Origin of the sequence: Rhodococcus wratislaviensis, assembly GCF_900455735.1 — a bacterium.
Taxonomy (GTDB): Bacteria; Actinomycetota; Actinomycetes; order Mycobacteriales; family Mycobacteriaceae; genus Rhodococcus_F; species Rhodococcus_F wratislaviensis.
Genome location: NZ_UAUI01000006.1, coordinates 1 through 57425, shown reverse-complemented (window position 1 = coordinate 57425; position 57425 = coordinate 1). Strand labels below are relative to the sequence as shown.

At 67.9% G+C, this 57425-nt stretch carries 56 protein-coding genes (1 of these 56 running past the window's edge); 42 read left to right on the top strand and 14 right to left on the bottom strand.

Going from position 1 to position 57425, the window contains the following annotated elements; all coding sequences use genetic code 11:
- The 10 genes from ftsY to trmD all read left to right on the top strand — a co-directional run.
- On the top strand, positions 1–758 hold the 3' portion of the coding sequence (ftsY, locus tag DTA22_RS10385) for a signal recognition particle-docking protein FtsY (RefSeq protein WP_112299379.1). Its footprint begins 631 nt before the window's first position; 758 of the gene's 1389 nt are visible here — the last part of the coding sequence; its start codon lies beyond the left edge, outside the window; the stop codon is at positions 756–758.
- 259 nt (positions 759–1017) lie between these two features.
- On the top strand, positions 1018–2337 hold the full coding sequence (locus tag DTA22_RS10380; protein ID WP_370184553.1) for an ammonium transporter: 1320 nt from the start codon (positions 1018–1020) through the stop codon (positions 2335–2337).
- 4 nt (positions 2338–2341) lie between these two features.
- Entirely contained in the window at positions 2342–2680 is a 339-nt protein-coding gene (locus DTA22_RS10375) for a P-II family nitrogen regulator (RefSeq protein ID WP_005240467.1), read from the top strand.
- Positions 2670–5222, top strand: a complete 2553-nt coding sequence (locus DTA22_RS10370) for a [protein-PII] uridylyltransferase (RefSeq protein WP_037245532.1) — start codon at positions 2670–2672, stop codon at positions 5220–5222. Before DTA22_RS10375 ends, DTA22_RS10370 begins: the two co-directional genes overlap by 11 nt.
- Before the next feature lie 76 nt (positions 5223–5298).
- The gene (gene ffh / locus DTA22_RS10365) at positions 5299–6885 is read left to right on the top strand and encodes a signal recognition particle protein (protein WP_037245535.1); all 1587 of its coding nucleotides are present in this window, start codon (positions 5299–5301) and stop codon (positions 6883–6885) included.
- A gap of 3 nt (positions 6886–6888) precedes the next feature.
- Positions 6889–7974, top strand: coding sequence for an amidohydrolase family protein (locus tag DTA22_RS10360; RefSeq protein WP_112299378.1), 1086 nt, complete (start codon positions 6889–6891; stop codon positions 7972–7974).
- 179 nt (positions 7975–8153) lie between these two features.
- A complete protein-coding gene (gene rpsP, locus DTA22_RS10355) occupies positions 8154–8615 on the top strand; it encodes a 30S ribosomal protein S16 (RefSeq protein ID WP_037245541.1) in 462 nt (153 codons plus the stop codon).
- Positions 8612–8854, top strand: a complete 243-nt coding sequence (locus DTA22_RS10350; protein ID WP_005240479.1) for an RNA-binding protein — start codon at positions 8612–8614, stop codon at positions 8852–8854. Before rpsP ends, DTA22_RS10350 begins: the two co-directional genes overlap by 4 nt.
- A gap of 13 nt (positions 8855–8867) precedes the next feature.
- Positions 8868–9419 (top strand): ribosome maturation factor RimM, encoded by a 552-nt coding sequence (rimM, locus tag DTA22_RS10345; protein WP_037245543.1) that lies wholly within the window; start codon positions 8868–8870, stop codon positions 9417–9419.
- A gap of 10 nt (positions 9420–9429) precedes the next feature.
- A complete protein-coding gene (gene trmD, locus DTA22_RS10340; protein ID WP_112299377.1) occupies positions 9430–10122 on the top strand; it encodes a tRNA (guanosine(37)-N1)-methyltransferase TrmD in 693 nt (230 codons plus the stop codon).
- A gap of 25 nt (positions 10123–10147) precedes the next feature.
- Here trmD and DTA22_RS10335 read toward each other — a convergent pair whose 3' ends face one another.
- Positions 10148–11185, bottom strand: a complete 1038-nt coding sequence (locus tag DTA22_RS10335) for a class A beta-lactamase-related serine hydrolase (protein ID WP_245973302.1) — start codon at positions 11183–11185, stop codon at positions 10148–10150.
- A gap of 75 nt (positions 11186–11260) precedes the next feature.
- Here DTA22_RS10335 and DTA22_RS10330 point away from each other — a divergent pair, with 75 nt between their 5' ends.
- From DTA22_RS10330 to DTA22_RS10300, 7 genes are all read left to right on the top strand, one after another.
- Positions 11261–13594 carry a Tex family protein gene (locus DTA22_RS10330; RefSeq protein ID WP_174233785.1) on the top strand — a complete coding sequence of 778 codons (2334 nt, stop codon included), beginning with the start codon at positions 11261–11263 and terminating at the stop codon, positions 13592–13594.
- 74 nt (positions 13595–13668) lie between these two features.
- The gene (locus DTA22_RS10325) at positions 13669–14574 is read left to right on the top strand and encodes a hypothetical protein (protein WP_112299435.1); all 906 of its coding nucleotides are present in this window, start codon (positions 13669–13671) and stop codon (positions 14572–14574) included.
- 94 nt (positions 14575–14668) lie between these two features.
- Complete coding sequence (gene rplS / locus DTA22_RS10320) at positions 14669–15010, top strand: 50S ribosomal protein L19 (RefSeq protein ID WP_005240490.1); 342 nt, start codon at positions 14669–14671, stop codon at positions 15008–15010.
- Between the two features lie 81 nt (positions 15011–15091).
- Complete coding sequence (lepB, locus tag DTA22_RS10315; RefSeq protein WP_112299375.1) at positions 15092–15874, top strand: signal peptidase I; 783 nt, start codon at positions 15092–15094, stop codon at positions 15872–15874.
- Positions 15871–16551 carry a ribonuclease HII gene (locus DTA22_RS10310; RefSeq protein ID WP_112299374.1) on the top strand — a complete coding sequence of 227 codons (681 nt, stop codon included), beginning with the start codon at positions 15871–15873 and terminating at the stop codon, positions 16549–16551. Before lepB ends, DTA22_RS10310 begins: the two co-directional genes overlap by 4 nt.
- Positions 16552–16588: 37 nt before the next feature.
- On the top strand, positions 16589–16906 hold the full coding sequence (locus tag DTA22_RS10305) for a DUF2469 domain-containing protein (protein ID WP_005240496.1): 318 nt from the start codon (positions 16589–16591) through the stop codon (positions 16904–16906).
- Positions 16907–16940: 34 nt separating this feature from the next.
- Positions 16941–17984 (top strand): patatin-like phospholipase family protein, encoded by a 1044-nt coding sequence (locus tag DTA22_RS10300; RefSeq protein WP_112299373.1) that lies wholly within the window; start codon positions 16941–16943, stop codon positions 17982–17984.
- A 56-nt stretch (positions 17985–18040) separates the two neighbouring features.
- Here the strand turns inward: DTA22_RS10300 and DTA22_RS10295 are convergent, their stop codons facing one another.
- Both DTA22_RS10295 and DTA22_RS10290 read right to left on the bottom strand, forming a co-directional pair.
- Positions 18041–19384, bottom strand: coding sequence for an MFS transporter (locus DTA22_RS10295; protein WP_112299372.1), 1344 nt, complete (start codon positions 19382–19384; stop codon positions 18041–18043).
- The gene (locus DTA22_RS10290; RefSeq protein WP_112299371.1) at positions 19381–21099 is read right to left on the bottom strand and encodes an amidohydrolase; all 1719 of its coding nucleotides are present in this window, start codon (positions 21097–21099) and stop codon (positions 19381–19383) included. The genes DTA22_RS10295 and DTA22_RS10290 overlap by 4 nt, the downstream gene beginning before the upstream one ends.
- A gap of 222 nt (positions 21100–21321) precedes the next feature.
- Here DTA22_RS10290 and DTA22_RS10285 point away from each other — a divergent pair, with 222 nt between their 5' ends.
- The 7 genes from DTA22_RS10285 to DTA22_RS10255 all read left to right on the top strand — a co-directional run bounded on the left by DTA22_RS10285 (position 21322) and on the right by DTA22_RS10255 (position 29492).
- Positions 21322–22224 (top strand): Lrp/AsnC family transcriptional regulator, encoded by a 903-nt coding sequence (locus tag DTA22_RS10285; RefSeq protein WP_112299370.1) that lies wholly within the window; start codon positions 21322–21324, stop codon positions 22222–22224.
- Between the two features lie 57 nt (positions 22225–22281).
- The gene (locus DTA22_RS10280; RefSeq protein WP_112299369.1) at positions 22282–23154 is read left to right on the top strand and encodes an LLM class F420-dependent oxidoreductase; all 873 of its coding nucleotides are present in this window, start codon (positions 22282–22284) and stop codon (positions 23152–23154) included.
- Between the two features lie 210 nt (positions 23155–23364).
- Positions 23365–23721, top strand: a complete 357-nt coding sequence (locus DTA22_RS10275) for a YraN family protein (RefSeq protein WP_005259362.1) — start codon at positions 23365–23367, stop codon at positions 23719–23721.
- Positions 23721–25229 (top strand): YifB family Mg chelatase-like AAA ATPase, encoded by a 1509-nt coding sequence (locus DTA22_RS10270; protein WP_112299368.1) that lies wholly within the window; start codon positions 23721–23723, stop codon positions 25227–25229. The genes DTA22_RS10275 and DTA22_RS10270 overlap by 1 nt, the downstream gene beginning before the upstream one ends.
- A gap of 56 nt (positions 25230–25285) precedes the next feature.
- Positions 25286–26380: a DNA-processing protein DprA gene (dprA, locus tag DTA22_RS10265; RefSeq protein ID WP_112299367.1), complete on the top strand. Its 1095-nt coding sequence runs from the start codon at positions 25286–25288 to the stop codon at positions 26378–26380.
- Between the two features lie 712 nt (positions 26381–27092).
- Positions 27093–28640, top strand: a complete 1548-nt coding sequence (locus DTA22_RS10260; RefSeq protein ID WP_112299366.1) for an acyl-CoA carboxylase subunit beta — start codon at positions 27093–27095, stop codon at positions 28638–28640.
- Positions 28641–28712: 72 nt separating this feature from the next.
- Positions 28713–29492: a siderophore-interacting protein gene (locus DTA22_RS10255; RefSeq protein ID WP_112299365.1), complete on the top strand. Its 780-nt coding sequence runs from the start codon at positions 28713–28715 to the stop codon at positions 29490–29492.
- An 18-nt stretch (positions 29493–29510) separates the two neighbouring features.
- On the opposite strand, the gene DTA22_RS10250 is transcribed toward DTA22_RS10255, so the two are convergent.
- Positions 29511–30680, bottom strand: a complete 1170-nt coding sequence (locus DTA22_RS10250; protein ID WP_112299364.1) for a multidrug effflux MFS transporter — start codon at positions 30678–30680, stop codon at positions 29511–29513.
- 85 nt (positions 30681–30765) lie between these two features.
- Between DTA22_RS10250 and DTA22_RS10245 the strand changes: the two genes are divergently transcribed.
- Positions 30766–31692: a tyrosine recombinase XerC gene (locus DTA22_RS10245; RefSeq protein WP_174233784.1), complete on the top strand. Its 927-nt coding sequence runs from the start codon at positions 30766–30768 to the stop codon at positions 31690–31692.
- 125 nt (positions 31693–31817) lie between these two features.
- On the top strand, positions 31818–32843 hold the full coding sequence (locus DTA22_RS10240; RefSeq protein ID WP_112299433.1) for a MinD/ParA family ATP-binding protein: 1026 nt from the start codon (positions 31818–31820) through the stop codon (positions 32841–32843).
- Here the strand turns inward: DTA22_RS10240 and DTA22_RS10235 are convergent.
- Complete coding sequence (locus DTA22_RS10235; RefSeq protein ID WP_112299363.1) at positions 32840–33367, bottom strand: M23 family metallopeptidase; 528 nt, start codon at positions 33365–33367, stop codon at positions 32840–32842. The two genes, DTA22_RS10240 and DTA22_RS10235, sit on opposite strands and share 4 nt — an antisense overlap.
- 318 nt (positions 33368–33685) lie before the next feature.
- On the opposite strand from DTA22_RS10235, the gene rpsB reads away from it, so the two are divergent.
- The 6 genes from rpsB to DTA22_RS10205 all read left to right on the top strand — a co-directional run bounded on the left by rpsB (position 33686) and on the right by DTA22_RS10205 (position 38719).
- The gene (rpsB, locus tag DTA22_RS10230; protein ID WP_005259344.1) at positions 33686–34570 is read left to right on the top strand and encodes a 30S ribosomal protein S2; all 885 of its coding nucleotides are present in this window, start codon (positions 33686–33688) and stop codon (positions 34568–34570) included.
- A gap of 112 nt (positions 34571–34682) precedes the next feature.
- On the top strand, positions 34683–35510 hold the full coding sequence (tsf, locus tag DTA22_RS10225; protein WP_005259342.1) for a translation elongation factor Ts: 828 nt from the start codon (positions 34683–34685) through the stop codon (positions 35508–35510).
- 174 nt (positions 35511–35684) lie between these two features.
- Positions 35685–36413 carry a UMP kinase gene (gene pyrH, locus DTA22_RS10220; protein WP_005240535.1) on the top strand — a complete coding sequence of 243 codons (729 nt, stop codon included), beginning with the start codon at positions 35685–35687 and terminating at the stop codon, positions 36411–36413.
- 81 nt (positions 36414–36494) lie between these two features.
- Positions 36495–37052, top strand: a complete 558-nt coding sequence (gene frr / locus DTA22_RS10215) for a ribosome recycling factor (protein ID WP_005240537.1) — start codon at positions 36495–36497, stop codon at positions 37050–37052.
- A gap of 28 nt (positions 37053–37080) precedes the next feature.
- Positions 37081–38007, top strand: a complete 927-nt coding sequence (locus tag DTA22_RS10210) for a phosphatidate cytidylyltransferase (RefSeq protein ID WP_112299362.1) — start codon at positions 37081–37083, stop codon at positions 38005–38007.
- 10 nt (positions 38008–38017) lie between these two features.
- Positions 38018–38719: a class I SAM-dependent methyltransferase gene (locus DTA22_RS10205; RefSeq protein ID WP_037245580.1), complete on the top strand. Its 702-nt coding sequence runs from the start codon at positions 38018–38020 to the stop codon at positions 38717–38719.
- A gap of 9 nt (positions 38720–38728) precedes the next feature.
- Here DTA22_RS10205 and DTA22_RS10200 read toward each other — a convergent pair whose 3' ends face one another.
- Complete coding sequence (locus tag DTA22_RS10200; RefSeq protein WP_174233783.1) at positions 38729–39580, bottom strand: HpcH/HpaI aldolase/citrate lyase family protein; 852 nt, start codon at positions 39578–39580, stop codon at positions 38729–38731.
- Between the two features lie 83 nt (positions 39581–39663).
- Positions 39664–40077, bottom strand: a complete 414-nt coding sequence (locus tag DTA22_RS10195) for a LapA family protein (protein WP_112299361.1) — start codon at positions 40075–40077, stop codon at positions 39664–39666.
- A gap of 114 nt (positions 40078–40191) precedes the next feature.
- Here DTA22_RS10195 and rlmN point away from each other — a divergent pair, with 114 nt between their 5' ends.
- Complete coding sequence (gene rlmN, locus DTA22_RS10190) at positions 40192–41301, top strand: 23S rRNA (adenine(2503)-C(2))-methyltransferase RlmN (protein WP_112299360.1); 1110 nt, start codon at positions 40192–40194, stop codon at positions 41299–41301.
- 79 nt (positions 41302–41380) lie between these two features.
- Here the strand turns inward: rlmN and DTA22_RS10185 are convergent, their stop codons facing one another.
- Entirely contained in the window at positions 41381–41650 is a 270-nt protein-coding gene (locus DTA22_RS10185; protein WP_005259333.1) for a DUF2631 domain-containing protein, read from the bottom strand.
- An 81-nt stretch (positions 41651–41731) separates the two neighbouring features.
- Between DTA22_RS10185 and dxr the strand changes: the two genes are divergently transcribed.
- From dxr to DTA22_RS10145, 8 genes are all read left to right on the top strand, one after another.
- Positions 41732–42928 carry a 1-deoxy-D-xylulose-5-phosphate reductoisomerase gene (gene dxr / locus DTA22_RS10180; RefSeq protein WP_409372695.1) on the top strand — a complete coding sequence of 399 codons (1197 nt, stop codon included), beginning with the start codon at positions 41732–41734 and terminating at the stop codon, positions 42926–42928.
- A 6-nt stretch (positions 42929–42934) separates the two neighbouring features.
- Positions 42935–44155 carry a M50 family metallopeptidase gene (locus DTA22_RS10175; RefSeq protein WP_112299358.1) on the top strand — a complete coding sequence of 407 codons (1221 nt, stop codon included), beginning with the start codon at positions 42935–42937 and terminating at the stop codon, positions 44153–44155.
- Positions 44156–44196: 41 nt separating this feature from the next.
- Positions 44197–45354, top strand: coding sequence for a flavodoxin-dependent (E)-4-hydroxy-3-methylbut-2-enyl-diphosphate synthase (gene ispG / locus DTA22_RS10170; RefSeq protein ID WP_037245590.1), 1158 nt, complete (start codon positions 44197–44199; stop codon positions 45352–45354).
- Positions 45355–45448: 94 nt separating this feature from the next.
- A complete protein-coding gene (locus DTA22_RS10165) occupies positions 45449–46285 on the top strand; it encodes a GNAT family N-acetyltransferase (RefSeq protein WP_005240559.1) in 837 nt (278 codons plus the stop codon).
- Positions 46286–46338: 53 nt separating this feature from the next.
- The gene (locus tag DTA22_RS10160; RefSeq protein WP_174233782.1) at positions 46339–48153 is read left to right on the top strand and encodes a penicillin-binding transpeptidase domain-containing protein; all 1815 of its coding nucleotides are present in this window, start codon (positions 46339–46341) and stop codon (positions 48151–48153) included.
- Positions 48154–48310: 157 nt separating this feature from the next.
- On the top strand, positions 48311–48616 hold the full coding sequence (locus DTA22_RS10155; protein WP_112299356.1) for a hypothetical protein: 306 nt from the start codon (positions 48311–48313) through the stop codon (positions 48614–48616).
- Between the two features lies 1 nt (position 48617).
- Positions 48618–49100, top strand: a complete 483-nt coding sequence (locus DTA22_RS10150) for a GyrI-like domain-containing protein (protein WP_037245594.1) — start codon at positions 48618–48620, stop codon at positions 49098–49100.
- Positions 49097–49525, top strand: coding sequence for an AraC family transcriptional regulator (locus DTA22_RS10145; RefSeq protein ID WP_112299355.1), 429 nt, complete (start codon positions 49097–49099; stop codon positions 49523–49525). Before DTA22_RS10150 ends, DTA22_RS10145 begins: the two co-directional genes overlap by 4 nt.
- A 9-nt stretch (positions 49526–49534) precedes the next feature.
- Here the strand turns inward: DTA22_RS10145 and DTA22_RS10140 are convergent, their stop codons facing one another.
- Together DTA22_RS10140 and DTA22_RS10135 are read right to left on the bottom strand one after the other, a co-directional pair.
- On the bottom strand, positions 49535–50956 hold the full coding sequence (locus DTA22_RS10140; protein WP_112299354.1) for an APC family permease: 1422 nt from the start codon (positions 50954–50956) through the stop codon (positions 49535–49537).
- A 54-nt stretch (positions 50957–51010) separates the two neighbouring features.
- The gene (locus tag DTA22_RS10135) at positions 51011–51886 is read right to left on the bottom strand and encodes a helix-turn-helix transcriptional regulator (protein ID WP_112299353.1); all 876 of its coding nucleotides are present in this window, start codon (positions 51884–51886) and stop codon (positions 51011–51013) included.
- Between the two features lie 109 nt (positions 51887–51995).
- Here DTA22_RS10135 and DTA22_RS10130 point away from each other — a divergent pair, with 109 nt between their 5' ends.
- The gene (locus DTA22_RS10130) at positions 51996–53618 is read left to right on the top strand and encodes an AMP-binding protein (protein ID WP_112299352.1); all 1623 of its coding nucleotides are present in this window, start codon (positions 51996–51998) and stop codon (positions 53616–53618) included.
- A 62-nt stretch (positions 53619–53680) separates the two neighbouring features.
- Here the strand turns inward: DTA22_RS10130 and DTA22_RS10125 are convergent, their stop codons facing one another.
- The 4 genes from DTA22_RS10125 to DTA22_RS10110 form a co-directional block, all read right to left on the bottom strand.
- Positions 53681–54466, bottom strand: coding sequence for an ABC transporter permease (locus tag DTA22_RS10125; protein ID WP_112299351.1), 786 nt, complete (start codon positions 54464–54466; stop codon positions 53681–53683).
- Positions 54441–55346: a 2-aminoethylphosphonate ABC transporter permease subunit gene (locus DTA22_RS10120; protein ID WP_112299350.1), complete on the bottom strand. Its 906-nt coding sequence runs from the start codon at positions 55344–55346 to the stop codon at positions 54441–54443. The genes DTA22_RS10125 and DTA22_RS10120 overlap by 26 nt, the downstream gene beginning before the upstream one ends.
- The gene (locus tag DTA22_RS10115; protein ID WP_112299349.1) at positions 55343–56512 is read right to left on the bottom strand and encodes an ABC transporter ATP-binding protein; all 1170 of its coding nucleotides are present in this window, start codon (positions 56510–56512) and stop codon (positions 55343–55345) included. Before DTA22_RS10115 ends, DTA22_RS10120 begins: the two co-directional genes overlap by 4 nt.
- Positions 56513–56514: 2 nt before the next feature.
- Positions 56515–57425 (bottom strand): 2-aminoethylphosphonate ABC transporter substrate-binding protein (locus tag DTA22_RS10110; protein WP_112299348.1); only part of this gene is annotated, 911 nt, incomplete at its 5' end.

The following is a 57425-nucleotide window of genomic DNA, read 5'->3' as shown; positions in this document are numbered from 1 at the left end:
CCACCACGAAGATCGTCACGTCGCTGCGTGAGCAGATGGCGTCGCGCAGCGTCCGCACCGAGGCCGATGCCCGCGCACTGCTCCGTGAAGTCCTGGTCGCAGAACTCCGGCCGGAACTCGATCGCTCGATCCGTGCCCTGCCGCACGACGACCACCCGGCGGTCCTGCTGGTCGTCGGTGTGAACGGCACCGGCAAGACCACCACCACCGGCAAGCTCGCGCGTGTTCTCGTGGCCGACGGCAGGCGCGTCCTGCTCGGTGCCGCCGACACGTTCCGGGCCGCCGCAGCGGACCAGTTGCAGACCTGGGCCGAGCGGGTGGGCGCCGAGGTGGTGCGCGGGAAGGAAGCCGCAGATCCGGCGGCCGTCGCGTTCGATGCCGTGTCCAGGGGAATCGACAACGGCGTCGACGTCGTGCTGATCGATACCGCCGGCCGGCTCCACACGAAGACGGGACTGATGGACGAGCTCGGCAAGGTCAAGCGCGTCATCGAGAAGAAGGCCTCGGTTGACGACGTGCTCCTCGTCCTCGACGCGACCATCGGCCAGAACGGCCTCGCGCAGGCGCGGGTGTTCGCCGAGGTCGTCGACATCACCGGTGTGGTGCTCACCAAGCTCGACGGCACCGCCAAGGGTGGCATCGTGTTCCAGGTTCAGCACGAACTCGGGGTTCCCGTGAAGCTCGTCGGGCTCGGTGAGGGCGCCGACGATCTGGCGCCGTTCGAGCCGGGCGCGTTCGTCGACGCATTGCTCGGCTGACGCAGCGAATCGGGGTCGTCTCGGGCTCCCGGACGGCTCAGGGGCGATGAAACCGACCGCAAATCGCCTGGCGAAACCTGCACGCAACAAAATAGGCCGATGCGTTCACGCGCGCGAAACAGTGCAGTGGCATAGCCGAAACACCAACTGAGCACCCTTCTTCTCAGGTCGTCAGCCGCTACCGGCTGGGCAGAGAAGGAGGAGGCTCAAGGTGGATTTCCCCACTATCGGTGCACCGGACACCGGGGACACAGCGTGGATGCTGACCAGCGCCGCGCTCGTGTTGCTCATGACTCCGGGTCTTGCGTTCTTCTACGGCGGCATGGTGCGGGCCAAGAGCGTGCTGAACATGCTCATGATGAGCATCAGCGCGATGGGTGTCGTCGGCATCCTGTGGGTTCTCTACGGCTACTCCATGGCCTTCGGTGAGGACAAGGGGAACCTTGTCGGTGATCCGTTCCAGTACTTCGGGCTCAAAGGACTGATCGGCGGGTCGTACCTCGCCGAGACCGACGATGCCGGTTCGGTCATCGCCGATTCCGCGATCCCGCTCGTCGGCACCATCCCCGCGACGGTCTTCGTCGCGTTCCAGGCCATGTTCGCGATCATCACCGTCGCCCTCATCTCGGGTGCCGTGGCGGACCGCCTGCGCTTCGGGCCCTGGCTGCTGTTCGCCGGCCTCTGGGCGACGGTCGTGTACTTCCCCGTGGCGCACTGGGTCTTCGCCTTCGACGGCGTCACCGCCGAGACCGGTGGCTGGATCGCCAACAAGCTCGCCGCGGTCGACTTCGCGGGTGGAACCGCCGTCCACATCAACGCCGGCGCCGCCGGCCTCGTCCTCGCGATCATCCTCGGCAAGCGCAAGGGATGGCCGGGAACCCCGTTCCGTCCGCACAACCTGCCCTTCGTGATGCTCGGCGCCGGCCTTCTCTGGTTCGGATGGTTCGGCTTCAACGCCGGTTCGGCCGTCGGTTCCAACGGCATCGCCGGAGCAACCTTCATCACGACCGTCATCGGAACGTGCGCGGCGATGCTCGCCTGGCTCCTGGTCGAGCGGATTCGTGACGGCCACGCCACCACACTCGGCGCGGCGTCCGGAATCGTCGCCGGCCTGGTTGCCATCACGCCTTCCTGCTCCTCGGTGAACGTCCTCGGCGCACTCGCCATCGGCGTCGTGGCAGGCGCACTCTGCGCGCTCGCGGTCGGACTCAAGTTCCGCTTCGGATTCGACGACTCGCTCGACGTCGTCGGTGTCCACCTCGTCGGCGGCATCGTCGGAACGCTGATGGTCGGCCTGGTCGCAACGGCTGAGGCGCCCGCGGGTGTGGTCGGACTGTTCTATGGTGGAGGCCTCGACCAACTCTGGCGTCAGGCAGTGGGCGCCGGAGCAGTACTGCTTTACTCGCTCGTCGGGACGGCCGTCGTCGCATTGATCGTGAAGTTCACGATCGGTCTGCGGCTCAGCGACGAGGGTGAATCACTTGGAGTGGACGAGTCGGAACACGCAGAAACTGGCTACGATTTCGCCGCTCTCGGCGGAAACTCGGCAACTGCTCGTGTATCCGGCAAGGAGGGATGAGGAAATGAAGCTGATCACAGCAATTGTCAAGCCGTTCACTCTGGAGGACGTGAAGACGGGACTCGAGCAGGCGGGCGTCCTCGGGATGACCGTCAGCGAGGTCCAGGGGTACGGCCGGCAGAAGGGCCACACCGAGGTCTACCGAGGTGCCGAGTACTCGGTCGATTTCGTTCCGAAGGTCCGGGTCGAGGTCGTCGTGGACGACGCTGCTGTGGACAAGGTCGTCGAGGTGATCGTCGAGGCGGCACGCACCGGCAAGATCGGTGACGGCAAGGTCTGGGTTTCGCCGGTCGAGTCGGTCATCCGGGTGCGTACCGGGGAACGCGGCGCGGATGCACTCTGACCCCAACGGGTCCGGTAAGACCGGCCCTGGTCCCGTCGCCAAGGCGACGGAACCAGGGCCGGTTGCGTCAGGCGGATCGGACGAAGCAGCGGACCTGGCCCGCGCACGCAGGCAACTGCTCACCGGCGGCTCCGAGACCGGCCCCGGCGCAAGGAATCCCGCAGGTCACGGGCGTCGGCTCGACGCCCCTTCACTACGTCACGCGCTCGTCGACCTGCACGAGTTCTGGTTGACCACAAAGGGTGCCGAGCTGGGCATCAAGCCCGACAGCGGCTTCGCGCTCGTCGCGGTCGGTGGGCTCGGACGACGGGAACTCCTGCCGTACTCGGATCTCGACCTCCTCCTGCTTCACGACGACATGGATCCGGCGGTCGTCGCGCAGGTGGCCGACCAACTCTGGTATCCGTTGTGGGACGCGCACATCAAGCTCGACCACAGCGTCCGCACCATCCCTCAGGCGCTGCAGGTGGCGGACACCGACATCACCGCGGCGCTGGGAATGCTCGAGGCGCGTCACATCGTCGGCGACGTCGAGCTGACCAATCTGCTCATCAGCGGGGTGCGCCGGCAGTGGCGCACCGACATCCGCAACCGTTTCGACGGCCTCATCGAGCAGACGCGGTCGCGCTGGGAGCGCAGCGGCGAGATCGCCCACCGCGCAGAGCCCGACCTCAAGAGCGGTCGCGGTGGACTGCGGGACGTACAGTTGCTCAACGCGCTGTCCATCGCGCAGCTCACCGACGGCATGCCCGGGCTCGGTCCCGAGTCGCCCGGCGGGGGACTGGCACTCGCGCATCGCCGGCTCCTCGACGTCCGCACCGAATTGCACCGGGTCGCGGGCCGCTCCCGCGATCAGTTGCGGGCACAGGACGCCGACGAGATCGGCGCCGCACTGCGGATCGGCGATCGATTCGACCTCGCGCGCATGCTCAGCGATGCCGCGCGCACCATCAGCTATTCGGTCGACGTCGGGGTGCGGACGGCGGAACACGCCCTGCCGCGTCGCGGCCTGGCGCGGTTGCGCCGACCACCGGTGCGACGGCCCCTCGACGAGGGGGTCGTCGAGCACGCCGGTGAGGTGGTGCTGGCGCGCGACGCCCGGCCGGCGAAGGACCCCGGCCTCGTGCTGCGGGTCGCGTCGGCGTCGGCGACGACGGGCATGCCGATGTCGGCGTCGACGCTGAATCGCTTGGCCGACAACGCCCCCGAGTTGCGCGAGCCGTGGCCGAAGGAGGCGCTGAACGATCTGCTGGTGATGCTCGGCTCGGGTAGCCGTGCCGTCGCGGCGATCGAGGCTCTCGATCGGACCGGATTGTGGGGCAGGCTTCTTCCCGAGTGGGGTGCCGTCCGGGACCTGCCGCCGCGGGACGCGGTGCACACGTGGACGGTGGATCGTCATCTCGTCGAGACCGCTGCCTACGCCAGTGGGTTCACCACCCGCGTCGCCCGACCGGACCTGCTGATGCTCGGCGCGTTGCTGCACGACATCGGCAAGGGCCGTGGCGGCGACCACAGCGTCGTCGGCGCGGAACTGGCCACCCAGATCGGCAGGCGCCTCGGATTGTGGCCTTCGGACGTCGCGCTGCTGACGGCGATCGTGCGCCATCACCTGCTGTTGCCACACACCGCGACGCGGCGTGACCTCGACGATCCCGAGACCGTCGAGCGGGTCGTGGAGGCGCTCGGCGGCGACGGCGTCCTGCTGGAGTTGCTGCACGCGCTGGCGGAGGCGGATTCACTGGCGACAGGTCCCGGTGTGTGGGGCGACTGGAAGTCGTCGCTGATCGGGGAACTCGTGCGCCGTTGCCGCCTGGTCATGGCGGGAGAGGTGCTTCCCGCACCCGACCCGCTCGATCCGGAACATGTTGCGCTGGCGGCGTCGGGTGGCGTGCACGTCGCGCTGGTCCCCGCCGACAGTCCCCACACCTATGTGGTGACGGTCATCGCCCCCGACCAGCGGGGTCTGCTGTCGAAGGCGGCGGGCGTGCTCGCGCTGCACTCCCTGCGGGTCTACTCCGCGTCCCTGGGCAGCGCCGAGGGGTCGGCGGTCAACTCGTTCGTCGTGTCCCCGAGGTTCGGGGCGCCGCCGCAGGCGGGCCTGCTTCGGCAGGAGCTGATCCGGGCGCTGGCGGGGGAGCTGAACCTGCTGGAGATGCTCACGGCCAAGGAAGAGGAGGCCCGCGAGAGCCAGCGTGTCGCCGCCGTGGAGGAACGGGGCGAAGCCGCGGTTCCGGTGCAGTACGCGCAGGCGCCGCCGCGGGTCATCTGGTTCGACACCGCGTCGCCCGGCGAGATCATCCTGGAACTGAGGGCCGAGGACCGGCTGGGGCTGCTGTCCCGGCTCGCCGACGCGTTCGACACGTGCGGCGCGGATGTCCGCTGGGCGCGTGTGACCACCCTGGGTTCGTCGGTGATCGACTCGTTCTGCCTCGATCTGGGCGGCGGGGACACCCGGGCGAGCCGGGAACAGGTCGAGAGCGCGATCCTCGGCGTCGTTCCGCTCACGAAGCCGAAGAAGCAGGAGGGCAGCGGGGGAGAATGAACGACGGGACGTGAGCGGCTAGGCTGGGGCCCGAGAATATCCACCGCACACTCGCATGACTTCAGGAGCGCACTCGGTGTTCGAATCCCTTTCCGACAGGTTGACCGGAGCCCTCAAGGATCTGCGTGGCAAGGGTCGCCTTTCCGGAGCCGACATCGATGCCACCTGCCGTGAGATCCGGTTGGCCCTGCTCGAGGCAGACGTCGCGCTGCCCGTCGTCCGCTCGTTCATCGCCAAGATCAAGGAACGCGCCAAGGGCGTCGAGGTGTCGGCGGCGCTGAACCCGGCCCAGCAGGTCGTCAAGATCGTCAACGAGGAACTCGTCGGGATCCTCGGTGGCGAGACCCGCCGGCTGGCGTTCGCCAAGACGCCGCCGACGGTCATCATGCTCGCCGGTCTCCAGGGTTCCGGTAAGACGACCCTCGCCGGCAAGCTCGCGAAGTGGCTGCGCGACCAGGGGCACACCCCGCTGCTCGTGGCCTGCGACCTGCAGCGTCCCGGCGCCGTCACCCAGCTTCAGATCGTCGGCGAGCGCGCGGGAGCCACGGTGTTCGCGCCGCACCCGGGCACGTCCATCGGCGGCGGCGACAACGAGCTGGGCATCACCGCGGCCGACCCGGTCGAGGTGGCCCGGGCAGGTGTCGAGGAAGCCCGCAACAAGCAGTTCGACGTGGTGATAGTCGACACCGCGGGCCGGCTGGGTATCGACGCCGACCTGATGGCGCAGGCGGCGGGAATCCGCGACGCCGTGAACCCGGACGAGACGATCTTCGTTCTCGACGCGATGATCGGTCAGGACGCGGTCAGCACCGCCGAGGCGTTCCGTGAGGGTGTCGGATTCACCGGTGTCGTGCTCACGAAGCTCGACGGTGATGCCCGCGGTGGTGCGGCGCTCAGCGTCCGCGAGGTCACCGGACAGCCCATCCTGTTCGCGTCCACAGGTGAGAAGCTCGAGGACTTCGACGTCTTCCACCCCGACCGCATGGCCAGCCGCATTCTCGGCATGGGTGACGTCCTCAGTCTGATCGAGGCGGCCGAGCAGCACTTCGACGCCGAGCAGGCCGAGGCCACAGCCCAGAAGATCGGCTCGGGACAGCTCACGCTGGAGGACTTCCTCGAGCAGATGATGGCCGTTCGCAAGATGGGCCCCATCGGCAACCTCCTGGGCATGCTCCCGGGTGCGGGGCAGATGAAGGACGCGCTCGCGAACGTCGACGAGAAGCAGCTCGACCGGGTGCAGGCCATCATCCGCGGCATGACCCCCGCCGAACGCGATGATCCCAAGATCATCAACGCGTCCCGCAGGCTGCGGATCGCCAACGGTTCGGGTGTCAAGGTCTCCGACGTCAACCAGCTCGTCGACCGTTTCTTCGAGGCCCGCAAGATGATGGCCGCGATGGCCGGGCGTATGGGCATGCCCGGTTCGCGGAAGCCGCAGCGCAGCAAGAAGGGCAAGAAGGGCAAGAAGGGTGGCAAGGGGCCGACGCCGCCGAAGGTGCGCGGCGGATTCCCCGGCGGCCTGCCCGGCGGGTTCCCGGGTATGCCGCCCGGAGGTCTCCCCGCGGGGATGCCCGATCTGTCGAAGATGCCGAAGGGCCTCGACGAATTGCCGCCCGGACTCGAGGGCATCGACCTGTCCCAGCTGAAGCTGCCGAAGAAGTAGCCGATGGGCGCGTTGCACTTTCGCGGCACCGGTCTGCCCGACGAACAGCCGGTCGAATTCTGGGTCGACAACGGTGTGATCTCGGCGGAACCGGTCCCCGGCGCCGAGACCGTCTGTGAGTCCGGGTGGATCGTTCCCGGTCTCGTCGACGCCCACTGCCACGTCGGCATCAGATTCGGCGGCGGCGGTGGCGAGAGCATCGAGGGGTTGATCGCCCAGGCGGAGACGGAGCGCGACTGCGGTGTCCTGCTGATTCGTGACGCGGGTTCGCCGGTCGACACCCGGTTCGTCGACGACCGCCCCGACCTGCCGAGGATCATCCGCGCCGGGCAGCACATCGCCGCCCCCAAGCGGTACATCCGCGGACTGCCGGTCGATCTGGAGGACGAGTCGCAGCTGCCGGACGAGGTGGTGCGCCAGGCCAGGGCCGGTGACGGGTGGGTCAAGCTCGTCGGCGACTGGATCGACCGTTCCGCGGGCGACCTCGCGCCGTTGTGGAGCGACGACATCCTCGTCGAGGCGATCGCGGCCGCCCACCGAGAAGGGGCTCGCGTCACCGCGCACGTCTTCGCCGAGGATGCGCTTCCGGGCCTGATCAACGCCGGAATCGACTGCATCGAGCACGGCACCGGGCTCACCGACGAGACGATCGAGCTGATGGTCGCGCACGGAACCGCGCTCGTCCCGACGCTGATCAACATCGCGACGTTCCCGGACATCGCGGAGTCCGCCTCGCGGTTCCCGATCTATGCCGCACACATGCGTGACCTGCACTCGCGGGTGAAGGACACGATCGGAGCCGCTCACGACGCGGGGATCCCGATCTACGCGGGCACCGACGCGGGCGGATCGATCGTCCACGGACGCATCGCCGACGAGGTCGAGGAACTGAAGGCGGTCGGACTGACCCCGTCCGAAGCGCTCGGCGCCGCGTGCTGGGACGCGCGGACGTGGCTCGGACATCCGGGTGTGGAAGCAGGTGCGTCCGCGGATCTGCTTCTCTTCCGGAACGACCCGCGCGGGAGCAGCGACGCCCTCGCCGCGCCCGATGTCGTGGTGCTGCGGGGCAACGTCGTCCAGACCCGATGACCTGGTTTCCCCCGGACGGTGTTCGTCTGGCAGAATGAACCGCTGTTCGTCGCATCCGGTCACGTACCGCGCGGCGGTCACAGGTTAGAGGCAAAACCGGGCGCGCTATTCCTGCGCGTCGCCGAATTGCACGTGACACGTGGGCACATTCGTGTGCGCACTGAAGGAGAAGTACAGCAGTGGCTGTCAAGATCAAGCTCACCCGGCTCGGCAAGATCCGGAACCCGCAGTACCGCATCGTCGTCGCCGACTCCCGCACCCGCCGCAACGGCCGTGCGATCGAGACCATCGGCAAGTACCACCCCAAGGAAGAGCCCTCGCTGATCGAGGTCGATTCCGAGCGCGCTCAGTACTGGCTCGGCGTCGGCGCCCAGCCCACCGAGCCCGTCGAGGCCATCCTCAAGATCACCGGCGACTGGCAGAAGTTCAAGGGCCTGCCGGGCGCCGAGGGCACCCTCCGTGTCAAGGAAGCCAAGCCCTCCAAGCTGGAGCTGTTCCAGGCTGCGCTCGCGCAGGCCGAGAACGAGCCCGTCGGCGAGGCCATCACGCCCAAGAAGAAGAAGGCGAAGGCCGAGGACGCCGAGGCTGCTGCCGAAGCTCCCGCCGAGGCTGCTGCAGAGTCCGAGGCTGCTGACAAGTGAGTGCCGTCGTCGCCGATGCCGTGGAGCACCTCGTTCGTGGCATCGTCGCCAACCCCGACGACGTTCGTGTCGAGCTGATCACCGGGCGTCGGGGGCGCACTGTCGAGGTGCACGTCAACCCTGACGATCTCGGCAAGGTCATCGGTCGCGGTGGTCGCACCGCGACCGCTCTGCGCACGCTGGTCTCCGGTATCGGTGGCCGCGGGATCCGTGTCGACGTCGTCGACACCGATCAGTAGAGGCCTGACAGCAGTGGAGCTCGTCGTCGGCCGTGTCGCCAAGTCGCACGGCATCAAGGGTGAGATCGTGGTCGAGGTTCGTACCGACGAACCCGAGGATCGATTCGCCGTGGGTGCCGTGCTGCGGGGACACAAGCCGCGCGAGCAGACTGTGAGCACGTACACGGTGGAAGCCGCCCGGGACCATTCCGGGCGGCTTCTGCTGCGCCTCGAGGGTGTGTCGGATCGCACCGCGGCGGATGCCTTGCGGGGCACGCTGTTCGTCATCGACAGCGCCGAACTCGAGCCCTCCGACGACCCCGACGAGTTCTACGATCACGAGCTCGAGGGACTGTCGGTGCGCCTCGCGGACGGCACCGAGGTGGGAACCGTCATCGAGGTATTGCATTCCGCGGCAGGCGAATTGCTCTCGATCCGCCGGGCCGGCGACCAGTCCGGCGAACTTCTCGTCCCGTTCGTGGCCGCGATCGTCACGTCGGTGTCCGTCGCGGACGGTGTCGTCGAGATCGATCCGCCGGAAGGGTTGCTCGACCCCGACTTCGGTGAATCCGCCGACGGGAAGTGAGTCGGTAACCATGCGTCTCGACGTGGTCACCATCTTCCCCGAGTACCTCGAACCGCTTCGAGCGGCGTTGCTCGGCAAGGCCATCGACAAGGGCCTCATCTCCGTCGAGGTGCACGATCTGCGGGACTGGACGCACGACGTCCACAAGGCCGTCGACGATTCACCGTACGGCGGCGGCCCGGGGATGGTCATGAAACCCACCGTGTGGGGGCCTGCCCTCGACGACGTCCTCGCCGCGGGCGACGGCGACTCGGACACTCTGCTGGTAGTCCCCACCCCGGCCGGTGTTCCTTTCACGCAGGCCACCGCCGAGCGCTGGGCGGGGGAGAAGCACATCGTCTTCGCCTGCGGACGCTACGAAGGCATCGATCAGCGCGTGTTCGACGACGCCGCCCGCCGTGTTCGCGTCGAAGAAGTGAGCATCGGCGACTACGTCCTCATCGGGGGCGAGGCCGCCGTCCTGGTGATGACCGAGGCGTTCGTGCGCCTGATCCCCGGAGTTCTCGGGAATCAGCAGTCCCACCAAGAGGATTCGTTCTCCGATGGGCTCCTCGAAGGTCCCAGCTACACGCGGCCGGCGACGTGGCGCGGACTCGACGTCCCGCCGGTCCTGCTGTCGGGTGATCACGCGAAGGTGGCTGCGTGGCGACACGAGCAGTCGCTGCAACGCACCGCCGAACGCCGTCCGGACCTGTTGCCCTGAAACGACTTCCGGGCCTGCCCGGGCGCTAACCCTGGGGCTGCGCCCAGTCGTCGACGACACCGGTGGGGAACAGGGACTTCACGAACCCGGTCATCGTGTCCCGTGCATGCCGGGCGCTGGAATCCTCGGTGACATCCGTGATCGCGGTGTCCGGGTACGACTCCTCGTCGTCCTCGTACCGGATGTCCTCCCGCGACGCGACAGCCACGATATAGCGGTTGTCCGCACCGATCAGCCCCGTCGACACGTGAATCCACCGATCACCGACACAGCACATCCAACCCTGCTTCACCCCGACGACGCTCTCGCCGGGCAACCCGTCGGGGATGCCGAACCGCTGGTCGTAACCGTCGATCCCCTCGGGTGTCGACGAGCGCAGGTACCCGACGAACTCGGCGATGCGACCCGGGCCCAGGCCGTCGCGGTCGTCGAGAAGCCCGGCATAGAATGTCACGAGGTCGGCGGCGGTCGTCTCGGTGTTCCACCACAACCCGTCCCACGGCGGTGTGGTCGCGGCGAGTCCGTACCGCCCGGCGACGTCGACGACGATGTCCGAGCCGCCGAGATCGTCCCAGAGAGTGTTGGCCGCGTCGTCGTCGGACGATTCGAGCATCCGCTGCAGGAGGAGACGGTCGAAGTCGGACAGCGGCCGCTCACCGAGCGCGTCGAGGTGATACATCTGGGCGGCGATGAAGAGCTTGGCCAACGACGCCGTTTCGACCGGTTCGGCGGCGGCGCCCTCCAGATAGCCACCGGTGGCGCGGTCGAGGACGGCGATCGACATGTCGGCGCCGCGCTCGGCGGCTGCCGTCGCGACGGCAGCCGAGATGCGTTCGGTGAGGGGGGCGGACACGGGGACCCGCGCGGAGGGGAACGGCTCGGGGCTCACGGTCACACCGTCACCCGCCGGAGGGTCGTCGGCCGGGAGGAGGTCGGGGGTCGCGACGGCAGGTGACGTCGCCGGGATGTCGACCACCGAGTTCGTCTCGGTCGGAATGGTGCAGGCCAGCGGCGCGCCGAGCAGGAAGATCATGACCGTCAGGCACCGGATCAGCCTGGACATGAAATTCTCCCGAGATTTCCGTGACGGCCTCACCGCCGACGATATTGTCCCAGAGTAGCGGTAGGGTCCATTTCCGTGACTCTCAAGACCGTGAACCAGCGCATTGCCGAGGAGCTCGACGTCCGGGAGGGACAGGTCGCGGCCGCGGTGGACCTCCTCGACGGCGGAGCCACCGTGCCCTTCATCGCCCGGTACCGCAAGGAAGTCACCGGAACGCTCGACGACGCTCAGCTCCGCCAGCTCGAGGAACGCCTGCGGTACCTGCGGGAACTGGACGAGCGCCGGGTTGCCGTGCTCGAGTCGATCGACTCGCAGGGCAAGCTCGACGACCAGTTGCGTGGGCAGATCATGACCGCCGACACGAAGGCACGCCTCGAGGACATCTACCTGCCGTTCAAGCCGAAGCGTCGCACCAAGGCGCAGATCGCCCGCGAAGCCGGTCACGAACCCGTCGCCGACGCACTGATCACCGATCCGTCCACCGATCCGGCGTCCTACACGGCCGAACAGCTCGAGGGTGCGCGCGCAATCCTCGTCGAGCGTTTCGCCGAGGACGCCGACCTGGTGGGTGAGCTCCGTGAGCTGATGTGGACCCGTGGGCAGCTGGTGTCCGCGGTCCGCAAGGGGAAGGAGACCGAGGGCGCGAAGTTCGCCGACTACTTCGAGTTCTCGGAGCCGTTCGGCAAGCTCCCGTCCCACCGGATCCTCGCGGTCCTGCGCGGCGAGAAGGAAGAGGTGCTCACGCTCACCCTGGCACCCGACACGGAGGAGCCCGTCCCCGGCGAGCCCACCGTCTACGAGGGCCGGATCGCCGGCCGGTTCGGCATCGCCGACCGCGGCAGGCCCGCAGACCGGTGGCTGCTCGACACCGTCCGGTGGGCGTGGCGCACCAAGATGATCGTCACGCTGGGCATCGACACCCGGATGCGGCTGCGACAGTCGGCGGAGAAGGACGCCGTCGACGTGTTCGCCAACAACCTGCGCGACCTGCTCCTGGCAGCACCTGCCGGTACCCGCGCCACGATGGGCCTCGACCCCGGTTTCCGGACCGGCACGAAAGTCGCGGTCGTGGACGCCACCGGCAAGGTCGTGGCCTACGACACGATCTACCCGCATCAGCCGCAGAACAAGTGGGACGCCTCCCTGGCCACCCTCGCCGGTCTCGTCGCCAAGCACGGCGTGGAGCTCATCGCCATCGGAAACGGGACCGCCTCCCGCGAGACGGATGCGCTGGCGACCGAGCTGATCGCCAAGTCGGGCGCCACCAACCTGACGAAGATCGTGGTGTCCGAGGCCGGCGCGTCCGTGTACTCGGCGTCCGCGTACGCCTCGGCGGAGCTACCCGACCTCGACGTGTCGATCCGTGGAGCAGTCTCGATCGCGCGCCGCCTGCAGGATCCGCTCGCCGAACTGGTGAAGATCGACCCGAAGTCGATCGGCGTCGGGCAGTACCAGCACGACGTGTCGGAGACGCTGCTCGCCCGTTCGCTCGGTGCCGTCGTGGAGGACGCGGTGAATGCGGTCGGCGTCGACGTGAACACGGCATCGGTGCCGCTGCTGTCCCGCGTGTCCGGTATCGCCGGTTCGCTGGCCGAGAGCATCGTCGCGCACCGGGACCAGAACGGCCCGTTCCGCAGCCGCAAGGGACTCAAGGACGTCGCGAGACTCGGTCCGAAGGCGTTCGAGCAGTGCGCCGGCTTCCTGCGCATCCCCAACGGGGACGATCCGCTCGACGCGTCCAGCGTCCACCCCGAGGCCTACCCGGTGGTGCGCAAGATCGTCGGCGCCAGCGGCACCGGCGTGCGCGAGATCATCGGCAACACGTCGGCCCTCCGCAGCCTGAACCCGGCAGACTTCGTCGACGACCGGTTCGGCCTCCCCACGGTCACCGACATCATCGGTGAGCTCGAGAAGCCCGGCCGCGACCCCCGCCCTGAGTTCAAGACGGCCACGTTCGCGGCCGGCATCGAGAAGGTGTCGCACCTGAAGCCGGGGATGACGCTCGAGGGTGTCGTCACCAACGTGGCGGCGTTCGGCGCGTTCGTCGATATCGGCGTCCACCAGGACGGTCTCGTTCACGTGTCCGCGATGTCCCACAATTTCGTCAAGGACCCGCGCGACGTCGTGAAGTCGGGCGACGTCGTGAAGGTGAAGGTCCTCGAGGTCGACGAGGCCCGTCAGCGCATCGGTCTGACGCTGCGACTCGACGACGAGGTCGGGGCCGGCCGCAAGAACGACGGTCCCCGCAGCGGCGGGCAGCGGCAGGATCGGCGGGGCGGCGGGCAGCCGCAGGATCGGCGCGGCGGCAAGCCGCAGCAGCAGGGTGGACGCGATCGCGGGCGTGACACCCGCCCGGCGCCCGGCGGTTCGATGGCCGACGCGTTGCGGAAGGCGGGGTTCGGCAAGTAGAGAGGTCACCATCCCGACACGAGCCTCCACTTTTCGATGGAGTGACCAGTTCTTTACTGGGATAGTGGATGCCGATGTACGAATGGCTGGATCGGGAAATCGTCGGGCACGGGCGCCTGCCTCTGCTCTTTTTCCTGCTCGGGTTTCTCGCGGCTTTCCTGTTCATCCGGTTGAGCGTGCGGATGATCCGCGCCGAGGTGTCGTGGTGGCCGGGCAACGTGAAACCCGGCGGGCACCACGTCCACCACGTGGTGTTCGGTGTCGTGACGATGCTCGTGTCGGGAGTCTCCCTCATCGCCGTGTACGAGGACGGCACCCAGACCACCGGCGCCGTCCTCGCCACGTTCTTCGGGATCGGCGCCGCGCTGGTGCTGGACGAGTTCGCGCTGATCTTCTACCTGCAGGACGTGTACTGGGCGGATGAGGGCCGGACGTCAGTCGATGCGGTGTTCGTGGCGATCGCGGTGACGGGTCTGCTGCTGCTCGGACTCCGGCCGCTCGAACTGATCAACGTCACCGACTTCCGGGATTCGCCGGATCCGTGGGTGCGGGTCGCGATCGCGTTGTCGTCCGTGATCAACCTGCTGATCGCGGCGGTGGTGCTGCTGAAGGGGAAGATCTGGACCGGCCTGCTCGGCTTGTTCATCTTCCCGATCCTGCTGATCGGGGCGCTCCGATTGAGCCGGCCGAGCGCACCGTGGGCGCGGTGGCGCTACACCGCCAAGCCGAAGCGGATGCTCCGGGCACTCGAACGGGAGCGGAAGTGGCGTCGGCCCGTCATCCGCGCCAAGATCTTCGTGCAGGACTTCATCGCGGGAACTCCCAGCGCAGTACACGTGAAGGAAGCCGCGGAACACGCCAGGGTGGCGGCGGAGGTCGAACTCGACCACGTGGTGCACGCGGCGCCGCCGCCGATTTCTCTTCACCCGGTGGCGTCTGGCACAATGGACGGGTTGCCTGGACCAGGCAGCAGTACTTGATCTGGGCACGAACCAGACGAGCACCGGTGTTCTCCGAACGTCCGGGTGCCGCTCGGTTCCTCTGCTCCTGCGAAAACGCAAGGATGGAACACCGATGAACACTCTCGATTTCCTGGACAAGAAGTCCCTCCGCGACGACATTCCCGAGTTCCGTCCCGGCGACACCCTCAACGTGCACGTCAAGGTCATCGAAGGCTCGAAGGAGCGCGTGCAGGTCTTCAAGGGCGTCGTGATCCGCCGCCAGGGCGGCGGCGTCCGCGAGACCTTCACCGTCCGCAAGGTCTCCTTCGGTGTCGGCGTCGAGCGCACCTTCCCGGTCCACAGCCCGAACCTGGCGCAGATCGAGGTCGTCACCCGCGGTGACGTCCGGCGCGCCAAGCTGTACTACCTCCGCGATCTGCGTGGCAAGGCCGCCAAGATCAAGGAAAAGCGCTGACCTTTCCGATGAGCCCGGCACTGCGTACTCGCAGTGCCGGGCTAATCTGATTTCGTGACAGATTCTTCGAAGGAGCGGGCATTGTCGTCGGAATCCGAGACCACCGGCGATTCGGCCGCCACCTCCGCCATGAACGGCGGTACGGCAGAGCCCGAGAAGAAACCCCGCTCCTTCCTCCGCGAGTTGCCGATCCTGATTCTGGTCGCACTCGTCCTGAGTTTTCTGTTGCAGACGTTCGTCGCCCGGGTGTATCTCATTCCGTCGGAATCGATGGAACCGACGCTGCACGGGTGCGCGGGCTGCACCGGCGACCGCATCGTGGTCGAGAAGATCGGTTACCGCTTCGGTGAACCGCAACCGGGTGACGTCATCGTATTCCGCGGCCCCGATTCGTGGTCGCAGGATTTCGTCTCCACCCGGTCCTCCAACGTGGTGATTCGCGGTGCGCAGGAAGTCGGTTCCCTCGTCGGACTCGTCCCCCCGGACGAGAACGACCTCGTCAAGCGGGTGATCGCCACCGGTGGTCAGACCGTCGAATGCTGCGACGACCAGGGCCGCATCCTGGTCGACGGCAAACCGCTCGACGAGCCCTATGTCGTCATGGATTTCCCGTTCGTCCCCGGCTCGCAGGCCTGCGACACCGCGTTGAAGTCGGCACGGTGCTTCGGTCCGGTCACCGTCCCCGACGGCCACCTGTGGGTGATGGGCGACAACCGCAGCAACTCCGCGGACTCGCGGTACCACGTGGGCGACGACATGCAAGGCACCATCCCGCTCGACAACGTGATCGGTAAGGCGGTCTTCATCGCGTTGCCGCCGGCGCGGATGGGCACGATCAGCTCACCCGATATCCAGGGCAAGTGACTTCCTGGCCTCCACGCATCGTCATTCGCAGGTCGTCCGGTCTGCGGACGATGGAGTCGGCCCTGGTCCGCAGCGGTCTCGGGCCGGTGGCCGGTGTAGACGAGGCAGGCCGGGGTGCGTGCGCCGGGCCGCTCGTGGTGGCGGCCTGCGTGCTCGCACCGAAGCCGTATCCGGCGCTGGCGCGCCTCGACGATTCGAAGAAGCTCACCGAACGCACACGCGAAGAGCTGTTCCCGGCCATCACCAGGCTCGCGGTGGCGTGGAGCGTCGTATCGTTCCCGGCGGAGGAAGTCGACCGCATGGGTGTCCACGTTGCCAACATCGAGGGCATGCGGCGTGCGGTCGCCGGGCTCTCGACCACCCCGGGTTACGTTCTCACCGACGGCTTCCGCGTCCCGGGGCTGCCGGCCCCGTCGCTGCCGGTGATCGGGGGCGACGCCGCGGCGGCCTGCATTGCGGCGGCGAGTGTGCTGGCCAAGGTGTCGCGTGATCGGGTGATGGTCGCGATGGACGAGACACATCCCGGTTACGGATTCGCGATCCACAAGGGGTACAACACGCCCGCGCACCTGGCGGCGCTCGAGGAGCTGGGCCCGTGCCCGGAGCACCGCCGCTCGTGGTCGAACGTCGCGGCGCTGCTACACCGAGTGGATAACAGTTCCGGAAGTGCGAGATGATGACAATTCACACCAGAGCAGGAGGACTCCGAGACCGATGAGTGCCGAGGATCTCGAGAAGTACGAAACCGAGATGGAGCTGTCGCTCTACCGCGAGTATCGGGACATCGTCGGTCAGTTCTCCTATGTCGTGGAGACCGAGCGCCGGTTCTATCTGGCCAACTCGGTGGAGTTGCTGCCGCACAACGCGGACGGAGAGATCTACTTCGAGCTGCGTATGTCCGATGCGTGGGTGTGGGACATGTACCGTCCCGCGCGTTTCGTGAAGTATGTCCGGGTCATCACGTTCAAGGACGTGAACATCGAGGAACTCGACAAGCCGGACCTGCGGCTCCCGGACAACGGTCTGTCCTGACAGTCCGGAGTTCTCGTCCGCGTACGATCATCCGATGACCGGACCGAGGCGCGTAGCGCTGGCTCTGGGGAGCGGCGGTGCGCGGGGGTACGCCCACATCGGAGCGATCCAGGTACTCGAAGAGCGCGGATTCGAGATCGTCGGTGTCGCAGGATCGTCGATGGGTGCCCTCGTCGGTGGACTCCACGCCGCGGGCAAGCTCGACGACTTCACCCGGTGGGCGATCAGCCTCACCCAGCTGGACGTCGTGCGGCTTCTCGACCTGTCGGTGTCCGCACCCGGAGCCATCCACGCCGAGAAGATCCTGCAACGGGTCAGAGAAATGCTCGGTGAGATCCGCATCGAAGACCTTCCGATTCCGTATACGGCCGTGGCCACCGATCTCGCCGCGGGCCGGTCGGTGTGGTTCCAGCGAGGACCCGTCGACGCGGCCATCCGTGCGTCCATCGCCATCCCAGGCGTCATCACGCCGTATGTGCTCAACGGCCGGGTACTCGCCGACGGTGGGGTGCTCGACCCTCTGCCGATGGCGCCGCTCGTCTCCGTGAGCGCCGACCTGACCGTCGGGATCAGCCTGAGCGCCGAGGACAGGGACGGCCGCTCCCTCGCACCGGAGAACGTCAGCGCGGACTCGCGGCCGGTGGACGAGTGGGTGGCACGGTTCCGCCGGAGCGCCGCGCAGCTGCGTGACCTGGACATCGTGCGGTCGGTCGTCGGACGGTTCGGCGCCGCCCACACCGATCCGGATCCGTCGGACGAGCAGGACGGCCAGGTGATCGGCGATCAGACCGTGGTCGAGGGCGACGCCGTGGCCGTCCCGAAGTTCAGCCGGTTCGCGGTGATGAACCGTTCGCTCGACGTGATGCAGGCGACGTTGGCTCGCTATCAGCTCGCTGCGTACCCACCGGACGTGCACGTTCGGGTGCCCCGGAACGCGTGCCGCAGTCTCGACTTCCATCGTGCCGCCGAGATGATCGAACTGGGTCGGGTTCTCACCGGGAGTGCGCTCGACGACGCCGGTCTCGTCTCGCCGGCAGCCGCTGTGTCTCCGGCAGATTCGGACGGCCGGCCCACCTGACAGGGGGAAGGGCCGGTGCTGCGCACGCAGCACCGGCCCTTCCCGTCACGGGGTTGTCAGCTCGAGGCCGGAGCCCGGGCGGCGCCCAGGTCGCCCACCGATTGTTCGGACTCGCCGTCGACGTGATCGACGTGCTGCGGCGCTACGAGCAGGCAGAGAATGCTGACCGCGCACATTCCGATCAGGAGGCCGATCACCGGCCACACGCTGCCGGTGGCCTGGTACATGAGCGTGGACACCAACGGCGACAGTCCACCGAAGATCGCGCCCGCGCCCTGGTAGGCGAGAGAGATGCTGGTGTACCGGGCCTGCGGCCGGAACATCTGCGACAGAACCGCCGCGATCGGACCGTACGTCGCGGCCAGGACGAGCCGCATGACGGCGAACGTCAGGAAGATCAGGACCACCGACCCGGACTTCAAGACCAGGAACTGTGGTGCCGCGAGCACCGCGACGGCCAGCAACCCGTAGATCACCACGCGGATCCGGCCGACCTTGTCGCCGAGCCACGCCACCCCGAGCGTGGCGATCAGCTCCACCACCGCGGCGACGCTGAGCGCGTTGAGGACGAGCGTTTCGGACAGCCCGACGTCCGGGTCGGTGGCGTACGCCGTGATGAATGTCGTCACGAGGTAGTAGCCACCCACCGCGACGGGCAGGATTCCCATGCCGAGCAGGATCGGGCGCCAGTTGGTGACGATGGCGTACTTCAGCGGCAGCGCTTCGGGTTCGGTCCCCGTCTGCACCTCGGACTCGAAGACGGGAGATTCCTCCACCTTCAGTCGCACCAGCAGCCCCACGCCGATCAACAGCGCCGAGCACAGGAACGGCAGCCGCCACGCCCAGTCCCGCAGGGCGTCGTCGCCGAAGGTCGAGAGGACACTGAAGAACCCGGTGGCGAGAAGCGCGCCGGCGGGGTTACCCAGCTGTGCGAATCCGCCGTAGAACGTCTTCTTGTCCTCCGGCGCGTGTTCGACGGCCATCAGCACGGCGCCACCCCATTCGCCGCCCACCGCGAAGCCCTGCACGAAGCGCAGCATCACGAGTAGCAGCGGCGCCCAGAACCCGATCTGCGCGTATGTCGGGAGTGCGCCGATCAGGAACGTGCCCGCGCCCATCAGGGTGAGCGTTACGACGAGCGCCGTCCGTCGGCCGACCCGGTCGCCGACGTGTCCGAAGACGATGCCGCCGAGTGGGCGGGCGAAGAAGCCCACCGCGTAGGTGGCGAACGCGGCGGCGATGCCGGTCAGGCGGTCGGTGTCGGAGGGGAAGAAGATCTCACCGAACACCAGGGCCGCCGCCGTGGCGTACACGTAGAAGTCGTACCACTCGATGGTGGTGCCGACGAAGGCCGCGAAACCCGCCTTGCGGGCCTTCGCGATCTGAATGTCGTGACTCATAACTGATCCTCGGTGGTTGCAGTGGTCGAGAATAGGTCGCTGCGGGTGGAATGCGCCAGTTCGCCGTCGATCCAGGTTTCCCGGACCTCGATGTCGGCGATGGCGTGCGGGTCGACGGTGAGAGGGTCGGCGCCGAGAACCACGAAATCGGCGCGCTTGCCGGGGGAGATGCTGCCGAGCTCGGATTCCCGTCCGAGTGCGCGGGCCCCGTTCAGTGTGTGCGCGGTGAGGGCCTGCGCGGCGGTCAGTCGCAACGCGTTCGAGCCGAGTTGATGTCCCTGCCGGGTGATGCGGGTGACGGCGGCCTGGATCGCCTCGAGTGGTTTGGGCTCGGCGACGGGCGCGTCGGAACTGATCGTGACCGGCACGTCGGCCTCGACGAATTCGCCCAGGGGATTGAAGCGCTCACCCGGGGTGCCGATGGCCGCGGTCACGCCCTCGCCCCAGTTGTAGTAGTGCTGCGGCTGGTTGACGGGGTACACACCGAGTGTGTGCATCCGCGTGATCTGCTCGGGGGTCGGCAACCCGCAGTGCTCGATGCGGTGGCGGGCATCGGCGTCGGGATGCGCCTTCTGCGCGGCCTCGATCGCGTCGAGAACCATGTCGATCGCGGTCGGCGACTGCGCGTGGGTCGCCGTCTGCAGGCCGACGGCGTGTGCCTTCGCGATCAGCGCCGCGTAGTCGGCGGGCTCGTGATAGAGCTGTCCGGTCCGGCACGGGTCGCCCACGTACCCGTCCGGGAAATACGCGGTCCATCCGCCGAGAGTGCCGTCGGCGTAGAACTTGATCCCCCCGAACGCGAGTCGTGAGTTGCCGAACGCACCGTGCAATCCGGTGTCGAGCGCGTGATCGAGCAGGTGGCTGAGCAGGTACATGCTCACGCGGGTCTCGAGCCGGCCCTGCTCCGCCAGGCGCAGGTACATGTCGAATTCGCGCCGCGTCACCTGGCAGTCGCCGATCGTGGTGACGCCGCCCTCCAGGAACTTCTCCTGCGCCACGGAGAGCTGCCGCAGATGCTCCTCGGGTTCGTCCTCGAGGTGGAAGTTCGGGCCGTGATGACCGACCTTGACGCCGTTGACGCCGGTGAGGATGTTGCAGGCGGCGTCGGACAGTTCTCCGGTCAGTTCGCCGTCCGCGTCGCAGAAGAACTCGCCGCCGGGCGGATTCGGGGTGTCGCGGGTGACGCCGTGGAGTTCGAGGGTGAAGGTGTTGACGACGCCGCCGTGGCCGCTGGCGTTCATCAGGTAGACCTCGCGGTCGGTACCGACCCGGTCGAGTTCCTCCTTCGTGGGGTGACGGCCCTCGACGAGGTTGCGGTGCTCGTAGCCGTACCCGCGCACGGGTATCCCCGCAGGCTGGTTCCGGGCCGCCTCCTGCAGAAGCGCGACGATCTCGGGAATGGTGCGCGCCTTCTCGGGTCCGCAGTCCACCCAGCTGAGCATCTGGCCGTACATCAGGGGGTGGGCGTGCGGATCGACGAACCCGGGCACGACGGTCGCGCCGGCGAGATCGATGACGTCCGTGGTCCGGGTGCCGATCCGCCGCGCCTCCTCACGACATTCCGCGACGGTGCCGACGGCGGCGAACCGATTGCCGTAGACGAGGAAGGCCTCGGCGCCCTCGGTGTCTGCGTCCACGGTGCGGAGCGTGCCACCGGTGAAGACGGTGGCGGTGGCGTCGAGCGGGGACGCCTCGTGGTGAAACAGCTTGCGCATGGGGATCCTTCGAAATGGTGGTGTGGGTCACGTTCCGGTTGGGAGGGAAATTACGCCGTGACCATTGGCTGCGCAATACATCAAAGTTTCGAATCGAGTGGTGTGCGGCGAATGTGTTCGGCTTCTGAAGCAGATCCGCACTGATTCGCAGAATCTGGTGATGTGTGCGATTCTTCTTCTCTGTCGGGAGTGCAGAAAGAAATCGAGAAACTTCGGGGCATCATGAGTGTCGAACTGGATTCCAAGCTCATCGCGGCGTTGCAGTCGAATGGTCGCGCGACCTATCGGGAGCTCGCCGCGACCGTCGGCGCACCCCGCGCCGCGGTGTCCACGCGCGTGCAGACGCTGCTCGACACCGGCACGGTGAGTGTCGTTGCCGTCGCCCACCCTGAGTTGCTGGGCCTCAAGGCGATGGCACACGTGTCCGTCGCCGTGTCGGGGCCGGTGGGTCCGGTGGCCGAAGCGCTCTGCGCGTCGGAGGCGGCCGTCTACATTTCCGCCGTGAGCGGGCAGTACAACATCATCGCCGAACTGCGCGTCCCCAGTCAGCGGGACCTCTACGACGCCATCGCCACGATCCGTGCGGAACCCGGTGTCCGCACCGTCAACACGCTGTTCTACGCCGATGTCATCAAGGGAATCTTCATGCCCAAGAGCGCGTTACGGGCCGACGTTCGACTAGACGCGAAAGACGTCGCGCTCATCGAGTTGCTGGAACGGAACGGGCGGATGCCGTTTCTGGAACTGGCCGAGCGCACCGGGCTCTCGCCCAGTGCGGCGCGGAATCGAGTGAACCATCTGATCGACAGCACCGCGTTGCGCGTCGGAGCGGTCGTGAAGCGCCGCGGCGGCGGCAGAACCCTCGCGATGGGCATCGGGGTCAGCCTCGGATCGCGGGACCGGGAGGTGTGCGCGCAGATCGAGGCCCTGCCGGGCATCGAGTTCCTGGCGCGGACACTCGGCAGATTCGACCTGATCGGAACGGTCGCCGCCGATTCGTCGGGTGACCTCTACTCCCTCGCCGAGCACATCCGGACGATCGACGGTGTGATGGCCTTGGAGACCTGGACGCACCTCGAGGTGTTCAAGGAGCACTACGCCCGCAGCCTCGACGTCCGCGGCTAGGAGCGCGCGTCCCGGAAGTCAGCCACTTCGGCCGGGCAACTGTGAGACGATCGGCCGATGCGCCTCGGGTTGCACGCACTCGGGATCGGTACCGGCGCTCGTCGCGCGGTGATCGACTCGGTTGCAGTTGCCGCCGAAAACAGCGGATTCGCCACGCTGTGGGCCGGCGAGCACGTCGTGATGGTGGACCGGTCGGAGTCGCGGTATCCGTACGCGGACGACGGCCGGATCGCGGTCCCCGCCGTCGCGGATTGGCTCGACCCGATGATCGGGCTGAGCTTCGCGGCCGCTGCCACCCACACGATCGGCGTGGCCACCGGTGTGTTGCTGCTGCCCGAACACAATCCCGTCATCACGGCCAAGCAGGCGGCGACGTTGGATCTGATGAGTGGTGGCCGGCTGACGCTCGGTGTCGGCATCGGCTGGTCCAGGGAAGAATTCGCGGCGCTCGGCATTCCGTTCGAGGGCCGTGGCGAGCGGGCCGCCGAATACGTCGCGGCGATGCGCACGCTGTGGCGTGACGACGTCGCGACGTTCGAGGGTGAGTTCGTCCGCGTCGATTCGGTGCGGGTCAATCCGAAACCCGTGCGCGATCGCCGGATTCCGGTCGTGCTCGGCGGCAACAGCGACGCAGCGCTCGGCCGGGTCGCGGCGTGGGGCGACGGCTGGTACGGGTTCAACCTGGACGGCGTCGCGGCCGTCTCCGAACGGATCCACAAGATGAAGGCACTGTGCCGGGACGCGGGGCGTGACCCCGAGGAGCTGCGCCTGGCGGTCGCCCTGCGCGAGGTGGACCCCGCCGACGTCGAGGCGCTGGTCGATGCGGGAGTCGACGAACTCGTCCTCGTCGAGTCGCCGCCCGACGATCCCGGTGAGGCCGCCGAGTGGGTAGCGTTTCTCGCGCGCCGCTGGATGCCCGCGGTCGGCTGACCGTTCGATTACCGGCTTGACAGCCCTGGCCTGGTCCTTTGGGGTGAACACTTCCTCCTGAGCGGCGAGTTGTCCACAACGTGCGCTTCATGCACAGCCCAATTCGTTCGCCCAGTTCGAGGGCATCTTCCCGGAATTCGCGTCGGGCACGGTGGTGCGAGAGGCGCGGTTCGCATCGGTGGGCCGCCGGGGGACGGGGTGGAGGCTGCTGTGGCGCACAATCTCGCGCTTGGAGCGCATGGGGAGGATCTGGCCGCCCGGTATCTCACCGAGGCGGGCATGGAGATCGTCGACCGGAACTGGCGATCTCGGTACGGCGAAGTCGATCTCATTGCGGCAGAGGGAGACTGGCTCGTCTTCGTCGAGGTGAAGACCCGCCGCGGCCTGGGGTACGGCAGTCCGGCCGAGGCGGTGACGTTCTCGAAACAGCGCAGGATCCGCCTGCTGGCGGTCGAGTGGTTGCGGGACTCCGGCCGGCACTGGTCGCGGGTGCGGTTCGACGTGGTCGCGATCATGATCGGACACGGTCCGCAGCCCCAGATCGAACACGTCCGGGATGCGTTCTGATGGCACTGGGGCGAGCACACTCGGTGGCGGTGACCGGGGTCGACGGTCAACTGGTCGAGATCGAGGCGGATATCGGCCGCGGGCTTCCGGCTGTGCATCTGGTCGGGCTGCCGGACACCGCGCTGCAGGAGGCCCGGGACCGGATCAGGGCCGCGGTCGCGAATTCGGGCGAGGAGTGGCCGGATTCGAAGGTGATCCTCGCGCTGTCGCCGGCGACGCTGCCGAAAGTCGGGTCGGTCTACGACCTCGCGCTCGTCGCTGCCGTGCTGGATGCAGCCAAGCAGGTGAAGCGGCAGCGGCTGCGCGAGACCGTTCTGCTCGGAGAACTGGCGCTGGACGGGCGGCTCCGGTCGGTGCGCGGGATTCTGCCCGCGGTGCTTGCGGCGAAGAATGCCGGGTGGGCAACGGTGGTGGTCCCGGTGCAATCGCTGCCCGAGGCGGGTCTGGTCGGTGGAGTCGAGGTGCTCGGCGCGCACGACCTGCGGGCGGCGATCGCGTGGCTGCGGGAGGAGCGAGACCTCGAGTATCCGGAGCCGGTGCAGTGGGTCGCGCAACCGGTGCGCGCCGATCTGAGCGAGGTGGTGGGTCAGGCCGAGGCACGCTGGGCCATCGAGGTGGCGGCGGCGGGTGCGCACCACCTGATGCTCACCGGCCCACCCGGCGTGGGGAAGACGATGCTGGCGCAACGACTTCCCGGAGTTCTGCCGCCGCTCACCGAGAGCGAATCGCTCGAGGTGACGGCAATCCACTCCGTAGCCGGGCTCCTGCCGCCCGAGCGTCCCCTCATCGACGTGCCGCCGTTCATCGCACCCCACCACACCGCGTCCGTGAGCGCGCTCGTCGGCGGCGGAAGCGGTGTCGCGAAGCCCGGAGCCGTCAGTCGCGCTCACCGTGGGGTGCTGTTTCTCGACGAGTGCGCCGAGATCGGAACCAAGGTGCTCGAAGCCCTGAGGACCCCACTCGAGGACGGGGAGGTGCGTATCGCGCGACGGGACGGGGTCGCCCGCTATCCGGCGCGCTTCCAGCTGATCCTCGCGGCCAATCCGTGCCCGTGCGCGCCCGCACGGGAAGCCGACTGTGTGTGCGCACCCACTGCGCGGCGTCGCTACCTCGGGAAACTGTCGGGACCGCTGATGGACCGCGTGGATCTGCGCGTGCGGATGCACGCCGTCGCGACCGGGGCGTTCATCGACGAGGTCGGGGAGAGCACCGAGGACGTCCGGCAGCGGGTGGCCGAGGCGCGGGCCGCCGCCGGGGAGCGGTGGAGCGACTACGGGTGGCGCACCAATGCGGAGGTGCCCGGGCCCGCCCTGCGGCAGAAGTTCCGGTTGGCGCGGCCCGCGCTGGCGCCCGTGGAACGCGCGCTGCGGAAGGGGCTGATCACGGCCCGAGGTGCCGATCGGGCGTTGCGAGTCGCCTGGACGGTGAGTGATCTGGCAGGACTCGACATGCCGGGTCCGGAACAGGTGGTCACCGCCTTGGGGTTTCGTGATCGGAGCTTCCAGTGACGGTGGAAAGCCGAAGTGGTGCAGGAGATCGGAGTGGGGTTCAGGATCCGCGTCGGTTGGCGTGGGCGTACTTGTCGAAGGTGGTGCAGGGGCCGTGTCCGGCGCTGTCGCGTCTCGTGGAGGACGTGGGCCCGGAGGAGGCTGCGCGGGCCGTGCGGGAGCGGGATCTGGCGGAGATGCTGGGGGAGCGCACGGTTGCCCGGGCGCATGTGGATACCGCCGCACACGATCTCGAACTGGTGGCGGGAATGGGTGGCCGGCTGGTGACGCCGGACGACGACGAGTGGCCGCAGTGGCGGCTTCTCGGTTTCGGGAATCTGTCCCGGTCACGGGACGAGGGCCCGCCGTTGGCGTTGTGGGTGCTCGGTTCGCGGCCGGTGGACGAACTGACCGACCGGGCGATCTCGATCGTGGGGACGCGGGCGGCGAGCGGCTACGGCGAACACGTGACTGCCGAGATTTCCGGTGATCTCGCCGTCGACGGGTGGACGATCGTGTCGGGTGCCGCGTTCGGGGTCGATGGTGCCGCTCACCGTGCGGCGCTGGGTGTCGGGGGCCTGACGGTCGCGGTGCTGGCGTGCGGTGTGGATCGTGCGTATCCGGCAGGGCATGCGCGCATGCTGCGGCAAATCGCGCAGAACGGTGCGGTGATCAGTGAGTACGCGCCGGGCACTACACCGGCGAAGCATCGGTTCCTGGCGCGGAATCGGTTGGTGGCGAGCCTGTCCGACGGGGTGGTCGTGGTGGAGGCGGGGTGGCGCAGCGGTGCGCGGAACACGGCGAGTTGGGCGCGCAAATTGGGGCGACCGGTGATGGCGGTGCCGGGTCCGGTGACGTCGGCGTCGTCGATGGGCTGCAATCGGATGATTCGGGAGGGTGAGGCGCGGTTGGTCGCGAATGCCGGTGACGTGGTGGAGGAGGCCGGGCCGATCGGGCTGCGGGAAGGCCTCGACGTGGTCCGCGATCTGGATGCACTGTCGGGGGATGCGCTGCTGGTGTACGAGGCGTTGCCGGCGGTCGGGCCGCGCGGGGTCCGGGAGCTGTCCGAACTGTCCGGAGTCGCGATCGAGCAGGTTCGGGCTGTGCTGCCGCTCTTGGAGATGGAGGGCTTCGTCGCCTCTGACGACACCGGATGGTCGCGGCAGAGGTGAGGGGTGACGAGCCGGGCGAGAGTCCGCTCGGCGGCCACTTCATCGTGCTCGGTTGTCCGAAGTGCGAGTCGAAGCGACCGATCGACGACACATTGGGGTAGAAACTTTCCTACAACGCAGCTCACAACCGCATGAAGGAGTGAGATATGGGGTCAGCCGAGGACTTGTGGCGGAACTTCGTCGCGCAGGTGTTGAGCCTGTTGATCGCCTCCGGTTCGTAGGGGAGTTACCGGCCGGCATCTCATCCGCCCGCGTCACCCCGATCTCGACGTTCCCCGCGTGATGCCCATTGCCACGTGGGAGACTTCAGAATGGTCGGTGGACCACTCGGCCCTGATGTGAGGACGGAGGTGTGATGGACGACCTCAGCCTGTGGGGAATCCCCGAGTGGGCTCAGCCTGGCATCTTCGCGATCGCGTCGGGCCTCGCACAGATCGCGTACTGGTGGTTCAGCATCACCTGAGAGGCAAGCCGCAGGCCCCGTCGCGTCCGAGGCGATCAAATCTGTGAGTCCTCACAGCGCCTCCGGCCGACAGTTCCCATCCACCCCGCGTTGCGCCGGAGGGGTAGTTGCGCCCGTCATGGGTGCTCGGAGTCCAGTCGGTTCACCGATGCAGACCCCGGTCGGTGCACGTACGGTCTCCGATGAGGCAACTACCGGCGCTCCGGGAGTGCAGTCCGCTCGCGGGTGCGTCTCGAGGAGGAATCTCACATGACCAGGACCACGGCGGAACTGCTCGCTGACCTGGAGGTTCGGCTCGAACAATCGCTGAATCCGGGAAGCCCGAGGGCGATCGCACGGCGCGCGGAGAAAGGTCTGCCCGGCCCCCGCGAACGAATCCGAATGCTGCTCGACCGCGGCAGTTTCATCGAGGTCGGACAGATGGCGAGGAACCCGGGAGCTCTCGACAACCCCTACGGTGACGGCGTCGTCACCGGCCACGGAACCGTCGACGGACGTCCGGTGGCGGTGTTCTCGCACGACCACACGGTGTTCGGTGGCAGCGTGGGGGAGATGTTCGGCCGCAAGGTCGCCTCGATCATGGAATTCGCGGCGCGGATCGGCTGCCCCTGTGTGGGCATCAACGACTCCGGCGGCGCACGCGTACAGGATGCCGTCACGTCGCTCGCCTGGTACGCCGAAATGGGCCGCCGCCAGATTCCGCTGTCGGGAGTGTGCCCGCAAATCTCGATCCTCCTCGGCAAATGTGCGGGCGGTGCGGCGTACGCCCCGATCAACACCGATGTCGTTGTCGCCGTGGACGAGCAGGCGTACATGTTCGTCACCGGTCCGGGAGTCATCAAATCCGTCACCGGCGAGGACGTCACCCTCGACGAACTCGGCGGCGCCCGCGCCCAGGCCGAGAACGGGAACGTCCACCACGTCGCGCCGAGCGAAGACGCGGCGTTCGCCTGGGTGCGAGACTATCTCGGCTTCCTCCCGTCGAGCAGGCACGAGGAGGCGCCCATCGTGAACCCGGGACTCGAACCCGAGATCACCGACAACGATCTGGCATTGAACGAGTTCATGCCGGACGCCGACAACGCCGCCTACGACATGCACGACCTGCTGCTGAACATCTTCGACGACGGAGACTTTCACGAACTCGCCGCGCAGACGGCACCGAACGTGATCACCGGATTCTCCCGGGTGGACGGACGATCCGTCGGAGTGGTGGCCAACCAGCCGCAATTCCTCAGTGGGGCACTGGATCAGGTCGGCGCCGACAAAGCGGCCCGCTTCGTGCGGATCTGCGACGCGTACGAGATTCCCCTCGTGTTCGTCGTCGACACACCGGGCTTCCTCCCGGGGTTGGAGCAGGAGCGGAACGGTGTACTCCGCAGCGGCGGCCGCTTCTTGCAAGCGTTCGCGGCCGCAACGGTGCCGAAAGTGACTGTGGTGGTGCGCAAGTCCTACGGCGGCGGATATGCGGTGATGGGGTGCAAGCAACTCGGGGCCGACGTGAACTTCGCCTGGCCGACGGCACGCATCGCGGTCATGGGCGCCGAGGCCGCGATCAGTCTCCTCTACCACCGCGAACTCGAAGCCGCCGGCGAGGAACAGGAGGCGATGCGCCAGCAACTCGTCGACGCCTACAACGAGAACGTCGCGACACCGTATTCGGCCGCCGAGCGCGGCTACATCGACGCGGTGATCGAACCGTCCGCCACCCGGCTCGAGATCCGGCGAGCACTGACCGTGCTCCGCGACAAGCGTTCCGCCCGCGGCGAGCAGAAGCACCACCTGATTCCGCTCTGACCGCCGCCGGCAGCCACTCCTGTACCGTAGTTAGGTAACACTAACCAACTTGAGTTCATTGGAGAGATGCCTGTGGCAAAGCCGACTGCGACACTGACCGTGCTCCGGACCGAGTGGCTGACCCCGCACATGGTGCGGGTATTCCTCGGCGACCCGGGATTCGACAGTTTCGTTCCGAATGCCTTCACCGACGCGTACGCGAAACTCGAATTCGGGAGCCCCGAAGAGCCCGTCCTGCGCACGTACACGATCCGATCCGTGGATCCGGTAAAGCGAGAGATCGCCATTGACTTCGTGGTGCACGGTGACGCCGGTGTCGCCGGACCGTGGGCGGCCGCCGCGGCAGCCGGCGACGTCCTCCGGCTGCGCGGCCCCGGAGGCGCGTTCGCGCCCGACCCGGCCGCCGACTGGTACCTGCTCGCGGGTGACGAGACCGCAATTCCCGCCATCTCGGCGTCCGTCGAGAAGCTGGACGCGTCGGCGGTCGGACGGGTGATCATCGAGGTCGCCGGCCCCGAGGACGAAATCGCCTTCGACTCGCCCGCGGGCGTCGACGTCACGTGGATCCACCGCGGCGACACGTCGGACCGGATCGGCGAAGAGGCGTCGGGGGACAACGCACCCCTCGTCGCGGCGGTGCGCGACACCGCGTGGCTGCCCGGAACCGCGCAGGTGTTCATTCACGGTGAGGCGCAGGCAGTCATGCACAACCTGCGCTCCTACGTGCGCAAGGAGCGGGGTGTCGCCGCGTCGGCCGCGTCGATCTCCGGCTACTGGCGTCGCGGTCGCACCGAGGAGGGCTTCCGGGTGTGGAAGTCCGAGCTCGCCGCGAGCGAGGGTGCCTCCCGCTGACCCGGTGCGGCGGACGTGCTACGAGATGTGCGTCCGCCGCGTCAGCACCAGCAGCGACAGCATCGCCACGGCGCCCGCGGACGGGATCGCGACGGCCATCGGGACCGCGGTGTCGGGGCCGGCGATGCCGACGAGCGGCGAGACCACCGCGGCGAGGCCGAACTGGCCGGCGCCGAGGAGCGCGGACCCGGTGCCGGACGCCTTGGTCACCTCGCCCTGAGCCAGCGCCGTCGCATTGCCCATCACGAAACCGATGCTCGACACCGAGACGAACAGCGGAACCAGGATCGCCCACCAGGGCGGCGAATCGATCAGCGTCGCGGCGAGCAGCAGCACGACGCCCGCTGCCAGGAGCAGCGTGACCCCGAACCCCAGCAGCTGCCGGGCATGGAACGTGCCCACGAGCCGGGTGTTCACGATCGCGGCGCCCACCATGCCCGCGGCATTCACCGCGAACACGATGGAGAACTGCCCCGGGCTGAGCCCGAGGACGTTCTGCACGACGAACGGGGACGCGGAGATGTACGAGAAGAGCGCGACGAACCCGAACATGAACGTGAACGCGTAACCCAGGTAGACGCGATTGCCGACGACGTAACGCAGATTCCGGACGAGTGCAGTGAGCCCGCCGCCGTGCCGGTTCTCCTCCGGAAGCGTCTCCGGGACGAGGATCAGCACTCCCGCGAACATCACCACACCGGCGGCGGTGAGAACCCAGAAGATCCCTCGCCAGCCGACCGGGCCGAGCAGGGCGCCACCCATCAGCGGTGCGACGACCGGCGCGACCCCGCCGATGATCATCATGATGCTGAACAGCCGGGCTGCGCTGTCTCCGCGCGCGCGGTCGGCAATGCAGGCGCGCGCGAGCACGATCGCCGCGCCACCGCTCAGCCCCTGGAAAAGTCGTGCAGCGATGAGGGTTTCGACGGTCGGCGCGACTGCGCAGGCCATCGCGGCGAGGGTCGTGACGACCGTGGCGCCGATCAGCAGACGCCGGCGCCCGAGGCCGTCCGACAGCGGTCCGACGACGAGCTGACCGATTCCGAGCCCGGCCATGAACGTGGTCAATGTCAGCTGCACGCTCGGCGCCGACGTGTTCAGGCTCTCCGTCATCAGGGGGAGACCGGGGAGGTACATGTCGGTGGCCAGCGGGGCGATCGCGGACAGTAAGGCCAGGACACACAACATGGGAATGGAGATCGTTCGCTGCACAAAAGAACTCTAGCGGCGCGGCTGCTTGATTTATCTCCCGCCCGAGTCGACTGTTGCCTCTATGAGCAGCGACCTGCCGGCACCGTTGGAGCTGGTACTCGAGGAGTACGCGCGGCATCTCGGACTCGAACGCGGCCGATCGCAGCACACCGTGAAGGCATACGTCGCGGACGCGAAGTCGCTGCTGCGGCACTGGCTGTCGACGTCGCCGGAGGCACACCTCGGCGAGCTCGACATCCAGGCGCTCCGGTCGTGGCTCGCGGGCCAGTCCGCGGCCGGCATCGCCCGGACGACCCTCGCCCGGCGGACGTCCTCGGTGCGCAACTTCACAGCCTGGCTGCTGCGGACCCGGCGCATCGCCACCGATCCGGGCGCCCGGCTGGGTGCCGCGAAGGCCCACCGCACGCTGCCCCCGGTGCTGCGGCAGTCGCAGGCGGCCGACGTGATGGACGCCGCCGAATCGGGCGCGCAGCAGAACGATCCGATCGCCCTGCGCGACCGGCTCATCGTCGAACTGCTCTATGCGACCGGAATACGGGTGGGGGAGCTGTGCGGCCTCGACCTCGGTTCGGTGGATCGCGAACGGCGGCTGCTGCGCGTGATCGGCAAGGGCGACAAGGAGCGCTCCGTGCCGTACGGGAAACCGGCGGCCGACGCCGTGGACCTCTGGTTGCACGTCGGCAGGCCCGCGGTCGCGACGGACAGTTCCGGGCAGGCGCTTCTCCTGGGCAAACGAGGGAAGCGGCTGGACCAACGGCAGGCGCGCAGCGTCGTCCACGAGGTTCTGTCCGCGGTCCCCGGCGCACCGAACCTGAGCCCGCACGGCCTGCGCCACACGGCGGCCACACACCTCCTCGAAGGCGGAGCGGACCTGCGCGTCGTGCAGGAACTCCTCGGCCACGCGAGCCTCGCGACCACCCAGCTCTACACCCATGTGTCCGTGGCGCGGCTCCGTGCGGTGCACGATCAGGCACATCCCCGGGCCTGACCCGGTTTGGTAGCGTCGCGCCACGAATCTGCAGTTGTTTCTGCACTATCCCGGGGGAAACAGTGGACCGCGAAGACTTGACTCGACCGCAGCCGTCCTGGCTGAACGACGGTGGCGGCGCCCCGCTGGGCGACACCGCCGCCGATCCGTGGGGGCAGCAATCCTGGGAGGGTCCGGCCCCGGAGCCGAGCCGGCATCAGGTGACCAGTCAGGATCTGGTGGCGGATGCTCTCCTCGAACGGTCACACAAGGCGCCGAGCCGAGGGTGGCGCCGCGGACTGCACCGGCTCACCGGGGGATCGGTGAATCCAGGGGAGTCGGCAGGGGAGGCGCGCGAAGCGGCACTGCTGGACCGCATCCGGCAGCCGATCCAGGGGGACTATCGCATTGCCTTCCTGTCCTTGAAGGGCGGTGTCGGCAAGACGACGACCACGATCGGGCTGGGATCGACGTTCGCGTCACTGCGCGGCGACTGCGTGATCGCCGTCGACGCCAACCCCGACTTCGGGACACTCGCGCAACGCGTACCCCTGCAGACGCATTCGACCGTCCGTGATCTCATCGCGGCGGAGTCGACCATCCGGCGCTACTCGGATGTGCGGGCCCACACGTCGCAGGCGCCGAGCCGTCTCGAGGTGCTCGCGAGCGAACAGGATCCGGCGATCTCCGAGGCGTTCAGCGAGGACGACTACCGGCGGGTGATCGACATCCTGCAGGTGTACTACAACATCATCCTCACCGACTGCGGCACCGGGATCATGCATTCGGCGATGAACGGCGTTCTGCAGCTCGCCAATTCCCTGGTGCTGGTGAGCTCGCCGGCCATAGACGGCGCCCGCAGTGCCGCCGCCACGCTGGACTGGTTGCAGCACCACGGCTACGGGCATCTGGTGTCGCGGACGGTCGTCGTGATCAGTGCCGCCCGGCCCGGCTCGAGCACGATCGCCATGACGGAACTGACCAATCACTTCCTGCTCCGGTGCCGGGCCGTGAAGGTGGTGCCGTTCGACGAGCACCTCGCCGAGGGTTCGGTGGTGGATCTGGATCTGCTGCGTCCGGCGACGCGGAAGGCGTTCGTCGAACTCGCGGCGATGGTCGCGGACGACTTCCCGGAGTCGGCAGGCAGGCACGCCGTCGCGGAGTGGCGCTAGCCGCCGACGGGTTCGAGCCGTACCGGCGCCACGCGGACGAGTCCGAGCGGGTCGAGATACTCGCGGTCGCGGCGAAGACCCCAGTGCAGGCACGCGGCGACGGGTGCGATGCAGCCCGGATGCCCGGGTTCGAGCGTGCCGAGGACGGTGCCACGGCCGACGCGCAGTCCGGGGGTGACCCGAGCGGTCACCGGTTCGTATGTGGTGCGGAGCCCACCCGGGTGGTCGACGGACACGACGGGCTTGCCCGCCACCGTGCCGGCGAACACCACCACACCCGCCCCCGCGGACAGGACGGCCTCGTCGGGCACGCCGCCCAGATCCACGCCGCGATGGCCGGGAAGCCAGTCGCGCTCGGGGTTGTCGAACGCCCGGACCACCCGCGGTCGTGGGTGCAGCGGCCAGTCGAAATCACCGGTCGGCGCGGCATCGGCGGGCGGGGCGACGAGCGCCGCGGCGGTCAGCAGCGTGGACGCCGTGGCAGCCGCCGTGAGCGCCCGCACGATCGCCCCGAACTTCGTCATGGATGAACGATCCCGCACGTCCGGGCCGATGAACGGGCAGGGACGAGAATGTGGATCGAATGCGCTTTGTCCACAGATCCCGCAAAACCCTTGCACGCGCGGCCGCGGTGTGGCAGGGGCGGTTAGGGCGTTCGGCGTGGAGGCCGTACACTGATCGAGCGGTCTGTGCTCCCACAGTCCGACTTCGCGCGCCCGCGCAGGTTATCGGCCATCGGCTGGTCTCGCATCTCGGTGTGAGTCCGATGGTCTGCGGGCGCCAGGGTGGAGCGTCCCCGAGATGCTCTGCATCAACCGGCAATGAAAGAGAGATACACAGCCATGGCTGTCGTAACAATGAAGCAGCTGCTCGACAGCGGCACGCACTTCGGTCACCAGACCCGTCGTTGGAATCCGAAGATGAAGCGTTTCATCTTCACCGACCGCAACGGCATCTACATCATCGACTTGCAGCAGACGCTGACGTACATCGACAAGGCGTACGAGTTCGTCAAGGAGACCGTTGCCCACGGCGGCACCGTCCTCTTCGTCGGCACGAAGAAGCAGGCCCAGGAATCCATCGCGGCCGAGGCCACTCGCGTCGGGATGCCCTACGTCAACCAGCGTTGGCTCGGCGGCATGCTCACCAACTTCACCACCGTCCACAAGCGTCTTCTCCGCCTCAAGGAGCTCGAGGCCATGGAGCAGACCGGTGGTTTCGAGGGTCGCACCAAGAAGGAAATCCTCATGCTCACGCGTGAGATGACCAAGCTGGACCGCACTCTCGGTGGTATCCGCGACATGGCCAAGGTCCCCTCCGCGGTGTGGGTCGTCGACACCAACAAGGAGCACCTGGCCGTTGCCGAGGCTCGCAAGCTGAACATCCCGGTCATCGCGATCCTGGACACCAACTGCGACCCCGACCTCGTCGACTACCCGATCCCGGGCAACGACGACGCCATCCGCAGCGCCGCCCTGCTCACCAAGGTCGTCGCTTCCGCGGTGGCCGAGGGCGTGCAGGCCCGTGCCGGACTGAGCGCCGACAAGGACGCGAAGCCCGAGGCCGGCGCCGGCGAACCCCTCGCCGAGTGGGAGCAGGAACTGCTCTCGCAGGCAGCGCCCGCCGCTGAGGCAGCGCCCGCCGCAGAGGCCGCTCCCGCAGCTGAGGCACAGGCGGCTCCGGCTGCCGAGGCCCCCGCAGCAGAGGCACCCTCCACCGAGGCCTGATCCGATGCACACGGCCCTGACCAGAGATCTTTTGGTCAGGGCCGTTTCACGGTCTGGTCCGAGTACTACCCTGACTTACGTCCCGACAGACATATGAGGAGGCTCGCTCACCATGGCGAACTACACCGCCGCTGACGTCAAGCGGCTCCGCGAGCTCACCGGCTCCGGAATGATGGCCTGCAAGAACGCTCTCGCTGAGGCCGAGGGTGACTTCGACAAGGCTGTGGAGCAGCTGCGCATCAAGGGCGCCAAGGACGTGGGCAAGCGTGCCGAGCGCACCACGGCCGAGGGCCTGGTCGTTTCCAAGGACGGCGTCCTGCTCGAGCTCGACTGCGAGACGGACTTCGTCGCGAAGAACGAGGACTTCCTGAAGCTCGCCGAGTCGATCGTCACGGTCGCCGCGGCAGCGAAGCCCGCCGACGTCGACGCGCTCAAGGCGCTCGAACTCGACGGCAAGACGGTCGACACCGTCATCCAGGAGCAGTCCGCGAAGATCGGCGAGAAGCTCGTCCTGAGCAAGATCGCCTCGTTCGACGGACCGGTCGCGGTCTACCTGCACAAGCGCAGCGCCGACCTGCCGCCCGCCGTCGGCGTCCTCGTCGAGTACACCGGTGAGGGTGACGCTGCTGCGGAGGCCGCTCGCGGTGCCGCCATGCAGGTCGCGGCGCTCAAGGCCAAGTACGTCACGCGTGACGAGGTCCCCGAGGACATCGTCGCCAACGAGCGTCACATCGCCGAGGAGACCGCTCGCGCCGAGGGCAAGCCGGAGCAGGCTCTGCCGAAGATCATCGAAGGCCGCGTCAACGGCTACTTCAAGGACGTCGTGCTGACCGAGCAGTCCTCGGTGCAGGACTCCAAGAAGTCCGTCAAGGCGATCCTCGACGAGGCCGGCGTCACCATCAAGCGCTTCGTTCGCTTCGAGGTCGGTGCTTCGAGCTAGTCGTGTGAGTCGTATGGCCCCGTCGGACGAGTGCGCTCGCCCGGCGGGGCCTACGTATACCGCCACCGTCCTGATGAGGCAGGATGAAGATGGCCGTCTGAATGGGTCGAGTAGGCGCGTGGGCGCGCTCGGCCGCTGTCGAAATCGACGAGTGCTGTGGAACTGAGGAGAGCAATGTCCGAACCAGCCAACGAACGTACGGGATTCCATCGAGTCCTTCTCAAACTCGGCGGAGAAATGTTCGGTGGTGGCAAGGTCGGCCTCGACCCCGACGTGGTGACCAAGGTCGCGGAACAGATCGCCGAGGTCGTGCGATCCGGGGTGCAGGTGGCGGTGGTCATCGGCGGCGGCAACTTCTTCCGTGGTGCGGAACTGCAGCAGCGAGGTTTGGACCGCGCGCGTTCCGACTACATGGGCATGCTCGGCACGGTCATGAATTGCCTTGCTCTGCAGGACTTCCTGGAGAAAGAGGGCATCGACAGCCGCGTGCAGACGGCGATCACCATGGGGCAGGTGGCGGAGCCCTACATTCCGCTGCGCGCTCAGCGTCACCTCGAGAAGGGTCGCGTCGTGATCTTCGGCGCCGGCATGGGCATGCCCTACTTCTCGACCGACACGACCGCGGCGCAGCGCGCACTCGAGATCGGCGCCGAGGTCGTCTTGATGGCCAAGGCCGTCGACGGCGTGTTCACGGCGGACCCGAACCTCGACCCGACCGCGACGATGTACACGCAGATCACGCACCGTGAGGTCATCGAACAGGGGCTCAAGGTCGCCGACGCGACGGCGTTCAGCCTCTGTATGGACAACGAGATGCCGATCATGGTGTTCAATCTGCTGACCGAGGGGAATATCGCTCGGGCAGTGTCCGGTGAGAAGATCGGAACGCTCGTCAAGTCATGACGCGAGTGACACGCTCGACACAGAGTTTTCTCGAAACAGAGGCAGTGACGAATCGATGCAGAACGACATGGAGGAACAGCCGTGATTGATGAAGCTCTCTTCGAAGCCGAGGAGAAGATGGAGAAGGCTGTCACGGTGGCCAAGGACGATCTCGGATCGATCCGCACGGGCCGCGCGAATCCCGGCATGTTCAATCGCATCGGAATCGATTACTACGGCGCGTTCACCCCGATCACGCAGCTCGCCAGCATCAACGTGCCGGAAGCGCGACTGGTCGTCGTCAAGCCGTACGAGGCCTCCCAGCTCGGCGCCATCGAGACGGCGATCCGGAACTCCGACCTGGGCGTGAACCCGTCCAACGACGGAAACCTGATCCGGATCTCCGTACCCCAGCTCACCGAGGAACGCCGCCGCGAACTGGTCAAGCAGGCCAAGTCCAAGGGCGAGGACGCGAAGGTGTCCGTGCGCAACGTGCGCCGCAAGGCGATGGACGAGCTGTCCCGGATCCAGAAGGACGGCGAGGCCGGCGAGGACGAGGTCGGCCGGGCCGAGAAGGAACTCGACAAGACGACCGCCCGGTACGTCGCGCAGGTCGACGAACTGGTGAAGCACAAGGAAGCCGAGTTACTGGAAGTTTAGTCACGAGACGAGGAGTGGATCGGGGACAGTGACCGTGCCAGCAGAACACGGGACCCCAGGGGGACCCATCTCCGAGGGCGACCCCTCGGAACCGGTCTCCGGGGGTGCGCCCGCGCCGGAGGCGGCCCCGGCCGCGAAATCGAAGGCCGGGCGTAACCTTCCCGCCGCGATCGGCGTGGGCGTCGGTCTCGGCGTCGCGCTGATCCTGATCCTCGTCTACGTGCCGCTGGTGTGGATCGGCGTGGTGGCCGTCGCGATGGCCGTGGCCACGTGGGAGGTCACCAAGCGTCTGCGTGAGGCCGGGATCAGCGCACCCCGGATCCCGCTGCTCGCGGGCGGTCAGGCGATCCTGTGGCTCGGCTGGCCGTTCGGCCCGGTGGGGGTGCTCAGTGCATTCGCGGGGACGGTGCTCGTCTGCATGGTCTGGCGCCTGTTCGACCACGGGCTGAAGGCGGCACCACAGAATTTCCTCCGGGACACGGCGATCACCGTGTTCGTCGCCTCCTGGATCCCGTTGCTGGCGTCGTTCGCCGTGCTGATGGTGTTGCAGGACGACGGCGCCGGGCGGGTGCTGTGCCTGATGATCGGCGTTGTCTGCTCCGACGTGGGCGGCTACGCGGCGGGTGTGCTGTTCGGCAAGCATCCGATGGTGCCGGCGATCAGCCCCAAGAAGTCGTGGGAAGGGTTCTTCGGTTCGCTGCTGTTCTGCGTCATCGGCAGCCTGCTCACGGTCACCCTGATCCTCGACGAGAACTCGATGATCGGCGTGCTCCTCGGCGTTGTCCTGGTGGTCACCGCCACGCTCGGCGATCTCATCGAATCCCAGGTCAAGCGAGAACTCCGCATCAAGGACATGGGCACTTTGCTCCCCGGGCACGGGGGCATCATGGACCGTCTCGATTCCCTGCTGCCGTCGGCGTTCGTGACGTGGCTGGTGCTCACGGTCCTCGTCTGACCGTCCTGCCGTGACCATCCCCAGCCCGAACATCTGGCACTGGCCCGAGTGGTACGAGGTCGAGAATCGTGCCCAGGACGTGGACGGGGCGATCTTCCGGCACCTGCGCGGGGCCGTGGACTGGACGGGCGGCGCCGTCGCCGATGTGGGCTGCGGTTCCGGCTTCCACCTGCCGGTCTTCGCCGAGTCGGCGGCCACGGTCTACGGAGTCGAGCCGCATCCGCCCCTGCTGGAACGTGCCCGCACCCGCGTGGGGCACCTGCCGAACGTCCGGGTGATCGAGGGCTCGGCCGAGGGCATACCCCTCGGTGACGCGAGCGTGGACGTCGTGCACGCGCGGACTGCTTATTTCTTCGGTCCCGGCTGCGGCCGCGGAATCTGCGAGGCGATGCGTGTGCTGCGCCCGGGCGGCGCGCTGGTGGTGGTGGATCTCGACGCCACAGCCCATCCGTACGGCGAGTGGATGCGGGCCGACCTGCCGCAGTACAACCCGGCGGCCGTCGAGGCCTTCTTCGCGGCGCAGGGGTTCGACCTGGTGCGCGTGGAGACACGATGGCGTTTCCCGGATCGGGAATCGTTGCGCGGTGTGCTCGGTATCGAGTTCACCGGGAAGACGGCATCGAAGGCGTTCGCGCAGACACCCGGCGTGGCTCTCGACGTGCGCTATCGCGTGCACGTCCGCCGAAAGCCCGCCGGGCTGGAGATGCTCTGACCGGGGTCGTTACCGCGGTGCGATGTGGAAGAGCTTCGCGAGCGCGTTGATCTTCTTGGCCTTCGCCAGTTTGGGGAGGTCGCTGCCGTCCCGCACTCGGGAGCCGTCCTCGCCGAGGTCCGCGATCACGTCGCGGGCCCATTCGGCGTCGGCCGGGGAGGGGCTCAGTGCGTCGTTGACCGGGGCCGTCTGCGCAATGGTCATGCACAGCTTCCCGGTCATGCCCATCGACAGGGTCAGCGCCGATGCCCGGACCAGGGCGTCGATGTCGGTGCCGAGGGTGGGGCCGTCGATCGGCGGTGCGATCCGGGCGGCCCGGCTGGCGACCGTCAGCCGGGAGCGGGGATAGGCCATCGCCAGCGGCGAATCGTCCATCCCGGTGTCGCGGCGGAAGTCGCCGCTGCCGAACGCGAGCCGGAACGTGGCCTCCGTCCGGGCGATCTCGGGTGCCGCCTCGAGTCCCATCGCGGATTCGACGAGGGCGAGCACCTTCGTGCCCTCGGGGAGGCGCTCGGCGGTGGCGTCGACCTGCATGCCACTCTCGGTCTTGGCGAGCATGACGCCTTCGAGCCCGGGAACACCGTCCAGGGCTGCCAGGTCGTCCGCCCAGTAGGGGGTGGTGGCGTCGTTGATCCGCACCCACGCGCGCCGGTTCTCGCCGAGCCAGGCGACGACGTCGGCGCGGGCCCGGGGTTTGCGGTCGGGGGTGACGGCGTCCTCGAGGTCGAGGATCACGGCGTCGGCGGCGCTGGCATGGGCCGCCTCGAAACCCTCGGGCTTGCCGGCGGGAACCAGCAGCCAGGATCGTGCTTGTTCAGCCGCGATACGCGGTGCCACAGTCGTCTCCATGTCGGCCTTCACAGTCGTGCCCTTCCGGTGATATCCACGACAGTAATTCTGCTCGCTCAGCGTCTGCGCAATCCACTTGCGTAACTATTGTTCAGTTAGAAATTACTGTTCAGGCGCCGCTGCCGGTTCGCTGCCCGACGGATCTGGATGATGCGGACCCCGCCCGCGAGGGCCATGATCACCGCGCCGGCGATCGCCGCGAACAACAGCGTGACACCCAGCGGGAGGGTGAATTCCCAGGCGAACATTTCGAGAGTCACGCTGTCGAGGTTCTGCAGGATGAACACGAGAAGCAGTACCAGAACGACGATTCCGATCACCAGACCGGTCCACGTGGCGCCCACCCGGGTGTGCGTGATGCCCTTGCGGCGTGCGACGTCGGGATGCTCGGTGCCTGCCGGTGTGGTGTCGGGGTGCGGCGGGTCGGCAGGCACGGGTCCGGTGCCGGGACCGCGACCTGCCGGGACGTCCGGAGGGAAGTTCGAGGGGTCGTCCGGTGTTGTCGACATAAGTTGATCTTCACCCACCTGGACGGGTTCCGCATGCGCATCGGGCGGCGAAACGACGTCGATCAGGCATCCGCACGACAACGACCCCCGAATCAATGGGACAATGGAGAAACTATGGCTGTCTCGCTTCCCCTCGTTTTCACCGCGCCCCGGCGTGGGATGCCGCCCAAGCATCTCGCGGACCTCGACTCCGCCGAGCGGCGGGAGGCCGTCAAGGAGCTGGGTCTGCCCGGTTTCCGGGCCGATCAGCTGGCCCGGCAGTACTATGCGCGGCTCGAGGCGGATCCGGAGAGGATGACCGATCTCCCCGCCGCCGTGCGCGAGCAGGTGGGCGCGGCCCTGTTCCCGACGCTGCTGACCCCGGTCAAGCACCTGGCCTGCGACGGCGGCGACACCCGCAAGACGCTCTGGAAGGCCAACGACGGGACGCTGCTCGAGAGTGTTCTCATGCGTTACCCCGACCGCGCGACGCTGTGCATCTCCAGCCAGGCGGGGTGCGGAATGGCGTGCCCGTTCTGCGCGACCGGTCAGGGCGGGCTGCAACGCAACCTCTCGACCGCCGAGATCGTCGACCAGGTGCGTGCGGCCGCCGCCGCTCTGCGCGACGGTGACGTCCACGGCGGTCCGGGCCGGTTGTCGAACGTCGTCTTCATGGGGATGGGGGAGCCGCTCGCCAACTACAAGCGAGTGGTCGCCGCCGTCCGTCGTATCACCTCGCCCGCCCCCGACGGCCTCGGTTTGTCGCAGCGCTCCGTGACGGTGTCGACGGTGGGTCTGGCGCCTGCGATCCGCAAGCTCGCCGACGAGGATCTCAGCGTCACGCTGGCCGTGTCTCTGCACACCCCGGACGACGAACTGCGCGACACCCTGGTCCCTGTGAACAACCGCTGGTCGGTGGCGGAGGTCCTCGACGCCGCCCGGTACTACGCGGACAAGTCCGGGCGCCGCGTCTCGATCGAGTACGCGCTGATCCGGGACGTGAACGATCAGCCGTGGCGCGCCGACCTGCTGGGTAAGAAACTGCGCAAGGCGCTCGGGCCGCTGGTGCACGTGAATCTCATTCCGCTGAACCCCACACCGGGCAGTGAGTGGGACGCGAGCCCGAAGCCGGTGGAGAAGGAATTCGTCCGGCGCGTGCTGGCGCAGGGTGTGTCCTGCACCGTGCGGGATACCCGCGGCCAGGAGATCGCAGCCGCCTGCGGGCAGCTCGCGGCCGAGAACTAGGTCCGCCGCACCGACCGAAACGACGAAACCCCTCGTCCCCGAGTGATCGGGGACGAGGGGTTTCGCTTGTGGTTCGGTGTTACCGGGGCTTGCGCCGCAGGACGATGTCGCGAACGAGGATCAGGACCATCAGGGCCGCGCAGCCGATCAGCCACAGGTCCTCGACCAGGCCGGTGTGGTTGCCGATGATCATGAGCAGCAGGAACACGGCGAAGAACCATCCGAAGAATCGGAACGTCTTCGGCGCCTCACCGCTCCAGCCCCACGCTGCCGACGGGACCTCCGCGGTGTCGATGTGTGCGGCCACGATGGGGTCGCTGGACGAGGGCTCCAACTGGGTACCGGCCACGATCGATCCTCCTGCAGATTCGGTTGCGCTACTCGACATATCGTGACATACGACTGCCCGTCGTATGTAGCGGGGCCATCCATGGCGGGCCGTCCGCATTTCATCAGGAACAATGGGTGGGTGGATGAAAACAGGCCCACTCGCGTCCTGCTGCTCGGCAGCACAGGTTCGATCGGTACCCAGGCGTTGGAGGTGGTGGCCGCCAACCCGGACAAGTTCACGGTGGTGGGACTCGCGGCCGGTGGCGGAAACGTCGAACTGCTGGCCCGGCAGATTCGTGAGACGGGTGTGTCCTCTGTCGCAGTCGCGGATCCGCCGGCCGCCGCATCGCTGGATCGGCCCGGCGTGCTGAGCGGACCGGACGCCGTCACCGAACTCGTGCGGACCACGGAAGCGGACGTCGTGCTCAACGCACTGGTCGGTTCGCTGGGGCTGGAGCCGACCCTGGCCGCCCTCGAGTCCGGTGCGCGGCTCGCCCTCGCCAACAAGGAGTCGCTCGTCGCCGGCGGGCCCCTCGTCACTGCCGCGGCGGCTCCGGGACAGATCGTGCCGGTCGACTCGGAACACTCCGCGCTGGCCCAGTGCCTGCGGGGTGGCAGCGCGAACGAGGTGGACCGGCTGGTGCTCACCGCCTCGGGCGGACCGTTCCGCGGCTGGACGGCCGATCGGCTCGAATCGGTCACACCCGAGCAGGCCGGTGCCCACCCGACGTGGTCGATGGGGCCGATGAACACGCTGAACTCCGCGACACTCGTCAACAAGGGGCTCGAACTGATCGAGACCCACCTGCTGTTCGGCGTCGACTACGACCGGATCGACGTCACCGTTCACCCGCAGTCCATCGTGCATTCGATGGTCACGTTCACCGACGGGTCGACGCTGGCGCAGGCCAGCCCGCCCGACATGAAGCTCCCGATCGCCCTGGCGCTCGGTTGGCCGCACCGTGTGGCCGGCGCCGCCGCGGCCTGCGACTTCGGCACCGCATCCACCTGGGAATTCGAGCCACTCGACTCGCAGGTTTTCCCCGCCGTCGACCTCGCCCGCGAGGCAGGCAAGAGTGGGGGATGCCTCACCGCCGTCTACAACGCTGCGAACGAGGTCGCGGCTCAGGCATTCTTGGACGGGATCATCCGGTTCCCGCGCATCGTCCGCACCGTCGCCTCCGTGCTGTCCGAGGCGGACGAGTGGTCGGCGCCACCGGCTACCGTGGAAGATGTACTGGCCGCCGACGGCTGGGCACGTGAGCGAGCACGTCAGCTCGTGAAGCAGGAAGGCTAGAACTGCATGGTGTTCGCAGTGGGCGTTGTTCTCTTCGCCCTCGGGATCGCGCTGTCGATCGCACTTCACGAAGCGGGGCACATGTGGGTGGCGCAGGCCACCGGCATGAAGGTCCGCCGGTACTTCATCGGTTTCGGACCCAAAATTTTCTCCTTCCGCCGCGGTGAGACCGAGTACGGGCTCAAGGCGCTCCCGCTCGGCGGGTTCTGCGACATCGCCGGGATGACGGCGCTGGACGAACTCGAACCGGACGAAGAAGACCGGGCCATGTACAAGAAGCCGACCTGGAAGCGCCTCGCGGTGATGTCCGGCGGCATCGGCATGAACTTCGTCCTCGGGCTCGTGCTGGTCTACGTCCTCGCGGTCGGGTGGGGGCTGCCCGACCTCAACCGGTCCACGGACGCGGTCGTCGGTTCGGTCGGGTGCGCGGCGCCGACCCAGGGGCCCGGCCCCGACTACGCCCTGTCCGAGTGCACCGGCCCGGGCCCCGCCGAGCAGGCGGGCATCAGGACCGGTGACGTCATCACCGCGGTCGACGGCAAGGACACGCCCTCGTTCGCCGACGTGGCCGCCGCCACGCGTTCGCTGTCCGGTCCGGTCGACTTCACGATCGAGCGGGACGGCGAAGAGCAGACGATCGTCGTCCCGGTCCAGCAGGTGCAGCGCTGGGTCCAAGAGGAGGGGGAGACCGAGCCTCACGAGGCGACCGTCGGCGCGATCGGCATCGGCGCGACACCGAGCGTCGTCGAGCACTCGGCTATCACGGCGGTGCCCGCCTCGTTCGAGTTCACCGGCGACATGTTCGTGATGACCGCCGAGCGGCTGGTGCAGATGCCGAGCAAGGCAGTCGACCTGTGGCACGCGGTGACGGGCGGCGAACGCGACCCGGAGACCCCGATCTCCGTGTACGGCGCCAGCGTCATCGGCGGCCAGATCGCCGAACAGGGAATCTGGGAAGCGTTCGTGCTGCTGCTCGCGAGCCTGAACTTCTTCCTCGGGATGTTCAACCTCCTGCCGCTGCTGCCGCTCGACGGCGGGCACATGGCGGTCACCCTGTACGAGCGGGTCCGGGACTGGTTCCGCAGCAGGCGCGGACTTCCCAGCGGGGGACCTGTCGACTACATGAAACTTCTGCCCGTCACCTATGTGGTGATCGTCATAGGCGGCGCATACATGCTCCTCACGCTGACCGCCGACATCGTCAACCCGATCAAGCTCTTCCAGTGATCGCTAAACTCGGACTTGAAGCTACGAAAGAAGGCACCCACGTGACCAGCCCTGTCGGATTGGGTATGCCCGAAGGCCCGGCCGCCGTTCTCGCACCCCGCCGCACGACTCGCCAGCTCCAGGTCGGAACTGTCGGTGTCGGCAGCGACTTCCCGGTATCCGTGCAGTCGATGTGCACCACCAAGACTCACGACGTCAACGCCACCCTGCAGCAGATTGCCGAACTCACGGCGTCCGGCTGCGACATCGTCCGCGTCGCCTGCCCGCGGCAGGAGGATGCCGACGCGCTCGCGACCATCGCGAAGAAGAGCCAGATCCCGGTCATCGCCGACATCCACTTCCAGCCCCGGTACATCTTCGCTGCCATCGAGGCGGGCTGCGCGGCCGTCCGTGTGAACCCCGGCAACATCAAGGAGTTCGACGGACGCGTCAAGGAGGTCGCGAAGGCCGCAGGCGACGCCGGCATCCCGATCCGCATCGGCGTCAACGCCGGTTCCCTCGACCCGCGCCTGATGCAGAAGTACGGCAAGGCCACGCCGGAGGCGCTGGTCGAGTCCGCCCTGTGGGAGGCCGGGCTGTTCGAGGAACACGGGTTCGGCGACATCAAGATCTCGGTGAAGCACAACGACCCGGTGATCATGGTCGAGGCCTACCGGCAGCTGGCGGCGCAGTGCAACTACCCGCTGCACCTCGGGGTGACCGAGGCCGGTCCGGCGTTCCAGGGCACGATCAAGTCGGCGGTGGCGTTCGGCGCGCTGCTGGCCGACGGCATCGGCGACACCATCCGGGTGTCGCTGTCCGCTCCGCCCGCCGAGGAGATCAAGGTCGGCACGCAGATCCTGCAGTCGCTGAACCTGCGGCCCCGGAAGCTCGAGATCGTGTCCTGCCCGTCGTGCGGGCGGGCCCAGGTCGATGTGTACACGCTGGCCGACGAGGTCACCGCCGGGCTCGAGGGCATGGAGATTCCGCTGCGCGTCGCCGTCATGGGGTGCGTCGTCAACGGTCCCGGTGAGGCCCGCGAGGCCGACCTGGGTGTCGCGTCCGGCAACGGCAAGGGCCAGATCTTCGTCAAGGGCAAGGTCATCAAGACCGTGCCGGAGGCGCAGATCGTCGAAACCCTGATCGAGGAAGCAATGCGGATCGCCGAGGAGATGGAGGGTGATGCGACGTCCGGATCACCCGTCGTGACGGTCAGCTGAGTCGGCGCAGGCAGCGGGCAACGAAACGTCTCCCGTTTCCGGCGAGTTCATGGCAATCTGGTGGGCAGGTCCACTAGCTGACAAGGTTGGGTAGATGCTCAAGCTCCTCGGTGCCAAACAGTTGAGCAGTCGGGACGCAGCACACGTGCTCCGCGTTCTCGACGCCGATCCTGTCGCCGCCTGCATGGTTGCCGCTCGCGTTGAAGAGGGCGGCATCGATCCCCGGATGATCCACGGAGAGTTGTGGAGTCGGGGCGGGCCGCTCGAATCGTTGTGCTTCTCGGGTGCGAATTTCGTGCCGCTGCGCGGCAGCATCGACGACATGCGGGCGTTCGCCGACCGGGCCTGTCGCACGCCGCGGATGTGTTCGTCGCTGGTCGGCCGGGCCGAACTGACGCTGCCGCTGTGGGAGATGCTGGAGATGGATTGGGGGCCTGCCCGCGAGGTCCGGCCCGACCAGCCGCTGCTGGCGTTGGCGAGTACTCCGCAGTGCCGCCCGGACCCCTTGGTCCGGCAGGTGCGGATGCACGAACTCGAGCAGTACCTGCCTGCCGCGGTCGCGATGTTCATCGAGGAGGTCGGCATCGACCCCCGCGCCAACGACGGCGGACGAGGGTACCGCCGCCGCGTCGCCAATCTGATCGCCGCCGGCCGGGCGTGGGCCAGATTCGACGACGGTCAGGTGGTGTTCAAGGCCGAGGTCGGATCGGTGTCCTCGCGGGTCGGGCAGATCCAGGGTGTCTGGGTGCATCCGATGTATCGCGGACACGGGTTCGGGGCCGCGGGCACGGCGACGGTCGCGGAGGCCGTCATCGCGGAGGGCCGCATCGCCAGCCTCTACGTCAACAGCTTCAACACGGTGGCCCGCAGCGCGTACGCGCGGATCGGCTTCAGCCAGGTCGCGACGTTCGCCACAATTCTCCTGGACTGACTCGCTGTCCGCCTACCGTGTCGGCGGTGTCCGCCGACATACCATGGGCGGCGATGAACCTGCGGCCATATTCTCGCTTACGCGTCGTCCAGTCGATCGCCCTCTGCGGCGCCGCTGTGCTGACGGTGGGTCTCACGGCGTGCACGCCGAGACCGGACGGTCCGGAACCGGCCGCGCAGGCGTTTCTGACGGCGTTCGCGGAGCAGGACTCGGAGGAGGCCGCCGATCTGTCGGATCGCCCCGACGTCGCCCGCCAGGCCCTCGAGTCCGCGTGGACGTCGCTGCAGGCCGAGGCCCTCGACGCCCGGACGACGGACGTCCACGTCAGCGGTGACACGGCCACCGTCGGGTACACGTACGAATGGCATCTGCCGAAGAACCGGGTGTGGACGTATTCGGGCGAACTCCAGATGGGGCGGCGCGGCGGCGACTGGGCCGTGCGCTGGAGTTCCACCAACGTCCATCCCCGGTTGGGTGATCGGCAGACGATGTCGCTGCGTTCCACTGCCGCCCCGCGGGCGCGGGTCAACGAGCATTCCGGGTCGGACGTTCTCGTGCCCGGGGTGGTGTACCGCGTGAAGCTCGACGCTTCGCAGTCGGGCAACGTGATCGTCAGCGCCCAGTCCCTCGCGTCGGCCCTCGCCACGTTCGACAACACGCTCACTGCGCAGTCGATCGCCGAATCGGCGACGGCGGTCAAGGGCGACTACCTCGTCACCAGGCTGCGGTCGGACGACTACGAACAGGTCGCCGGCGTACTCGGCGCCATTCCCGGGGTGAGCGTGTCCGACGAGGCCGATCTCGTGGCCACCGACCGGAACTTCGCACCCGATCTGGTCGGTCAGGTGAAGAAGACCGTGATCGACGAGGTCGACGGCAAGGCCGGCTGGAGTGTGGTCACGGTCAACCAGAACGGTGTCGACACGGACGTGCTCACCGAGACCGCTCCGCAGACGTCCCCGTCGTTCTCGATCAGCCTCGACCGTCCCATCCAGATCGCCGCGCAGAACGCCGTCAATGCCCGCACCGACCAGACGATGATGGTCGTCATCCAGCCGTCGACCGGCGACGTGCTGGCCGTCGCGCAGAACAAGGCCGCGGACAAGGACGGACCGGTCGCGCTCACCGGCCTGTATCCGCCCGGTTCGACGTTCAAGATCATCACCGCAGGCGCCGCGATCTCGTCGGGCATCGCGACACCCGACACGATGGTGCCGTGTCCGGGACGCATCGAGATCGGTGAGCGCAGCGTCCCCAATTACAACGAGTTCGCGCTCGGCACCGTGCCGATGGCGACGGCGTTCGCCCGCTCGTGCAACACGTCGTTCGCGAAACTCGCCAGCGAGATGCGGCCCGACGCACTGACGGTCGCGGCGTCGCAGTACGGAATCGGGCCCGACTACGAAGTGGTGGGCCTGCCGACCGACTCCGGTTCGGTGCCGCCTGCCGAGGATCTGGTGCAGCGAACCGAGGACGGGTTCGGGCAGGGCAAGGTGGTGGTCAGCCCGTTCGGGATGGCGTTGGCCGCGGCGACCATCGCACACGGTTCGACGCCTGTGCCGCGGTTGATCGCGGGACGGGAAACCACGATCGACGGTGACCGTCCGCAGATCAGCCCGGAGATGGTCGACGGGCTGCGCGGGATGATGCGCCTCGTGGTGACGAGCGGCACCGCCGAGCGGATCGAAGACCAGGGTGAGGTGTACGGCAAGACGGGTGAGGCCGAGGTCGAGGGCGGTTCGCACGCCTGGTTCGTCGGGTACCGCGGCGACCTCGCGTTCGCGACGCTGGTGGTGCGCGGCGGCAGTTCCGACAACGCCGTCGCCGTCACCCGCGACATGTTCGCCGCGCTGCCCGAGGGGTACTGACACCGACGCTGTCCACCGATCGGAGGACGCGGAATTCATCCTGCTCAGGGGCTGATCGGTGGACAGACGCTGCCGCCGGGGCGGTTCATAGTTGGTTGCAGACGGAAGAACCCGCACAGTCGGGATCGAAAAGCCAACGTGGACAGGAAGTCGGACCATGACCATCAGTGCAGAAGTGAATCGCGTGGAGACAGCGCACGGCACCCGGAGGGTGTTGTTCGTCGGGCGCCCGGGCGCCGGCACCGAGCTCACGCGGTGGGTTGCGTTGCGGCAGTGGGCTTCCGACCGCGGAATCGAAACGATCAGCGAATGTGAGGGCGACGTCGTCTGCGCGATCGCGACCGAGGACGTCCTGGACGGACTCTGTTCGCCATCCGATGCGATGGCGATGCAGCTGGCGCGGGCTCGAGGGGTGCCCTGCGTCGGCGTTCGCGACGCACACGTGCTCGAGGATGCGATCTGACATGGGCTTCGAGATCATCGAACGCGGCGAGACCCTGGTGGCCGGTCTGCCCGTGCGCAGCCCCCAGCGCGCGTTGGGGAAACTGAGCGACCCTCGCCTCGACCGCGCATGGACGCGCGTGCTGCACCACGAGGTCGGGGGGCCGCTCGCCTCCACCTACATCGACTTCGCGCCCGACGTCGAGTCGTATTACACCCAGATCGTCGGCTACGAGTGCGCGACGGTGGACGACGCCACACGGGGGCACGTCATTTCGCGTATCCCGCCCGGCACGTACGCCAAGTTCTCCTCGCGGGGAATGTTTCCCGACGTGATGCTGCGGCTGTGGGCGCAGGTCAGCGAGGCGGAGACGAACGGCGACATCGAGCGGACGTACACCGGGGACCTCGAAGCGTATCCCCACGCCTACGCCGTGGACCTGTACATTCCGATCCACGTGGACGAGTCCGGCATGCCGTCGAGTGCGATGGGTGAGAAGCGATGATCGAGATCGTCAATCGGCAGGCGGAATCGTTTGTGGGCCTGACCATTCCCGAAGGCAAACCCGGACGTCCCGGGCCGGGACGGGAACTCGTCGACTACACGGTGGAGCGGATCAGGGATCGGGGGATCTCGGAGATCTTCGTGGTCTACGCGGCCTCACCGCCGCCGCGCACGTTCACGGTCGTCGTCGGATACCCGTGCGATTCGACCGACAAGATGGAGCCCGGCGACGTCCTGGTCGGCGTACTTTCCGGCTATTTCGCCCGATTCTGTTGCGAGGACGAATCGGAACCGGACGCGCTCGCCGAGACGTGGAGCGTCGCCGACTACGCGGCGGCACGCGGCCGGATCGAACGCGCCTTCACCGAGGATCTCGAGGTACATCATCCGGACGGGTCCGTCGAACTGTTCCTCTCGCTGTACTGAGGGAGAGGGTCACTCGTGCTCGGCGAGTTTCTCGGGGTCGATCTCGGGTCCGCCCTTGCCGAGCCGCTTGTTCACGAGGACGGTGCAGGCCCACAGCACGACACCGATTCCGAGGAGAACGCCCGCGATCTGGTACTGCACCGCGGGGCGGTCGGCGAAAGGAGTGACGAGGAAGCCACACGTGAGGGCGCCGATGATCGGCAGGACGGTCGGCACCCGGAAATGCTTGTGCTCCACTGGTTGCTTGCGGAGGACGAGCACGGTGATGTTGACGATGGTGAACACGCCCAGCAGCAGCAGCGCGGTGGTGCCGCCGAGTTCGGGAACCTCGCCGACGAACGTGATGAGGCCGAAAGCGAGGATCGTGGTGAAGACGATGGCAACGTACGGTGTGCGCCGTGTGGCGTGAACCTTGCCGAGTGGGGGAGGAAGGACGCCCTCCCGGCTCATGCCGTACAGCAACCGGCTCGCCATCAGCATGTTGATCAGCGCCGTGTTGGCGACGGCGAACATGGTGATGAACGCGAAGATCCCGATCGGGAACGCGGGCGCCCCGGCCTGAACGACCTTCAGCAGCGGAGTGTCACCCTCGCCGAGCTCGCTCACCGGCACGAGGGCGATCGCGGTGATCGACACGAACACGTAGATGCAGCCGGCGATGATCAGGCCGGTCAGCAGGACCTTGGGGAAGATGCGGCTCGGTTCCTTGCATTCCTCGGCCATGTTCACCGAGTCCTCGAACCCGACCATCGCGAAGAAGGCGAGGGCGGTTCCCGCGACGACCGCGCCGAGCGCGGATCGGTCGCCGGTGTCGAACGTCGCCACCCGGGAGAAGTCGCCGTCTCCGACGCCGAGGGCCCACAGCCCGATCATGATGATGATCAGGAGACCGGACAGCTCCACGCAGGTGAGTACGACGTTGGTCTTGACGCTCTCGCTGACCCCGCGGAAGTTGACGAGACCCACCAGCGTCATGAATCCGAGACCGAGCAGGGTGATGCCGATCCCGGTGGAGAAGTCGAGGTGGAACGCCTCGACGAAATTGGCGGCGAACGCCCGCGACGCCGTCGAGGCGGACGTGATTCCCGAACACATGACCGCGAACGCGACCATGTAGGTGAGGAAGTGCACCCCGAACGCCTTGTGCGTGTACAGCGCGGCGCCTGCGGCCTTCGGGAACTTGGTGACCAGCTCGAGATAACTGAACGCGGTGATGATCGCGACGACGAACGCCACCAGGAACGGCAGCCACACCGCGCCACCGACCTGATTGGCCACCTTTCCGGTCAGCGCGTAGATACCGGTGCCGAGGATGTCTCCGACGATGAACAGCAGGAGCAACCCCGGGCCCATCACCCGCTTGAGGCTCGGCTGTTCGGGCGAATTCGAATCTGGTGCGTTCGAACTCGTGGCGTCCGCTGTCGATCCCATGACCCACCGCCTTTCGCTACCGCCTGCGTCCCTCGTTCGAGAAGACGCGTGTCGCTAGGGGAGCAGCCCGAGCCTGCGCGCGGTGACCACCGCCTCGTGGCGCGACCGCGCGTCGAGCTTGCTCATGGCACTGCGCAGGTAACTCTTCACCGTCTCGGGTCCCACCGAGAGACGCTGTGCTGCTTCGCTGTTGGTGCATCCCAGGGCCACGTGGGACAGGACGTCGATCTCACGTGGAGTGAGGTGGACGCCGGGGTCCACCTCGGCGCCGTCGGCGTCCGGCCGCAGAATGCCCGCCAGTCGCTGTGACAGCCCGCGGAGGCGGGCCTGCAACGACGTGTCGGCGACAGTCTGCGCGACACTCCGCAGCTCCGCGTGGATGTCGCGGAGTTCCTCGGTGGTGGCGCCACCGGCACCGCTCACGTCGAGTGTCTTCATCATCTCGAGCCGGCGATCGACCTCGTCGCGGATGGCGATCTCGGTGCCGAGGCGCCGGGACGCCGCGACGACGATGTCGGCGGTGCGGTCGCCGATCGGTGCGCAGTCGCGGATGGCGGCGTAGAGCACGGCACGCGAGCTGCCCCGCACCATCACCGGCACCGCCAGGATGGACCGGAGCCCCTCGCTGAGGACGGGCCGGTCGTAGTGGTGGGTAATGGTCGAGGAGCGGCCGTAGTCGTTGACCGCCGCGGGCGTGCGCTGGGCGACTACTCGGCCGCCGAGACCGGAACGCGAGGGGATAGCGAGGCCCTTGAGGTTGTTGGTGCGGGTGCCGACGAACTCGCTGAGGTGCAGTGTGCCGTCCTGGACCTCGCCGCCGAACAGGACCGGCGCGACGCCGTGAGCTGCGATGGAACGTAGTTCACCGCGAAGCGCGTCCCCGTCCCGAGGGCGCAGCAGCGACGGTGCACGAGCAACCAAGTCGGTCACCCCTTTCCGGGGGTAGTCACAGCGGTCTGTGAGCTAGATCATAACCGTAGTGAGTTCGGGCGACGGCCCGACCATCCTTCACGGGCCATGAGAGCACAAGGAGTACCGCATGACCACCGATCCCACCGCACGCGTGCGTGAGCTGCTGGACCAGTACGACGCGCCGACGGCGTCCGCCGCGGAACTGCTGTGCGATCGGCACCCCGCCGACGACGTGGCGTTCACCGTCGTCGAATCGGACCTGTCGTCGACGGACCTCACGTACGGCTACCTGCGCGAGCAGTCGACGCGATTCGCCGCCGCACTAGCGGACCTCGGCGTCGAGCCGGGTGACCACGTCGCGACGCTGATGGGCAAGTCGGCCGAACTGGTCGTCGCGCTGCTCGGCATCTGGCGCCGGGGTGCCGTCCACGTTCCCCTGTTCACCGCGTTCGCCCCGCCTGCGATCGCGTTCCGGCTGGGTGCGAGCGGCGCGAAGGTCGTCGTCTCCGATGCCAACCAACTCGACAAGCTGGCCCCCGGAGAGGACATCCCCGCGGACGCGTCCTGGCAGGTCGTCGTCGTGGGCGGGGCAGGATCCGACGCGCTCGACTTCGCGACGCTCGTGGAGTCGCACGACGCAGCGGATGCGAAGGGTGCGGCCGTCACGGTCGGTGGCGACGGACCCCTCGTCCAGTTGTTCACCAGCGGCACGACCGGAACACCGAAGGGGGTGCCGGTGCGGCTGCGGGCACTCGCGTCGTTCCACGCCTACCAGGAGTTCGGCCTCGACGTCCGCAAGGACGACGTGTTCTGGAACGCCGCCGACCCCGGCTGGGCGTACGGCCTGTACTACGCGCTGCTCGGGCCCCTCGCCGCGGGCACTCGCAGCATCCTGCTCCACGCCGGGTTCTCCGCGCCCCTCACCTGGCAGGTGATGGAGCGCTTCGGCGTCACCAACTTCGCGGCCGCCCCCACGGTCTACCGCAGTCTGCGGGCGGACCCCACGCCGATCCCCGAGACGGTGACGTTGCGTCGCGCGTCGTCGGCGGGTGAACCGCTCACTCCCGACGTGATCTCGTGGGCGAAGGCCAACCTGGACGTGTTCGTCCGCGATCACTACGGCCAGACCGAGCACGGCATGTTCATCGCCAACTCCTGGGCCGACGGGCTGCGGGAAGAGGTGCGCGACGGGTCCATGGGCAAACCGTTGCCGGGGTGGGCGTGCGCCGTCCTCGAGGACGACTCCGACGCGATCGCGCCGCCGCGCACGCCGGGGCGGGTCGCGATCGACACGCACAACAGCCCGCTGATGTGGTTCACCGGCTACGTCGACGCACCGGAGAAGACGGCGCAGCGGTTCACGGCCGACGGTCGCTGGTACCTCACCGGCGACGCCGGGCAGACCGACGAGGACGGCTTCTACTTCTTCTCCGCCCGCGACGACGACGTGATCATCATGGCCGGCTACCGGATCGGGCCCTTCGACGTCGAGAGCGTGCTCGTCATGCACGACGACGTCGTCGAGGCGGCGGTCGTCGGGATGCCCGACGAGTTGCGCGGTGAGGTACTCGAGGCGTTCGTGGTCCTGCGCGACGGCGTCGACGGGACCGGCGAACTCGAGGTCGAACTGCAGACGCTGGTGAAGAAGAAGTTCGCGGCGCACGCTTACCCGCGCACCGTGCACTTCGTCCCCAATCTGCCGAAGACGCCCAGCGGAAAGGTGCAGCGGTACCTGCTCCGCCAGAAGTAGGCGGCTCCGCCGCCCGTGCGTGGTTGAGGAGTGTCAGGACTCGTCAACCACGCACGGGTGCGTCAGCGCCTGCGGATGCGGCCGACGGCCAGCAGGGCGAGGAGCGTGACCGCCAGCAGCAGGGTGGTGTCGGCCGCGGCGAGGAACACCCGACCGCGGTCGGTGAGCCCGAAGATGCTCACCGGCAGCGTCTTCCACGTTGCGGGGTACACCATCACGGTGGCGCCCAGTTCGCCCATCGACAGTGCGATCGACAGGCCCGCGGCGGCACCGATGGCCGGCAGCAGGAGCGGCAGCGTGATCCGCAGCAGGACGCGGGTGGGGCCGGCGCCGAGGGACTCGGCGGCCTGCCGGTACGCGGGATCGAGTCGGTCCAGGGCCGCCGAGACGGCGCTGAACGTGAAGGCAAGCACGAGGATCGTGTGTGCCAGGATCACGATCCACTTGGTTCCGCCGAGCAGGAGCGGTCGCGAGTTGAACGCGATCAGCAGACCGAGACCGATCGCCACGGACGGGATCGCGATCGGCAGGTGGAAGACGGCGTCGGTGGTGCGGCGCAACCACGTCGGCGCCTCCCGCGCTGCCAGTGCCGCCCATGTCCCGACCACGAGTGCCAGTGCGCCTGCGATGAACGCCGTCTGCAGGCTGACGGTGAGACTGGCGAGATTCTCGTCGGACAGTGCCGCCGCGAAGTTGCGGCCGCCGAGGTCCGAGGGCAGCGGGCCCGTCCAGGATCCGGCCAGCGCGGCAGCGATCACGGTCGCGATCGGCGCCGCGAACACGACGGTCACCACGAGGGCGAACAGGCTCAGGGCCAGTGCCCTAGATCTTCTCGTCCACAGCAGCACGGCTGCCTCCCGTCAGCTTGGCGAACAGAAATCGGTACGTGCAGTACAGGGTCAGCGACAACGCCACCTGGACAGTGGCGATCACGGCTGCGCCCGGCAGGTCGAACGTGACGATGCCGCGTGTGTAGATCAGGACGGGCAGCGTCATCACGTCCTTGGCGCCCGTGAACAGGACGATGCCGAATTCGTTGAGGGTCAGCAGCAGCACCAGCGAGCCGCCCGCCAGCAGTGCGGGCCACGCCTCGGGCATCACCACGGTCCGCAGCACCCGCAGCGGCGACGCCCCGAGACTGGCGGCGACGTCGAGTTGTTCGCGGGGGATCTGGGTGAACGCGGCGAGCAGAGGCCGGACGACGAACGGGGTGAAGAACGTGATCTCCGCGGCGATCACCCCGAGTGGGGTGCCGAGAAAGTTCAGTGGTCCGTGGGTGTCGCCGGTGATGCGCGCGATCAGGGCGTTCACCGCCCCGGCCGTGCCGTAGAGGAAAGTGAACGCCAGCGTGATCAGGAACGACGGGAGCGACAGCACCGCGTCGATCAGCCGTCCGACGACCTTCGATCCCGTGAACGGGACGAACGCCAGCACGAGCGCGAGGAGCGTGCCGAGGACCAGGCAGCCCAGGGTGGAGAGGGTGGCGATCTGCACCGTCCGCCACAGGGCCGTGCGGAACAGTTCCGAGCCGAGGACGCCGGACCAGTTGTCCAGACCGGAACCGGTTTCGGTGTCGAGCGATTCGGTGAGTACACGCGCCATCGGGTAGACGGCGAAACCGAGTACGAGCAGCAGCGGTGGCAGCGTCCACGCGATGCTCTGCCACCGGAACGGCGCGGGCCGGGGCGGCGTCGCTTCGGTGGGCGGACGCTCGAGGGTCGCGGTCACGTCGCCGGCACCAGGACGCTGCCGTCGGAGGGGAACTGCACGCCGACGGCGGTGCCCGGTGGGCGCTGGTCGTGACCGGAGACGTCCGCGTCTACCTGCACTCCCTCGAAGTCGTCGACGGCGAGCGTGATCCGCGTGGTCGATCCCCGCCACACCGTCGAGACGATCCGGGCCGAGAACGATCCGCGCGCGCCGGGCGCTGTCAGCGTCACCGCATGCGGGCGGACACACAGAAATGCGGGCAGGTCCGACTCCCACTCCACGTGCCCGATGTCGGGTTGCGGGGCCGTGGCGGTGACCGGGACGCCGCCGATCGACACGAGCGCCGACGTTCCGATCACCCGGGTGACGGTGCACGGCAGCAGGTTGGCGCCGCCGAGGAATTCTGCGGTGAAGCTGCTCGGTGGCCGTTTCCAGAGGTTCTCGGCGGTGTCGATGTCGGCGAGCCGGGAGTTCCGCATGACGGCGATCCGGTCGGCCAGCGCCAGCGCCTCGCTCTGATCGTGCGTGACGTAGAGCATCGCGGTGCCGGGTAGCGCCGCCCGCAGTCGCGAGAGCTCACCGAGCATGCTCTCGCGTAGTTGCGCGTCCAGCGCGGCGAGTGGTTCGTCGAGCAGCAGGACCGCGGGCCGGATCGCCAGGGCCCGTGCGATCGCGATCCGCTGCTGTTGTCCGCCCGACAGCTCACGAGGCAGGCGCTTGCCGTAGGCGGCCATCCCGACCATCTCGAGGGCCTCGGCCACCCGCGCGCCGATCTCCGCGCGTGGCACCCGCTGGGAGCGGAGGCCGAACGCGACGTTGTCGGCGACCCGCATGTGCGGGAACAGGGCGTAGGACTGCACGACGACGCCGATTCCCCGTTTCGCGGGCGGAAGGTCGGTGACGTCTCGGGATCCGAGCCGCACGGAACCCGAAGTGGGACGGACGAATCCCGCGAGGGCTTTGAGCGCGGTCGACTTGCCGGACCCACTCGGGCCGAGCAGCGCCACCGTCTCACCGCGGCCCACGCGCAGAGTGAAGTCGATCAGGGCGTGGGTGACGCTCCTGCCGCGGCCGTAGCCGACGGTGACCCGGTCGAAGGTGATGGCAGGCGCAGAGAAGTCGGTTGCTCCGCGGACCGCGGGGGCGTGCAGCGGGTGTGCCCGCCTGGCTGGAATTCCCGACACGATCAGCTCCCGGTGGCCTTCTGGTACGCGGCGACGTCCGAATCGAGTTCGGTGAGTACGTCGTTCCAGTTCGGCGACCACACCTGGACCCCCTGCAGTGCGCGCGCCGGGGCGCTCTCGCCTGCGGTGGCGCGCACGTCCTCACGGACCGACATGCCGAGTGCCTCGTCGGCGACGGTCTTCTGCGACTCCTCGGAGAGCAGGAACTCCATCAACTGCTTGCCCTGCTCGCTGCGGGGCGCGCCCTTCGCCAGACCCATCACGTACGGCAGGGCGACGGTGGTGCGGGTGCCGTCGGCGGCTGCGGGGAAGAAGAGGTCGAACTTCGAGCCGTCGTCGGCGATCGACGTGAGGTTCATCTGGACGTCGCCGTTGGCCACGAGCAGTTCGCCGTTGCTGACCTTCGGCTGCAGTTTGCCGGTCGAGGACGACGGTCCCACGTTGTTGGCCTGCAGGTCGGCGAGGTAGTCGAGTGCGCCGTCCTTGCCTTTCAGGTGCTGCAGGAGCAGCAGGACCGCGGTGCCGTCGCCGGCCTGACCGGGAGTGGAGTACTGGATCTTGCCCTTGAACTGGTCGGACAGTAGGTCGTCCCACGTCCGGGGAGTGGGCGAGGCCGCCGGGTTGGCGATGAACGAGAGGTAGTTGTCGACGACGGGAACGTAGTGACCGGCCGCGTCCTTTTCGGCCGCGGGAACCGCGGACGTGTCGATACCGCTCGGCACGAGGAGTCCCTGGGAGTCGGCCTTCTGAATGAACGGCGGCAGCGTGACGACGACGTCGGCCTGGGGGTTCGACTGTTCTTTCTCGAGACGAGAGACGACTTCGCCGGATCCGGCCTCGACGAGGTTCACCGCGATCCCGGTCTCTGCGGTAAAGGCGTCGAAACGCGACTGGTACCACCCCGAGAGCCCGT

Bases quoted from the DNA above. Each gene is read 5' to 3' on its own strand.
- DTA22_RS10130 (WP_112299352.1), top strand. From the start codon at position 51,996: ATGACCACCGATCCCACCGCACGCGTGCGTGAGCTGCTGGACCAGTAC.
- rpsB (WP_005259344.1), top strand. From the start codon at position 33,686: ATGGCTGTCGTAACAATGAAGCAGCTGCTCGACAGCGGCACGCACTTC.
- DTA22_RS10370 (WP_037245532.1), top strand. From the start codon at position 2,670: ATGCACTCTGACCCCAACGGGTCCGGTAAGACCGGCCCTGGTCCCGTC.
- rplS (WP_005240490.1), top strand. From the start codon at position 14,669: ATGAACACTCTCGATTTCCTGGACAAGAAGTCCCTCCGCGACGACATT.
- DTA22_RS10165 (WP_005240559.1), top strand. From the start codon at position 45,449: ATGCTCAAGCTCCTCGGTGCCAAACAGTTGAGCAGTCGGGACGCAGCA.
- rlmN (WP_112299360.1), top strand. From the start codon at position 40,192: ATGGCTGTCTCGCTTCCCCTCGTTTTCACCGCGCCCCGGCGTGGGATG.
- trmD (WP_112299377.1), top strand. From the start codon at position 9,430: ATGCGTCTCGACGTGGTCACCATCTTCCCCGAGTACCTCGAACCGCTT.
- DTA22_RS10250 (WP_112299364.1), bottom strand. From the start codon at position 30,680: ATGTTGTGTGTCCTGGCCTTACTGTCCGCGATCGCCCCGCTGGCCACC.
- DTA22_RS10335 (WP_245973302.1), bottom strand. From the start codon at position 11,185: ATGTCCAGGCTGATCCGGTGCCTGACGGTCATGATCTTCCTGCTCGGC.
- DTA22_RS10145 (WP_112299355.1), top strand. From the start codon at position 49,097: ATGATCGAGATCGTCAATCGGCAGGCGGAATCGTTTGTGGGCCTGACC.
- DTA22_RS10280 (WP_112299369.1), top strand. From the start codon at position 22,282: ATGCGCCTCGGGTTGCACGCACTCGGGATCGGTACCGGCGCTCGTCGC.
- dxr (WP_409372695.1), top strand. From the start codon at position 41,732: ATGGCGGGCCGTCCGCATTTCATCAGGAACAATGGGTGGGTGGATGAA.
- DTA22_RS10305 (WP_005240496.1), top strand. From the start codon at position 16,589: ATGAGTGCCGAGGATCTCGAGAAGTACGAAACCGAGATGGAGCTGTCG.
- DTA22_RS10360 (WP_112299378.1), top strand. From the start codon at position 6,889: ATGGGCGCGTTGCACTTTCGCGGCACCGGTCTGCCCGACGAACAGCCG.
- DTA22_RS10245 (WP_174233784.1), top strand. From the start codon at position 30,766: ATGAGCAGCGACCTGCCGGCACCGTTGGAGCTGGTACTCGAGGAGTAC.
- DTA22_RS10160 (WP_174233782.1), top strand. From the start codon at position 46,339: ATGAACCTGCGGCCATATTCTCGCTTACGCGTCGTCCAGTCGATCGCC.
- DTA22_RS10325 (WP_112299435.1), top strand. From the start codon at position 13,669: ATGTACGAATGGCTGGATCGGGAAATCGTCGGGCACGGGCGCCTGCCT.
- DTA22_RS10375 (WP_005240467.1), top strand. From the start codon at position 2,342: ATGAAGCTGATCACAGCAATTGTCAAGCCGTTCACTCTGGAGGACGTG.
- DTA22_RS10150 (WP_037245594.1), top strand. From the start codon at position 48,618: ATGGGCTTCGAGATCATCGAACGCGGCGAGACCCTGGTGGCCGGTCTG.
- pyrH (WP_005240535.1), top strand. From the start codon at position 35,685: ATGTCCGAACCAGCCAACGAACGTACGGGATTCCATCGAGTCCTTCTC.
- DTA22_RS10235 (WP_112299363.1), bottom strand. From the start codon at position 33,367: ATGACGAAGTTCGGGGCGATCGTGCGGGCGCTCACGGCGGCTGCCACG.
- DTA22_RS10285 (WP_112299370.1), top strand. From the start codon at position 21,322: ATGAGTGTCGAACTGGATTCCAAGCTCATCGCGGCGTTGCAGTCGAAT.
- DTA22_RS10140 (WP_112299354.1), bottom strand. From the start codon at position 50,956: ATGGGATCGACAGCGGACGCCACGAGTTCGAACGCACCAGATTCGAAT.
- DTA22_RS10290 (WP_112299371.1), bottom strand. From the start codon at position 21,099: ATGCGCAAGCTGTTTCACCACGAGGCGTCCCCGCTCGACGCCACCGCC.
- DTA22_RS10175 (WP_112299358.1), top strand. From the start codon at position 42,935: ATGGTGTTCGCAGTGGGCGTTGTTCTCTTCGCCCTCGGGATCGCGCTG.
- DTA22_RS10260 (WP_112299366.1), top strand. From the start codon at position 27,093: ATGACCAGGACCACGGCGGAACTGCTCGCTGACCTGGAGGTTCGGCTC.
- DTA22_RS10300 (WP_112299373.1), top strand. From the start codon at position 16,941: ATGACCGGACCGAGGCGCGTAGCGCTGGCTCTGGGGAGCGGCGGTGCG.
- DTA22_RS10380 (WP_370184553.1), top strand. From the start codon at position 1,018: ATGCTGACCAGCGCCGCGCTCGTGTTGCTCATGACTCCGGGTCTTGCG.
- tsf (WP_005259342.1), top strand. From the start codon at position 34,683: ATGGCGAACTACACCGCCGCTGACGTCAAGCGGCTCCGCGAGCTCACC.
- DTA22_RS10270 (WP_112299368.1), top strand. From the start codon at position 23,721: ATGGCACTGGGGCGAGCACACTCGGTGGCGGTGACCGGGGTCGACGGT.
- DTA22_RS10195 (WP_112299361.1), bottom strand. From the start codon at position 40,077: ATGTCGACAACACCGGACGACCCCTCGAACTTCCCTCCGGACGTCCCG.
- DTA22_RS10295 (WP_112299372.1), bottom strand. From the start codon at position 19,384: ATGAGTCACGACATTCAGATCGCGAAGGCCCGCAAGGCGGGTTTCGCG.
- DTA22_RS10155 (WP_112299356.1), top strand. From the start codon at position 48,311: ATGACCATCAGTGCAGAAGTGAATCGCGTGGAGACAGCGCACGGCACC.